The sequence below is a fragment of the Arthrobacter sp. FW305-BF8 genome (genome assembly GCF_021789315.1).
Lineage (GTDB): Bacteria > Actinomycetota > Actinomycetes > Actinomycetales > Micrococcaceae > Arthrobacter.
Window position 1 is genome coordinate 4,803,203 of the sequence record NZ_CP084561.1, and the last position, 55,962, is coordinate 4,859,164.

General features: G+C 67.7%; 53 protein-coding genes, 1 pseudogene and 1 riboswitch (1 of these 55 running past the window's edge). Of the genes and pseudogenes, 20 read left to right on the plus strand and 34 right to left on the minus strand.

Translation table 11 applies throughout. From position 1 onward, the window contains the following. Positions 1–18: 18 nt before the first annotated feature. The 4 genes from purB to LFT45_RS21790 all read left to right on the plus strand — a co-directional run bounded on the left by purB (position 19) and on the right by LFT45_RS21790 (position 3,386). Entirely contained in the window at positions 19–1,461 is a 1,443-nt protein-coding gene (purB, locus tag LFT45_RS21775; protein WP_236805830.1) for an adenylosuccinate lyase, read from the plus strand. A 146-nt stretch (positions 1,462–1,607) separates the two neighbouring features. Then, positions 1,608–2,273 carry a histidine phosphatase family protein gene (locus tag LFT45_RS21780; RefSeq protein ID WP_236805831.1) on the plus strand — a complete coding sequence of 222 codons (666 nt, stop codon included), beginning with the start codon at positions 1,608–1,610 and terminating at the stop codon, positions 2,271–2,273. A gap of 104 nt (positions 2,274–2,377) precedes the next feature. Further along, positions 2,378–2,881 carry a GNAT family N-acetyltransferase gene (locus LFT45_RS21785; RefSeq protein WP_236805832.1) on the plus strand — a complete coding sequence of 168 codons (504 nt, stop codon included), beginning with the start codon at positions 2,378–2,380 and terminating at the stop codon, positions 2,879–2,881. Between the two features lie 70 nt (positions 2,882–2,951). After that, the gene (locus tag LFT45_RS21790; RefSeq protein ID WP_111903068.1) at positions 2,952–3,386 is read left to right on the plus strand and encodes an acyl-CoA thioesterase; all 435 of its coding nucleotides are present in this window, start codon (positions 2,952–2,954) and stop codon (positions 3,384–3,386) included. 42 nt (positions 3,387–3,428) lie between these two features. On the opposite strand, the gene LFT45_RS21795 is transcribed toward LFT45_RS21790, so the two are convergent. The 3 genes from LFT45_RS21795 to LFT45_RS21805 all read right to left on the minus strand — a co-directional run bounded on the left by LFT45_RS21795 (position 3,429) and on the right by LFT45_RS21805 (position 6,634). Then, complete coding sequence (locus tag LFT45_RS21795) at positions 3,429–4,460, minus strand: FAD-dependent monooxygenase (RefSeq protein WP_236805833.1); 1,032 nt, start codon at positions 4,458–4,460, stop codon at positions 3,429–3,431. A gap of 109 nt (positions 4,461–4,569) precedes the next feature. Next, positions 4,570–5,754 (minus strand): 4-hydroxybenzoate 3-monooxygenase, encoded by a 1,185-nt coding sequence (locus LFT45_RS21800; protein ID WP_236805835.1) that lies wholly within the window; start codon positions 5,752–5,754, stop codon positions 4,570–4,572. A 130-nt stretch (positions 5,755–5,884) separates the two neighbouring features. Continuing rightward, positions 5,885–6,634: an IclR family transcriptional regulator gene (locus LFT45_RS21805; RefSeq protein ID WP_236805837.1), complete on the minus strand. Its 750-nt coding sequence runs from the start codon at positions 6,632–6,634 to the stop codon at positions 5,885–5,887. A gap of 212 nt (positions 6,635–6,846) precedes the next feature. On the opposite strand from LFT45_RS21805, the pseudogene LFT45_RS21810 reads away from it, so the two are divergent. The 3 genes and pseudogenes from LFT45_RS21810 (at position 6,847) to LFT45_RS21820 (ending at position 11,074) form a co-directional block, all read left to right on the plus strand. Beyond that, positions 6,847–8,156, plus strand: a pseudogene (locus LFT45_RS21810) (MFS transporter). 78 nt (positions 8,157–8,234) lie between these two features. Next, a complete protein-coding gene (locus LFT45_RS21815) occupies positions 8,235–10,616 on the plus strand; it encodes a molybdopterin oxidoreductase family protein (RefSeq protein WP_236805838.1) in 2,382 nt (793 codons plus the stop codon). Further along, complete coding sequence (locus LFT45_RS21820; protein WP_236805839.1) at positions 10,613–11,074, plus strand: hypothetical protein; 462 nt, start codon at positions 10,613–10,615, stop codon at positions 11,072–11,074. The genes LFT45_RS21815 and LFT45_RS21820 overlap by 4 nt, the downstream gene beginning before the upstream one ends. Positions 11,075–11,109: 35 nt before the next feature. On the opposite strand, the gene LFT45_RS21825 is transcribed toward LFT45_RS21820, so the two are convergent. Together LFT45_RS21825 and LFT45_RS21830 are read right to left on the minus strand one after the other, a co-directional pair. Then, positions 11,110–12,186 (minus strand): FUSC family protein, encoded by a 1,077-nt coding sequence (locus LFT45_RS21825; protein WP_236805840.1) that lies wholly within the window; start codon positions 12,184–12,186, stop codon positions 11,110–11,112. Positions 12,187–12,354: 168 nt separating this feature from the next. Further along, positions 12,355–13,350 (minus strand): SMP-30/gluconolactonase/LRE family protein, encoded by a 996-nt coding sequence (locus tag LFT45_RS21830; protein ID WP_236805841.1) that lies wholly within the window; start codon positions 13,348–13,350, stop codon positions 12,355–12,357. A 270-nt stretch (positions 13,351–13,620) separates the two neighbouring features. On the opposite strand from LFT45_RS21830, the gene LFT45_RS21835 reads away from it, so the two are divergent. Beyond that, a complete protein-coding gene (locus LFT45_RS21835) occupies positions 13,621–14,520 on the plus strand; it encodes an amino acid-binding protein (protein ID WP_236805843.1) in 900 nt (299 codons plus the stop codon). Here the strand turns inward: LFT45_RS21835 and LFT45_RS21840 are convergent. From LFT45_RS21840 to LFT45_RS21855, 4 genes are all read right to left on the minus strand, one after another. After that, on the minus strand, positions 14,502–15,485 hold the full coding sequence (locus tag LFT45_RS21840) for an aldo/keto reductase (RefSeq protein ID WP_236805844.1): 984 nt from the start codon (positions 15,483–15,485) through the stop codon (positions 14,502–14,504). The two genes, LFT45_RS21835 and LFT45_RS21840, sit on opposite strands and share 19 nt — an antisense overlap. A gap of 49 nt (positions 15,486–15,534) precedes the next feature. Then, positions 15,535–16,452 (minus strand): diacylglycerol/lipid kinase family protein, encoded by a 918-nt coding sequence (locus tag LFT45_RS21845; protein WP_236805845.1) that lies wholly within the window; start codon positions 16,450–16,452, stop codon positions 15,535–15,537. Between the two features lie 147 nt (positions 16,453–16,599). After that, a complete protein-coding gene (locus LFT45_RS21850) occupies positions 16,600–17,868 on the minus strand; it encodes an MFS transporter (protein ID WP_236805846.1) in 1,269 nt (422 codons plus the stop codon). An 11-nt stretch (positions 17,869–17,879) separates the two neighbouring features. Further along, entirely contained in the window at positions 17,880–18,785 is a 906-nt protein-coding gene (locus LFT45_RS21855) for a dihydrodipicolinate synthase family protein (RefSeq protein ID WP_236805847.1), read from the minus strand. A gap of 173 nt (positions 18,786–18,958) precedes the next feature. Here LFT45_RS21855 and pdxR point away from each other — a divergent pair, with 173 nt between their 5' ends. Further along, positions 18,959–20,296: a MocR-like pyridoxine biosynthesis transcription factor PdxR gene (pdxR, locus tag LFT45_RS21860; protein WP_236809467.1), complete on the plus strand. Its 1,338-nt coding sequence runs from the start codon at positions 18,959–18,961 to the stop codon at positions 20,294–20,296. 43 nt (positions 20,297–20,339) lie between these two features. Here the strand turns inward: pdxR and LFT45_RS21865 are convergent, their stop codons facing one another. Next, positions 20,340–20,945: a LysE/ArgO family amino acid transporter gene (locus LFT45_RS21865; RefSeq protein ID WP_236805852.1), complete on the minus strand. Its 606-nt coding sequence runs from the start codon at positions 20,943–20,945 to the stop codon at positions 20,340–20,342. Between the two features lie 69 nt (positions 20,946–21,014). On the opposite strand from LFT45_RS21865, the gene LFT45_RS21870 reads away from it, so the two are divergent. Then, entirely contained in the window at positions 21,015–21,920 is a 906-nt protein-coding gene (locus tag LFT45_RS21870) for an ArgP/LysG family DNA-binding transcriptional regulator (RefSeq protein ID WP_236805853.1), read from the plus strand. A gap of 19 nt (positions 21,921–21,939) precedes the next feature. Here LFT45_RS21870 and LFT45_RS21875 read toward each other — a convergent pair whose 3' ends face one another. From LFT45_RS21875 to LFT45_RS21960, 18 genes are all read right to left on the minus strand, one after another. Further along, positions 21,940–23,436: a purine-cytosine permease family protein gene (locus LFT45_RS21875; protein WP_236809468.1), complete on the minus strand. Its 1,497-nt coding sequence runs from the start codon at positions 23,434–23,436 to the stop codon at positions 21,940–21,942. Between the two features lie 48 nt (positions 23,437–23,484). Continuing rightward, on the minus strand, positions 23,485–23,898 hold the full coding sequence (locus LFT45_RS21880) for a YybH family protein (RefSeq protein WP_236805854.1): 414 nt from the start codon (positions 23,896–23,898) through the stop codon (positions 23,485–23,487). A 291-nt stretch (positions 23,899–24,189) separates the two neighbouring features. Further along, positions 24,190–25,137, minus strand: coding sequence for a C40 family peptidase (locus LFT45_RS21885; protein WP_236805856.1), 948 nt, complete (start codon positions 25,135–25,137; stop codon positions 24,190–24,192). Between the two features lie 6 nt (positions 25,138–25,143). Then, positions 25,144–25,312: riboswitch (cyclic di-AMP (ydaO/yuaA leader) on the minus strand. 149 nt (positions 25,313–25,461) lie between these two features. Next, positions 25,462–26,835, minus strand: coding sequence for an NAD(P)(+) transhydrogenase (Re/Si-specific) subunit beta (locus tag LFT45_RS21890; RefSeq protein ID WP_236805859.1), 1,374 nt, complete (start codon positions 26,833–26,835; stop codon positions 25,462–25,464). Further along, complete coding sequence (locus LFT45_RS21895) at positions 26,832–27,203, minus strand: NAD(P) transhydrogenase subunit alpha (RefSeq protein ID WP_236805861.1); 372 nt, start codon at positions 27,201–27,203, stop codon at positions 26,832–26,834. The genes LFT45_RS21890 and LFT45_RS21895 overlap by 4 nt, the downstream gene beginning before the upstream one ends. Then, the gene (locus LFT45_RS21900; RefSeq protein WP_236805863.1) at positions 27,203–28,423 is read right to left on the minus strand and encodes a Re/Si-specific NAD(P)(+) transhydrogenase subunit alpha; all 1,221 of its coding nucleotides are present in this window, start codon (positions 28,421–28,423) and stop codon (positions 27,203–27,205) included. The genes LFT45_RS21895 and LFT45_RS21900 overlap by 1 nt, the downstream gene beginning before the upstream one ends. A 144-nt stretch (positions 28,424–28,567) precedes the next feature. After that, positions 28,568–29,407 (minus strand): IclR family transcriptional regulator domain-containing protein, encoded by an 840-nt coding sequence (locus LFT45_RS21905; protein ID WP_236805865.1) that lies wholly within the window; start codon positions 29,405–29,407, stop codon positions 28,568–28,570. A gap of 133 nt (positions 29,408–29,540) precedes the next feature. After that, a complete protein-coding gene (locus LFT45_RS21910) occupies positions 29,541–30,224 on the minus strand; it encodes a 3-oxoacid CoA-transferase subunit B (RefSeq protein ID WP_236805866.1) in 684 nt (227 codons plus the stop codon). Between the two features lies 1 nt (position 30,225). Then, positions 30,226–30,927, minus strand: a complete 702-nt coding sequence (locus LFT45_RS21915; RefSeq protein WP_236805867.1) for a 3-oxoacid CoA-transferase subunit A — start codon at positions 30,925–30,927, stop codon at positions 30,226–30,228. Positions 30,928–30,930: 3 nt separating this feature from the next. Beyond that, on the minus strand, positions 30,931–32,148 hold the full coding sequence (locus LFT45_RS21920; protein WP_236805868.1) for a thiolase family protein: 1,218 nt from the start codon (positions 32,146–32,148) through the stop codon (positions 30,931–30,933). Positions 32,149–32,231: 83 nt separating this feature from the next. Next, positions 32,232–32,744, minus strand: coding sequence for a 4-carboxymuconolactone decarboxylase (gene pcaC / locus LFT45_RS21925; RefSeq protein ID WP_236805869.1), 513 nt, complete (start codon positions 32,742–32,744; stop codon positions 32,232–32,234). Continuing rightward, complete coding sequence (locus tag LFT45_RS21930) at positions 32,741–33,559, minus strand: alpha/beta fold hydrolase (protein WP_236805870.1); 819 nt, start codon at positions 33,557–33,559, stop codon at positions 32,741–32,743. Before LFT45_RS21930 ends, pcaC begins: the two co-directional genes overlap by 4 nt. 43 nt (positions 33,560–33,602) lie before the next feature. Further along, positions 33,603–35,051, minus strand: a complete 1,449-nt coding sequence (locus LFT45_RS21935) for a lyase family protein (protein ID WP_236805874.1) — start codon at positions 35,049–35,051, stop codon at positions 33,603–33,605. Then, complete coding sequence (gene pcaG, locus LFT45_RS21940; protein ID WP_236805876.1) at positions 35,048–35,638, minus strand: protocatechuate 3,4-dioxygenase subunit alpha; 591 nt, start codon at positions 35,636–35,638, stop codon at positions 35,048–35,050. Before pcaG ends, LFT45_RS21935 begins: the two co-directional genes overlap by 4 nt. Further along, positions 35,631–36,533 carry a protocatechuate 3,4-dioxygenase subunit beta gene (gene pcaH / locus LFT45_RS21945; RefSeq protein ID WP_236805878.1) on the minus strand — a complete coding sequence of 301 codons (903 nt, stop codon included), beginning with the start codon at positions 36,531–36,533 and terminating at the stop codon, positions 35,631–35,633. The genes pcaG and pcaH overlap by 8 nt, the downstream gene beginning before the upstream one ends. Before the next feature lie 40 nt (positions 36,534–36,573). Next, positions 36,574–38,487 (minus strand): bifunctional sugar phosphate isomerase/epimerase/4-hydroxyphenylpyruvate dioxygenase family protein, encoded by a 1,914-nt coding sequence (locus LFT45_RS21950; RefSeq protein WP_236805879.1) that lies wholly within the window; start codon positions 38,485–38,487, stop codon positions 36,574–36,576. Then, positions 38,487–39,368 (minus strand): shikimate dehydrogenase, encoded by an 882-nt coding sequence (locus LFT45_RS21955; RefSeq protein ID WP_236805880.1) that lies wholly within the window; start codon positions 39,366–39,368, stop codon positions 38,487–38,489. The genes LFT45_RS21950 and LFT45_RS21955 overlap by 1 nt, the downstream gene beginning before the upstream one ends. A 159-nt stretch (positions 39,369–39,527) precedes the next feature. Further along, positions 39,528–40,394, minus strand: coding sequence for an IclR family transcriptional regulator (locus tag LFT45_RS21960; protein WP_442863581.1), 867 nt, complete (start codon positions 40,392–40,394; stop codon positions 39,528–39,530). 226 nt (positions 40,395–40,620) lie between these two features. On the opposite strand from LFT45_RS21960, the gene LFT45_RS21965 reads away from it, so the two are divergent. Next, positions 40,621–41,940, plus strand: a complete 1,320-nt coding sequence (locus LFT45_RS21965; protein ID WP_236805881.1) for an MFS transporter — start codon at positions 40,621–40,623, stop codon at positions 41,938–41,940. A gap of 147 nt (positions 41,941–42,087) precedes the next feature. On the opposite strand, the gene LFT45_RS21970 is transcribed toward LFT45_RS21965, so the two are convergent. Then, entirely contained in the window at positions 42,088–43,155 is a 1,068-nt protein-coding gene (locus LFT45_RS21970) for an ATP-dependent DNA ligase (RefSeq protein ID WP_236805882.1), read from the minus strand. 122 nt (positions 43,156–43,277) lie between these two features. Between LFT45_RS21970 and LFT45_RS21975 the strand changes: the two genes are divergently transcribed. Together LFT45_RS21975 and LFT45_RS21980 are read left to right on the plus strand one after the other, a co-directional pair. Continuing rightward, positions 43,278–44,249, plus strand: a complete 972-nt coding sequence (locus tag LFT45_RS21975) for a TIGR03885 family FMN-dependent LLM class oxidoreductase (protein ID WP_236805883.1) — start codon at positions 43,278–43,280, stop codon at positions 44,247–44,249. Next, on the plus strand, positions 44,246–45,940 hold the full coding sequence (locus LFT45_RS21980) for an alpha-amylase family protein (protein WP_236805884.1): 1,695 nt from the start codon (positions 44,246–44,248) through the stop codon (positions 45,938–45,940). Before LFT45_RS21975 ends, LFT45_RS21980 begins: the two co-directional genes overlap by 4 nt. A 26-nt stretch (positions 45,941–45,966) precedes the next feature. Here LFT45_RS21980 and LFT45_RS21985 read toward each other — a convergent pair whose 3' ends face one another. Next, positions 45,967–47,754 (minus strand): glycoside hydrolase family 13 protein, encoded by a 1,788-nt coding sequence (locus LFT45_RS21985; protein WP_236805885.1) that lies wholly within the window; start codon positions 47,752–47,754, stop codon positions 45,967–45,969. Between the two features lie 256 nt (positions 47,755–48,010). On the opposite strand from LFT45_RS21985, the gene LFT45_RS21990 reads away from it, so the two are divergent. Then, positions 48,011–48,247, plus strand: coding sequence for a hypothetical protein (locus tag LFT45_RS21990; protein ID WP_102972536.1), 237 nt, complete (start codon positions 48,011–48,013; stop codon positions 48,245–48,247). Between the two features lie 5 nt (positions 48,248–48,252). On the opposite strand, the gene LFT45_RS21995 is transcribed toward LFT45_RS21990, so the two are convergent. The 3 genes from LFT45_RS21995 to LFT45_RS22005 all read right to left on the minus strand — a co-directional run bounded on the left by LFT45_RS21995 (position 48,253) and on the right by LFT45_RS22005 (position 50,043). Further along, positions 48,253–48,540: a MoaD/ThiS family protein gene (locus tag LFT45_RS21995; protein ID WP_214851966.1), complete on the minus strand. Its 288-nt coding sequence runs from the start codon at positions 48,538–48,540 to the stop codon at positions 48,253–48,255. Between the two features lie 9 nt (positions 48,541–48,549). Then, positions 48,550–49,680, minus strand: a complete 1,131-nt coding sequence (locus LFT45_RS22000) for a WD40/YVTN/BNR-like repeat-containing protein (protein ID WP_236805886.1) — start codon at positions 49,678–49,680, stop codon at positions 48,550–48,552. Between the two features lie 75 nt (positions 49,681–49,755). Next, the gene (locus LFT45_RS22005) at positions 49,756–50,043 is read right to left on the minus strand and encodes a hypothetical protein (RefSeq protein ID WP_236805888.1); all 288 of its coding nucleotides are present in this window, start codon (positions 50,041–50,043) and stop codon (positions 49,756–49,758) included. Positions 50,044–50,219: 176 nt separating this feature from the next. On the opposite strand from LFT45_RS22005, the gene LFT45_RS22010 reads away from it, so the two are divergent. Both LFT45_RS22010 and LFT45_RS22015 read left to right on the plus strand, forming a co-directional pair. Continuing rightward, a complete protein-coding gene (locus LFT45_RS22010) occupies positions 50,220–50,651 on the plus strand; it encodes a LexA family protein (protein WP_236805891.1) in 432 nt (143 codons plus the stop codon). Next, positions 50,644–51,927 carry a Y-family DNA polymerase gene (locus LFT45_RS22015; RefSeq protein WP_236805892.1) on the plus strand — a complete coding sequence of 428 codons (1,284 nt, stop codon included), beginning with the start codon at positions 50,644–50,646 and terminating at the stop codon, positions 51,925–51,927. The genes LFT45_RS22010 and LFT45_RS22015 overlap by 8 nt, the downstream gene beginning before the upstream one ends. 23 nt (positions 51,928–51,950) lie before the next feature. On the opposite strand, the gene LFT45_RS22020 is transcribed toward LFT45_RS22015, so the two are convergent. Beyond that, the gene (locus LFT45_RS22020) at positions 51,951–52,151 is read right to left on the minus strand and encodes a hypothetical protein (protein WP_102972543.1); all 201 of its coding nucleotides are present in this window, start codon (positions 52,149–52,151) and stop codon (positions 51,951–51,953) included. A 176-nt stretch (positions 52,152–52,327) separates the two neighbouring features. Here LFT45_RS22020 and LFT45_RS22025 point away from each other — a divergent pair, with 176 nt between their 5' ends. From LFT45_RS22025 to LFT45_RS22040, 4 genes are all read left to right on the plus strand, one after another. Beyond that, entirely contained in the window at positions 52,328–52,834 is a 507-nt protein-coding gene (locus tag LFT45_RS22025) for a universal stress protein (RefSeq protein ID WP_236805893.1), read from the plus strand. Positions 52,835–53,118: 284 nt separating this feature from the next. Further along, entirely contained in the window at positions 53,119–53,475 is a 357-nt protein-coding gene (locus LFT45_RS22030) for a metal-sensitive transcriptional regulator (RefSeq protein WP_236805895.1), read from the plus strand. Positions 53,476–53,534: 59 nt separating this feature from the next. Next, complete coding sequence (locus LFT45_RS22035; RefSeq protein WP_236805896.1) at positions 53,535–53,765, plus strand: heavy-metal-associated domain-containing protein; 231 nt, start codon at positions 53,535–53,537, stop codon at positions 53,763–53,765. A gap of 60 nt (positions 53,766–53,825) precedes the next feature. Then, a protein-coding gene (locus tag LFT45_RS22040) for a heavy metal translocating P-type ATPase (RefSeq protein ID WP_236805897.1) crosses the window boundary here: on the plus strand, positions 53,826–55,962 show its 5' portion. It continues 215 nt past the right edge of the window; only the first 2,137 of its 2,352 coding nucleotides appear in the window; its start codon is at positions 53,826–53,828; the stop codon falls past the right edge of the window.

Genomic DNA, 55,962 nt, shown 5'->3' on the forward strand with positions numbered 1-55,962 from the left:
TCATGAAAGAATCAGGTCATGCCTGAAACTGCCGCCACAGCTGACACCCGTACGCCCTCCGGACGCCTCGCCCTCGCCGCGTCAGGGGAACAAATCGCGCTCGGCCCGCTGGACGGCCGCTACAAGTCCGCCGTCGGCCCCCTCGTTGACTACCTGTCCGAGGCAGCCCTCAACCGCGACCGGGTGGCCGTCGAGGTGGAGTGGCTTATCCACCTGACCGGGGACAACGTCCTCCCCGGCGCCGGCCCCCTGACCGGGGAGCAGCAGCAGAAGCTGCGTGCGATCGTCACCGAATTCGATGCCTCCTCCGTCGCCGAGCTGGCCGAAATCGAAGCCGTCACCGTCCACGACGTGAAGGCCGTGGAGTATTACATCGGCCGCCGCCTGCCCGCCATCGGCATCGAGAACTTGACCGCCATGGTGCACTTCGGCTGCACCTCCGAGGACATCAACAACCTGTCCTATGCCCTGGGCGTGAAGGGCGCTGTGGAGGACGTGTGGCTGCCCGCAGCCCGTGCCCTCGTGGCCCAGATCAGCAAGATGGCCGAAGATAACCGCGCCGTTCCCATGCTGTCCCGCACGCACGGCCAGCCCGCCACGCCCACCACCCTGGGCAAGGAGCTCGCCGTCATCGCGCACCGCCTGAACCGGCAGCTGGAGCGCGTCGCCAAAACGGAATACCTCGGCAAGATCAACGGCGCCACGGGCACGTACGCCGCCCACGTGGCATCCGTCCCCGGCGCGGACTGGCAGCAGGTCGCGAAGTCGTTCGTGGAGAAGCTGGGCCTGACCTGGAACCCGCTGACCACGCAGATCGAAAGCCACGACTGGCAGGCAGAGCTGTACGCCGATGTCGCCCGCTTCAACCGGATCCTGCACAACGTCTGCACGGACATCTGGAGCTACATCTCGATAGGCTACTTCGCGCAGATTCCCGTGGCAGGCGCCACCGGCTCCTCAACGATGCCGCACAAGGTCAACCCGATCCGCTTCGAAAACGCCGAGGCCAACCTGGAGATCTCCTCGGGGCTCCTGGACGTGCTGGGCTCCACGCTTGTCACGTCCCGCTGGCAGCGCGACCTCACGGACTCCTCCAGCCAGCGCAACATCGGCGTGGCCTTCGGCCACTCCCTGCTGGCCATTTCCAACGTGGCCAAGGGCCTGGAGCGTCTCGATGTCGCGGAGAGCGTGCTCGCCGGGGACCTCGACACCAACTGGGAAGTCCTGGGCGAAGCCATCCAGATGGTGATGCGCGCGGAGGCAATCGCCGGCGTCGAAGGCATGGAGAACCCGTACGAGCGGCTCAAGGACCTCACCCGCGGCCAGCGCGTGGACGCCGCCCGGATGCAGGAGTTCGTCCAGAGCCTGGGCCTCTCCGCAGAGGCAGAGGCGCGGCTGCTCGCCCTGACGCCGGGCAAGTACACCGGCATCGCGGACCAGCTGGTTGACCACCTTAAATAAGCACGACGGCGGTGCCGGACTATGTTGCCCGGCACCGCTTCCGTTTCCGACGGCTTCCGCAAGGCAGCTCCTGCATTAAGCGGCCGGTCCCGTTTTGCGGCGGTTGTCCCGCCTACCTTCCCGACGACGACAAGGAACGCGAAACCATGAGGCTGCTGCTCATCCGCCACGGCGAAACTCCCGGGAACGTGCTGGGGCAGCTGGACACCGCCCATCCCGGCCCCGGGCTGACCGAGCTGGGCGAGCGCCAGGCGGAGGCACTGCCGCGGGCGCTGGTGAATGAGCCGATCAGCGCGCTGTACGCCTCCACCCTGGTCCGTACCCAGATCACCGCCAAGCCGCTGAGCCGGGAGCTCGGCCTGGATGTGGAGATCCTGGACGGTATCCACGAGATCGAGGCCGGCGCCCTGGAAAAGCTGACGGACCACGAGTCCCACCGGCGGTACATGAGCACCGTGTTCGCCTGGACCGGCGGCGACTTCGACCGCCGGATGCCCGCCGGGCCCAACGGGCACGAGTTTTTCGAACGCTATGACGCCGCGATCGCCAAGGTGTCCGCGGAAGCCGCCGGCACCGGCGCAGTCGCCGTCGTCAGCCACGGCGCCGCGATCCGCGTCTGGGCGGGCCACCGGGCAGAGAACATCGACATGGAATTCGCCGCCCGTCACGTCCTCGCCAACACCGGCATCGTGGCCCTGGAAGGCGATCCCGAGGCCGGCTGGAACCTGATTCACTGGGATGCCAGCCCCGTCGGGGGCCTTGCCCTGGCCGACCCCACCGCCGAGGACCCGATGGGAAAGGCCACGGGCTAGGTCCGGCGCAAAGTGTTCCCACGGCGCTTACCGGCAGGAAACACCGCGGTAACGGTGCGGTTCTAACCTTAATTCGCATAACCCTTCGGCGAATCGAGGCACAGATGCAGACCAATCCCAGGCTCAACATCCGGAAAGTCAGCTGGTCGAATCCTGTGGGAGCTGATCTGCGCGCGGCACAGCAGGCGGAACTGGACGCCCGCTTCGGGTGCCCCGACCATGAGCCGGGACCCAAGCCCTCCGAAGTGGACACCGCCGTGTTCCTCGTGGCTTACGACAAGGGTTCGGGCCAGCCGGTGGGCTGCGGGGGTCTGCGGCTGCTCGACTCCGAGACGGCGGAAATCAAGCGCCTCTACGTTCTCCCGTACACCCGCGGTTCAGGCGTGGCCAGCTCCATCCTGGCCGCCCTCGAGGCCGAAGCCTTTGCCCAGGGCATCACCCGGATCACTGCGGAGGCGGGCTCGGCGCAGACTGACGGCCGCAATTTCTACGCGAGCTCCGGCTTCGATCCGGTTCCCAACTTCGGTCCCTACATCGGCGTCGAGCATTCGTACTGCTTCGAAAAGAGGATCGATTGCCACAGCGCGGCGCACACCGCCATGGCCTGAACCGCCCCACACAACCGGCGGCGGCCGTCACACTCCGGTGGGGCAGGCCGCCGTCCGCTAATCTCGCGCTATGGAAACCAAAGACATTACGTTCCGCACCCGCAAGTGGGTCCGGCCCGAGGACCTCAACGCCAACGGCACCCTGTTCGGTGGCAGCCTGCTGAAATGGATCGACGAGGAAGCCGCCATCTACGCCATCCTCCAGCTGGGCAACGGCCGCGCGGTCACCAAGTACATTTCCGAAATCAACTTCGTCAGCTCCGCAGTCCAGGGCGACCTCATTGAGATGGGCCTGACCGCCACGCGCTTCGGCCGGACGTCGATGACCATGCGCGCCGAAGTGCGCAACATGATCACCCGGCAGAGCATTCTCACCATTGAGGAGATCGTGTTCGTGAACCTCAGCTCCACCGGCAAACCGGAACCGCACGGCTACACGGAAATCACCTACGACCGCGACCGCATCCCCACGCACCACCTCACCGAAACGCTGCAACAGGACTGACGTCCCCGCCGTCGTCCGGCTGATACGGATGCACCGCCGGTGTTAACGGGTAGCCAGCCTGAGCAGCCCGTCGCGCAGCGGCTGTGCCCGTTCGGTCAGGGCCACACCCGCCATGGCGGAGGAAGCCAGCCGCAGCAGCTGGGTCTTCAGGGCGCGCTGCCGGTTGTAGGCCTTGAGCGCGTCTTCCATCCGATGGGCGTTGAGGAGTTCGGCCAGCGTGACGGCGTCTACGAGAGCCTCGCAGGCGCCGCGGCCCAGGTTGGGCGTCATGCCGTGGGCGGCGTCGCCGGCCAGGACGGCGCCCGGCCGCACGAAGCTGCCCAGGCTGGGCGTGGTCCAGATCCGCTGCGCCAGCGTGGCGTCCGCCGTGGCCTGCTCCAGCGCTGTCCGGACGGTGGGCGCGCTTCCGGCGAAGCGCTCCATTGCCTGCTTCAGCGCTTCGGCTGCATCAACGCCCGCCGGCCCGAGGTCCGAGCGGAACGAGGCATACCAGTAGGTCCGGCCGGCGGACGCTGGCGTGATGCCGAACAGTTGCCCGCGGCCCCAGTATTCCCCTCCGGCGCCGGCCTGGACGGGACCGGGAAGGACGCCCCGCAGCGCCAGGTACGGCGTCAGCTTTGCCTGTGACCTGGCGCCCCAGAAGGAGCGTCGCACCACGCTGTGGACGCCGTCGGCCCCCACCAGCAGGCCCGACGACAGCGGGCCGGTGGCCGGAATGTCATCCACCCTGCCCTCGATGCGCTGCACGGAAGCCGGCAACGCGGCATCAAGGATCCTGATGAGGTCTGCGCGTGAGACGCCCCGGAGCCCGCGGACCTCGGGTGCCACCAGGGCTGTACCCGAGGCGTCGCGCAGGGCCATCCCGCCGAACGCCGTGCCCGCCTCCCGGATCTGCGGCAGCACCCCCAGGACCGCCAGCCCCGCCTGCGCCTCCGGCCACATGGCCAGCGACGTCTCCACCGCCGGAACTCCGGGCCGCTGCTCGTGGATGGCGACGTCGAAGCGTTTCGGGTCCAGGCCTGCCGCGAGCGCGAGGCCGGCGATGCCGCCGCCGATGATCGTTATGGCTTCCATGGACCCGATCTTAAGCCCGACGGCGGGACGCCGGGTTGAGCGGCCCTGACCCGCACAGGTGGCGGAACACCGGGCCCGTCATGAGGTCCGTGGCCTGTCGTGCGGAAGACTAGTGTGACGGCCAGCCAGTGTACGCCTCGGCAAGGTACGCCTGGCCGTGCCGTGAGGACACCACGGAGTGCAGCTCGCCCAGCTGGCGGGCCCGGGCGAAGTCGCCGGCATCGGCAGGGGTGTGCAGCATGGTGGTCATCCAGTAGGAGAACTGCTGGGCCTTCCAGACGCGGTCCAGGGCACGGTCACTGTACGAATCCAGGAGGGCGGTGGAGCCGCTGTTGTAGTAGCTGTCCAGCCCCTCAAACAGCACCTTGACGTCGTGAATCGCCAGGTTCAGGCCCTTGGCGCCGGTCGGCGGCACCGTGTGCGCAGCGTCGCCGGCCAGGAACAGCTTGCCGTGCCGCATCGGCGTGTGCACGAAGCTGCGGAACGGCAGGACCATCTTGTCGATGACCGGGCCTTCCTTCAGTTCGAAGCCGTTGCCGTTGACGCGGCTGCGGAACTCCGCCCAGATTCGCTCATCGGTCCAGTCGGCCACGTTTTCCTTGGGGTCGCACTGGAAGTACATGCGCTGCACGGTTTCGGTGCGCTGGCTGATGAGGGCAAAGCCGTTCTCCGAGTTGGCGTAGATCAGCTCGTCGGAACTGCGGGGTGCCTCGGCCAGGATGCCGAACCACGCGAACGGGTACTCGTGAAAGTACCACTTGCGGTGCACCTCGGGGATCTGGAAGCGGCAGTGGCTGCGTGAGCCGTCGGCGCCGGTGATGAAGTCGGCCTGGAGCTCGTACTCCACGCCGTCTGCGTCGGTGAACCAAACTTTGGGCTTGTCCTCGATGCCGTGGATGGTGGTGTCGGTGACGCTGTAGCGCACGTCACCGCCGTCGGCCTCCCGGCGGGCGGCGAGGTCCATGAAGACGTCCGTCTGTGGGTATAGCCAGACGGACTCCCCCACGAGTTCCTTGAAGTCGATGCGGTGGCTCTCGCCGTTGAACCGCAGCTCGATCCCGTCATGGCGGTCGCCCTCCCGCAGCACCCGGTCGGACACGCCGCTGTCGACGAGCATGTTCACCGTGCCGTGCTCCAGGATGCCGGCGCGGACCGTCTCCGAAATTTCCCGGCGGCTGCGGATTTCGATCACGGTGGATTCGATTCCGGCCTTGGCCAGCAGGTGGGACAGCATGAGTCCCGCAGGGCCCGCGCCCAGGATGGCTACCTGGGTGGTGATGATCTGTCGTGCCATGGTGTTCCTCGCTCCGTTGCGTGGCCCGGAGGTCCGGGCGGAAGGTGGTTGCTGGCTAACAGTGTGCGCCGGGCAGTGTGGCTGGCGTTACATCAATTCCGCTGAATGGAAGCAGCGCCGCCCCGCCGTCCTACCCGGCACCCTCGCTGAGCCGCCGCGCGATGCCTCGTGCCGCCGTCTGGAGCGCGGGTACCAGCGCCTGCATGCGCATCTCCCGCAGGGGAACCACGACGCCGATTGCCGCCACTGCGCGCTTCTGGCCGTTCAGCACGGGAACGGCAATGCCCCAAGTGTCGGGGTCGATCACGCCCGCAAGCTCGGCATAACCCTGGTTTGCTGCCTCAGCCAGCAAGGCGCGCACCTCGTCCCGGCTCGCCTTTCCGGCGGGATCGGCGAACTCGTCCAGGTACTCGGCCTGGAGATGCTTGGGCTGGTGCGACATCAGGGCCAGTCCGGCTGACGACACGTGGACCGCCATGCGGCCGGCGATCTGGGCCCGGTTTGCCACCGATCCGCGCCGGGACAGCCGCTCCACAAACAGCGCTTCCCAGCCGTCGAGCACCGCAAGGTTCACGTTCTGGTTGAGAACATGCTGGATGTCCTCCATGAAGGGCATGGCTGCCTGCCGCAAGGCCAGCGTGGGCGAATTGCGGTTGACCAGCTCCCATAGCCTCAGCCCCAGCCGCACCGAGCCCCCGGGGCTGGTCTCCAGCAGCCCGTGCGCTGCCAGCTGACGCACCAGGCGGTGGGCAGTGGTCAGGGGGAGGTCCGCGCGCTCTGCAAGCTCGGACAATTGCAGGACGGTGACGCCGGCCGGAAATGCCGCGATGACGCGCACCACGCGGTCAACCACCGAATCCCCGGAGACTGAGTTGGCCAAGGTCCTGCTTCCATTGAATGGTTTTTGTTGTCCCACATTACACCCGGCGGTGATACAACTCTCATGTCGAATCTGACGGCGGCACGCCGAAACGCTCCCTGCAGCGCCGCGGCATTCCGTCCTCCAGAAGGTCTTTCCGGCCATATGCAGCGGCAGCTCCACAAGCCGCCTTCGATCCCGTAACAAGCTTCTACCCGGACGATGAGGTTCCCATGTCAACGCTCCCTGCTGCCCGCCGCTCCCAGTGGCCCGTCTGGCTTTGCTGGCTGGCTATGGTGCTGGACGGATTCGACCTGGTGGTGCTGGGCACCGTCATCCCTACCCTGATCAAGACCCACGAGCTGGGCTTCGACGCCGTCGGGGCCACCTACGCAGCCACGATTTCACTGGTGGGCGTGGGCATTGGGGCGCTCTTCATCGCGCCGCTTTCCGACCGGCTGGGACGGCGCCGCCTCCTTGTGGCCTGCGTGGCGTGGTTTTCGCTCTTCACCATTGCGGTCGTTTTCGCGCCGAATGTGGCCGTCTTCGGCATCTTCCGCCTGCTCGCCGGACTGGGCCTGGGCGCCTGCCTGCCGGCCGCATTGGCCTACATGAACGACTACGCCCCAGCCGGCACGGCCGGTAAGTCCACTACCAGGACCATGACCGGCTATCACGTGGGCGCCGTCGCCACCGCATTCCTGGCCCTTCTGGTGGTGCCGGACTGGCGCATCATGTTCGTCATCGGCGGCGTGGCCGGCTTCGCCCTGGTCCCGCTCCTGTGGTTCCGGCTGCCGGAGACCCTGCCGCCTGCGCACGCAACGGAGCCCGCGCAAACAGAAGCCATAACAGCGGCAGCAGGGGCAGAGGCCCGGAGCCGCGAGGCCTCCCCCGCCACCACGCCCGCCACCCCCCGCCAGCAGGCCAGCTTCCGAGACCTCCTCCGCAAGCCCTACCCCTTCGTCGCCCTCGGCATCGCGGTGGCTTCCTTCATGGGACTCCTGCTGGTGTACGGCCTGAACACCTGGCTCCCGCAGCTCATGGCCTCCGCCGGGTACACCGTCAGCGCGGGCCTGGTGCTGCTGCTGGTCCTGAATGTGGGCGCCGTCGTGGGGCTCGTGGTGGCCGGCATCCTTGCGGACAAGCACGGCACCAAGAAGATCGTCCTGCTGTGGTTCGGGCTTTCCGCCGTCTTCCTTGCCGTCCTCAGCATCAAGGTGCAAAGCGAGCTGCTGCTCAACGCGGCAGTGTTCGTGACCGGCGTCTTCGTCTTCAGCTCCCAGGTCCTGGTCTACGCCTGGGTCAGCCAGCTGTTCCCGGCCCGGCTCCGCGGCACCGCCCTCGGTTCGCTGCCGGTGTGGGCAGGTTCGGCGCGATCACGGGCCCGGCCGTCACCGGAACGCTCGTGGCCGCCGGCATCGCCTACCCCTGGGGCTTCTACGTGTTCGCGGCCGCCGCCGTCCTTGCGGTCGTCGCTCTGGTGGCCGTCCCCCACGCCATCGCCGCGGCACCCGGCCGGGAGGCCGCCGTCGAACGCTCATGATTTAGCCCCTTCCGCGGACGACGGCGGCGGGTAACCTAAGGACAGTAAGCTCACTTACCATCCTTGGAGGCTGACCCCATGACGGACCGGATCGCAGACATCTGGGGCGAGCGGACGCCGCACGGAAGCGGGCAGGCGTGGCCCGAGCGCGTGGACCAGGTCCTGGCCGAAGGGATGACCGACGGCGACGTGGACCGCTGGATGCAGTCGGCCTGCGTCCTGTGCAGCAACGGGTGCGGCTGCGACATTGCCGTCAAGGACGGGAAAATGGTGGGCATCCGCGGCCGCGCGCAGGACCGGGTGAACCGCGGCCGGCTGGGGCCCAAAGGCCTCTACGGCAGCTGGCAGGGCGAGCAGCACCGGGACCGCCTGACCCGGCCGCTGATCCGGGTGGACGGCGAGCTGGTGGAGACCGACTGGGACACCGCCATGGGCCGCATAGTGGAGCGGAGCAAGGAGCTGCTGGCCAGCAAGGGCCCGCTCAGCCACGGCTTCTACACCAGCGGCCAGCTGTTCCTGGAGGAGTACTACGCCCTGGGCATGCTCGGCAAGGCCGGAATCGGCACTCCGCACATGGACGGCAACACGCGGCTCTGCACCGCCACGGCCGCCGCGGCGCTGAAGGAATCCTTCGGCGCCGACGGCCAGCCGGGCAGCTACACGGACATAGATGACTCCAGCGCCATCTTCCTGTACGGCCACAACATGGCTGAGACGCAGACGGTGCTGTGGGCGCGCGTGCTGGACCGGCTGGACGGGCCCAACCCGCCAAAGCTCGTGTGCGTCGATCCGCGCGACACCGAGGTTGCCCGCCGGGCCGACGTGCACCTGGCGGTCCACCCCGGCACCAACCTGGCGCTGATGAACGGCCTGATCCGCGAGGTCCTCGCCAACAACTGGATCGACGAGGACTACATCAGCCAGCACACCGCAAACCTGGAGCAGCTGCGCAGCGTGGTGGAGCCGTGGACCCCGGAGAAGGTGGCGGAAACCTGCGGCGTGGATGCGGTGGACGTGCGCCGCGCCGCCGAGATCTTCGGCACCGGGGAGAGGGTCCTCTCCACTGTCCTGCAGGGCTTCTACCAGTCGGCCCACGCGACGGCATCGTCCTGCCAGGTCAACAACCTGCATCTGCTCCGGGGCTTGCTGGGCAGGCCGGGCTGCGGGCTGCTGCAGATGAACGGCCAGCCCACCGCGCAGAACAACAGGGAATGCGGGGCCGACGGCGACCTGCCGGGCTTCCGTAACTGGGAGAACCCGCAGCACGTGCAGGACCTGGCCCGGCTGTGGAACGTGGACCCCGGCATCATCCCGGACTGGGCTCCGCCCACGCACGCCCTGCAGATCTTCCGCTACGTCGAGCAGGGCTCCATCGGACTGCTCTGGATCTCCGCCACTAACCCGGCCGTGTCCATGCCCCAGCTGGAACGGATCCGGCACATCCTGGACAAGGACAGCCTGTTCCTGGTGGTCCAGGACATCTACCTCACCGAGACGGCGCAGTATGCGGACGTCGTCCTCCCCTGCGCCGCCTGGGGCGAGAAGACCGGCACCTTCACCAACGTCGACCGGACCGTCCACCTGTCCGAGAAAGCCGTCGACCCGCCGGGCGAGGCACGGAGCGACCTCGAGGTCTTCCTCGACTATGCCCGCCGGATGGGCTTCACGGACCAGGACGGGCGGCCGCTGCTGGACTGGTCGGGCCCCGAGGACGGCTTCGAGGCGTGGAAGGAATGCTCGCGCGGCCGCCCATGCGACTACACGGGCCTCAGCTACCGCAAGCTCAGGGGCGGCAGCGGCATCCAGTGGCCGTGCACCGAGGGTCAGCCCGGCGGCACGGAGCGGCTGTACACCGACGGCGAGTTCCCCACCGCCCCGGAGTACTGCGAGTCCTTCGGGCATGATCTCCTCACCGGCGCCACGACGGGCGAAACGGAGTACAAGGCAACGGTGCAGCCCGGGAAGGCCTGGCTCAAGGCCCTCGACTACACGCCGCCGCACGAGGAACCCGACGCCGACTACCCGCTGCGCTACACCACCGGCCGGACGGCGTACCACTTCCACACCCGGACCAAGACCGGCCGCAGCCGCCGGCTCAACGCCGCCGCGCCGGAGCCGTGGATCGAGATGTCCGTCGAGGACGCTGCCCGCGCGGGGTGCCAGGAGGGGGACATCGTCCGGGTGACGTCACGCCGCGGCAGCCTCGAAGTCCCGGTCCGCGTGGGGGACATCCGGCCCGGCACCGTCTTTGCGCCGTTCCACTACGGGTACTGGGACGTGCCCGACGGCGGCCGGCACCGCGCCGCGAACGAACTCACCGTCACCGAATGGGACCCGGTGTCCAAGCAGCCGCTGTTCAAGAATGCCGCCGTCCGGGTGGAAAAACTGCGCAGCGGCGACGGCCCGTCGAAGGCCCCGGACACCACCGCTTCCCGCCGCGCAACAGGAGCCCAGCGATGAAACTTCCCGTCTACATCGGCCTGCTGGACGAGGCGGAGGCCACGCTCGCGTCGTCGTTCCGCGTGGTGGCGGAGGGCCACGGCGATGAGCCGGACGTGCACTTCATCCTGCAGACGTTCGCCAAGAAGTGCGATGCCCACCGGGAGGCGCTGAAACCGGTCATTCGCCGCTACGGCGAAGACACCGAGGGCGAGGAGGAACACCGGCTGACGGCCGATGGCATCAGGAAGGTCCGCTCCGGGCCGCTTGCGCTGATGCTTGACCTGCAGGACCTGTACGTCCTGGTCAACCACATCGACGTGACGTGGATGATGGTGGGGCAGGCCGCCAAGGGTGACCGGGACAAGGAACTCCAGGGCGTGGTGGAGCAGTGCGAGGGCGACTCGGAGCTGGAGATCCGCTGGCTGCAGACCAGGATGAAGCAGGCCGCGCCCCAGGCGCTGCTGGTGGCCGAGTGAACCGTGGCTAGATAAACCCGTGGCTGAATAGCGCCCTACCGCGCCGGCACGCCTGCAGAGGTCCGCCGCGACATCCGGGACCACACGGCGGGCGCCAGCACCACGGCGATTCCGACGGCGGCGCCGATCACCGTCTCGACGATCCGGTCCCGGAGCAGGATGCCCGGTGCGGCCGGGGAGACGAGCAGCGTAGAGGTCAGTGCCAGTGGCGTCACGAAGAGCTGGGCCAGCACGTAGTTGCGGGCAATGAAGAGCTCGGCGCCGAACTGGCAGATGGCGATCACCAGGACCGTCTGCCACGGCACTGGCTGCAGCAGCAGGACGCCGGCGAGGAGAATAAGGCCCAGTACGGTGCCGATGATCCTCTGCAGGCCCCGGGCGATGCGGTGCCGCGTGGTGCGTCCCACCAGCGGAACCACCGCCGCCACCATGGCCCAGTAGTTGTGCCCGAAGCCGAGCAGCTGGCCCACGAGGGTGGCCAGGGTGCCAGCGAGCCCCGCTGCCACCAGGTAGCCCAGCGCCTCGAGCCCCGCCGCCCGCTTCTCTTCCGCGGTAAGGCGGACGGGCGGCGGCATCTCCCACGGGGTCCGGTGGCTGCGCAGTACGCGGGAGGACAGCCCGACGGCCAGGCAGAAGAGCGTAGTCAGGACGGACACCAGCATGCACTGCCACAGCGGCGGCTGGCTGGGGATGGACGCGATCGCGGCGAAGGCGAAGATGTGGAACAGCGAGCCGGCCGGCCGGTGCCGCCACCGGGCAATCACCAGCGAGCAGCCGCCGGCCACGAGGGTGGTGGCCAGCACCTGCAGCCAGATGCTCGCCGTCTGGGACAGGCCGCCCGCGTGCACAAGCCGGGCAGTCAGCGTGGCCAGGAGGATCACCAGGAGCATGAGCGCGCCGGCCCGGACCTGGATGAAAAACCGCTTCCGGTGCAGCTCGCCGCGGCCGTAGATGCCGGTGAAGGCGCCGAAGGAGGCAAAGATCGCCAGGTCCAGGCGGCCCAGCAGCACCAGGGTGATCAGCGGCACGAAGACGCCCACGGCGCACCGCACGGCGACGTGATGATCCTTGTTTGCCGGGGCAAGGGTGAACATCTCGGCCAGCAGCTTCACGGGGGGTTCGCGCCTTTCGTTGCAGTTTGGAACTGACGACGGCGGCACTGGCGTCCGCTTACCAGCGTAACGGGGCCGGCGCCCGCCTTTCCCGTGGAGGCCGCCTGCTGTCCTGTTGCATTCGTCTCCCTCCGCACGGGCCTCCTCAGCCGGGCCTACCGGGCGGGGCTACTTAGTGGCGTGGGTACGTGCGTCCACAGTGACCACTTCGAAGGTCTTGGCGTTCGTCACCCCAAACTTGGCGTTGACCGCGGCGAGGGTGTCATCGAAGAGCGCCGCCGTCGTCGGGATGTTGAAGTGGGGGCTCTTGATGACCTCACGCAGCTCGGCCGTTGACTCGTGGAAGTTCACGCGGAGCCGGCTGATCTGGTTGGAGAAGTTCTGCACAGCCCAGACGGTGCCGCCCTTGACCAGGATGCCGTCGACGTTGGGCACCTTCACTCCGGTGATCTCGGTGCTGGCCCCGGTCCGAGGGCTGACCGTGTAGAGCGCCTGGTTGCCCGAATGGGCCACCACCAGCCGGCGGGCGTCGCGGGAGTAGGCGATGCCATTGAGGTTGAACTGCTTGCTGGTGTCCGCGGCAGGGCCCTTCAGTGCCAGCGTGCGCACGCTGCCGAGGCCGCCGTCGTCATCCACCGGGATGAAGTACAGCTCACCCTGCCGCGAGTTGGTGAACCAGGCGCCGTGGCGGGTGAGCGCCACGTCGTTGATGAAGACGTCCTTCTTCTTGGTCAGCTGGTAGGTCTTGACCGTCTTTCCCGTGTCGGTGTTGTACACGTAGGCCTGGCCGGTGGGGCCGCCGGCCACGAAGAGCAGATCGTTGTGCCGGTCTGCTTTCATGCCCACGGCCATCCTGCCCACCGGCACATCGATGAACCTGGTGGCCTTGTCCTTGCGGATGTCGCCGCGGTAGATGTCCCCCGTGACGAGGTCGCCGGCGAAGAATTTGGTGCTGCCTGCGGCCGCGATGCCCTCGGCGCCCTTGGCCCCGTCCAGCAGGATGACAGGGGCAACATCGTCCGAACGGGACTGCACTGCCCGGGCCTCTCCGGCGGAGGCAACGGGTGCGGGGACCAGGAGCGCGGCGAGGGCGAGGAACCCTGCGGCGGCAAGGCGGCTGGTACGGCCTGAACTGATGCTGACGGGCATGGCGGTGCTCTCCACGAGTGGACTTTTCCGTGCGAGCAGGCCGTTGTACGGGAGCTCCGCACGCTGGTCTTTCCAGTTTAAGGACCGGGCCGGAGGCTGGCCATAGGCCGGGAACGGGGACGCCGCCGCCCTGGCCCCGGCTGCGAGTTTTTGTCCAGATATCGCGCGCAAAAGCCCCGTCAGAGGCCATTATCTGGACAAAAACTCCAGGGGTTTGCGGGATGGTTCGCGGGATCGGAACGCGGGGGCAATGCCCCTGTAACAGCGGCCGGGCAGGCTGGGGGCATGAAGCCCAACGCGACCGCCCCATCCCCTGCCGAACTGAGCTGTGCCGAATTAAGCTGTGAGGTCTGCGGGCAGATGCCCGAGCCCACCAAGACGCGCCTCACGGCGGCCAATGTCGCCGTCATGCTCCCGATCGAACTCCTGGTGCACGCGCTGGTGGTGCAGACGCATCTGCCCTATGTCGCCAAGGTGCTCGTCCTGACCCTGACGGCCACCGTCCTGGTGATCTGGGTGGCCGAGCCGTCCGCCGCGCGGATCCTGCGGCGGTGGCTCCACGCGCCCGCGCTCCGTCACCGCCGGCACCTTGGCGCGGCTCCGGCTCTGTGGCGTGCCCGCACCGTGCTCCGCGACGAGCCCGGCTCCCTCAAGCGGATCACCCGGTCCCTGGCGCTGCTGGACACCAACATCCTGGGCATCCACGTGCACCCGGTCCGGGGCGGGGTGATGGATGAGTTCGTGCTGTCCGCCCCGGGAGAGGTCAGCGAGCGCCAGCTGCTGGAGGCACTGGCGGACGGCGGCGGACGGAGCCCGCAGGTCTGGCCCACCACCGCCCTGGCCATGGCCGACGGTCAGACCAAGGCCCTGAGCCTGGCCGCCCGCATCGCCGCCGCACCCGGGGAGCTGCCACTTGCCGTAGCGGAACTGCTGTCCGCCCGGATCCTCGACCCCGGCAGCGAGTCGGCCCGCCACGCCCTGACGAAGGGCGAGTCAACGAACGACGCCGGCACCATCCTGAAGATTCCCACCGCCTGGCACGGACCCATCACCTTCTTCCGTCCCGGCGAGCCGTTCACACCGGCCGAATCAGCCCGCGCCCACCGGCTCGCGGAGCTCGCCGAAATCCTGGCGCACCGGGAGCCGCTCGCCCACCACGGGGAGAGTCAGAACCCGGAGGGGTAGCGCGGCGTGTAGCTCTCTTCGAGGCGCCGGACTTCCGAGTCGGTCAAAGCAATCCCGACGGCGGCAGCGGCGTCGTCGATATGGCGTTCCTTCGTCGCCCCAATGATGGGGGCGGTGACGGCGGACTTGCCCGCGCTCCAGGCCAGAGCGATCTGCGCCATCGGCACGCCGCGATCGTCCGCCACGGCGGCGACGGCGTCGACGATGGCCCTGTTCGCGTCCTCGTCCTGCTTGTACAGCCCCTTGCCGAACTCGTCCGTGTCCTGCCGGGTCCCGGACCCGGCAGCACCCCACGGCCGCGTCAGGTTTCCGCGTGCCAGCGGGCTCCAGGGGATGACGCCCACACCCGTGGCCTGGCAGAACGGGTGCATTTCGCGTTCCTCCTCCCGCTCGAGGAGGTTGTACTGGTCCTGCATGGACACGAACCTGGTCCAGCCGTGCAGCTCCGCCACATGCTGCATGCGGGCGAACTGCCAGGCCCACATGCTGGACGCCCCGATGCACCGCGCCTTTCCGGCCTTCACGACGTCGTGCAGGGCCTCCATCGTCTCCTCGACCGGGGTCACCGGGTCATAGCGGTGGATCTGGTACAGGTCGACGTAGTCGGTACCAAGCCGGGTGAGGGACGCGTCGATCTCGTGCATGATCGCGGCCCGGCTGAGGCCGGCCCCGTTACGGGCCTGACGCATCCGGCCGTGGACCTTGGTGGCGATCTGGACCTCCTCACGGGGTGCCAGCTCCTTGAGCAGGGTGCCGGTGATCTCCTCGCTCGAGCCGGCCGAGTACACATTTGCTGTGTCGAAGGTGGTGATCCCCGCCTCGTAGGCGCGCCGCACGAACGGCCTGGCTTGATCGAGTCCCACACTCCACCCGTGCGACCCCTTCTCCGGATCGCCGTAGCTCATCATGCCCAGGACAACTGCGCTGATTTCCAGCCCGGAGTTTCCAAGTCGGACCGTCTTCATTCGGTACTTCCTTTCCCTGCCTGCCTCACCCTCAGTCCGGAGGGAGTAGCTACATCCGGACTTTGAGCGCCCCGGGATCCACCCAGATGGACAGGCTCTTGACGGTGCCCACGTGGTCACCGTCGAGCTGGAACTCCTCCTCGTGCTCCAGGGTGACCTCGATTTTCTTGCCCTGGAAGTACTCGGCGGATTCCTTCTGGTTCTTCCTGCGGCCGAAAATGCCCGCCGCGACGCCCAGCCAGCCGAAGTGCCCGCGGGGCGCCAAAATCAGCAGGTCAAGGACGCCGTCGTCGACCTTCGCCTCGGGGAAAATCTCGATGCCGCCCATGATCCGGCCGCAGTTGCCGGCCATGACACTGCGGATCCGCCGCTTGACCGGGTGCTTGCCGTCCACCTTGACTGTGGCCCTGACCGGCTTGCCCGGCAGCTTGCGGATGCCGGCTTCAACGTAAGCGAGCCAGCCCATGCGGTCCTTCAGTGCGTCCACCGTGTCCGCCATGATCGCGGCGTCGTAGCCCACGCCGGCCATCACCAGGAAGACGTTCTCGTCGTCGGACCCGTTAAAGCTGCTCCTGGCGACATCAATCGTGCGGACGGTACCGTTCAGGACGTCATACGCAGCGGAAACGGGATCGGAGATGTCCACGCCCATATTGCGGGCCAGCAGGTTGCCGGTCCCCAGCGGCACCATCCCCATCGGAGTATCGGTCCCGGCCAGCGCCTCAGCCACGCACCGCACCGTACCGTCGCCGCCGACGGCAATGACGACGTCGACCCCCGCCTCCAGCGCCTCGCGCGCCTGGCCCACCCCGGGGTCTTCAACCGTGGTTTCCAGCCACAGCGGCTCGGCCCAGCCCTGCGTTTCGCACAGCCGGACCAGCGAGGCGCGGAGGTCGGCGCCAACAGCCTTGGCGGGATTCACGACCACGGCGGCCCGTGGCAACGAGGAAGCATTCTGGGCGGTCATGGTGTCCTTCGGCTGCTGCGGGCGGGCCCGAAAGCCCCGGAACTCAAATCGTAGCCGCGTTCCGGGGATCTGGGCACGAAGCTATCGTTTCGGTTGATACTTGCTATCCCAATCAGCGGCCCAACTGCCGGCCCGCAACTGCCGCCTTCAGCGCGCGGCCTCCAGCGCGCCGGTGCTGCGGCGGTCCAGGACCGATGCCCCAGCAGCGGCCAGGATGAGTGCAGCGGCAAGGAACAGGGGAATCTGCGGCTCCCCTGTTATGACGACGCCGGCCGCAGCTGTTCCCGCCGACCCGGCGGCGATTTTGAGTGCACCAACCCAAACAAACACCTGCCCCCGGACCTGCGGCGGAGCAAACTCGCTGCGGGCGGCCAGTGTGGCCGCGAAGAAGTACGAGTTCATGACGCCCGCAGCTCCGTAGGCGGCGACGGCAGGCGCAAAGGACCCGGAGAAGGCGGCCGCTGCGAGCGCCGCTGCGACCAATCCCGCGAGCCGGGTCACCAGCCGGTCCGCGTCGCCCCGCAGCGGACGGCACATCACTCCGACCGAACCGGCCAGGCCGCCCAGCCCGTAGGCAGCTGTCAAAACACCGGCGGCGGCCGGGTGTACATGGAACACGGACGTGGAGGTGACTGCCGCGATGGGAAGCGCCGCAACCGAGAACGCCACGCTGATGGTCAGGTAAAGCATCCTCCGAAGGCGGCCCGTCACAGCCATCAGCTGAAGGGTCCGCACCGGCTTCGGAACGTCTGCTGCCCCGGATGAGGGAGGTGCGTACGGCAGCAGACGCACGACGGCGGCGGCAACGAAAGTGCCTGCCGCCAGGATGAGCGCGGCTGCAGTGGGACCGGCCCAGGCGGAGACAGCGGCCACGACGCTCGGTCCGATCGTCCCGCCGATTCCGTAGGTGGCCACATCCCAGCCCTGGGCCCGGCGCTGGCTGACCTGGTCAGGGCCGGCGATCGCGGGAAGGCGGCTGCTGATGCCGCCGGTCAGCAGAGGGCCGACCAGTCCCGACGCCACGAGCAGAACGCCCGTCAGCGCCGGCCACGTCACCGGATAGAGCAGCACTGCTGCCGCCAGGGTGGCGCCATGGACGATGCACGCCCACGCGATCAGGACGCGGCCGTCGCGGCAGGAGTCCAGGCTCCGGGCCACCAGCGGCCCCATCAGGTGCGGTGCGGTGATGCAGGCGCCGAGCACGCCGGCAAGCCAGCCCGGTGCCCCGCTGGTGGTGACCATGAGGACGATCGCCACGACGGCCCCGCCGTCCGCGGTGCGCGCCAGTGCCGCGGCCGCCACGTAGCGGGCCAATCCGCCGCGTCCCCGGGCCAGGTCCGGTGCCGGCTGACCCCTCGGTGATGTTTGCTCGTTCGGTGCTTTTTGCTCCGCAGTGCCGCGGTTCTGGCTACCCATGATGCAACTGCTCAGGCGCCCAGCCCGCTGAGGCGCAGGGCTTCCTCGACCTTGGTTCGGCCCTCGGCGTCCAGGCTTTGCAATGGGCGGGGCAGGCACGGCGCCTCAACGAAGCCAAGCACTTCGGCCATGGTGGCAGCGACCCGCAGGCTCCCGTACGTGCGGAAGAGCGCCCACACAAGCTCCAGCGCCGCAGATGCCTCCAGCGCCGGGGCGCCGTCACCGGTCTCGGCGGTCTCGCCGGTCTGGGCAAGGTCAACGATTTGCCTGGCGGTCTTGGGAAACAGGCCGGCGATGACTGAGTACCAAACGTCGCACCCGGCGAGCAGTGCCTCTGCCGCAGCCCAGTCGCCGCTGATGCCCAAGGAAATACCCCCGGGAACTGCAGCCCGGAGCCGCGCGACCCGGTCGGCGGCCTGGCCCGGCGCCGGGGGCGGGAACTTGATCGATGCAATGCCCGGAAGTTCGGCGATGCGGCCGTGGAGTTCATCGGAGAACGTAAACCCCGTGGTGGCCGGGTTGTCGTAGACGGCAATCGGCAGTTCGGAGGCCGACGAGACCTCGCGGTAGAGCCCGTAGACCTCTTCCTCGGTCAGCCGCTGGTACGACACCGGCGCCAGCAGCAGGCCGGAGGCGCCCGCACTCTGGGCATCCTCGACGCAGTCCAGCACATCACGGGTGCGCATGGCGCCGACACCTGCCACTACGGGAGTCCCCTGCGCAGCTTCGACGGCCGCCTCAACCACCTTGCGGCGTTCCTCGCGGAGCAGATAGGTGTAGATTCCCGTCGAACCCAGCACACCGATGGAGTCGGCGCCGGCATCGACGCACCGCCCGACCAGCCCAACCAGCGCGGCTTTGTCGACGTTGTCCCCGGCGAGCGGAGTCAGGGGAAATGCACAAAGGCCTTCAAACACGAGGGAGGTCCTCTCTTCAGATCAGCTTTGGTTTTGTTTCATGCTCACAGCCAGATTGGTCCTAGCATAGATCCAAGAATCCCTATATCAGGAGGACCAAGATCGAAGCCGAACTGCCGCTCGTTCTGGACCACCAGAGCCGCGTCCCGCTTGCCGCCCAGCTGGCCGGCCGGCTGCGGGAGGCCATCCTGAGCGGAACCCTGGGGCCGGAACACAGCCTGCCGGCATCGCGGCGCCTTGCCGCCGAGCTGGGCGTCTCCCGCGGCGTTGTGGTCCGCGCCTACGAACAGCTTGCCGGCGAGGGCTACCTGGAGAGCCGGGGCTCGGGCGGTACCCGGGTGGCAGTACGCGCCGACGGCCCGGGCATCGCGTTGGAAGGCATCCAGGAGGCAGCCGGAGCGGAGCAAACCGTAACGATCGACCTCACGCCGGGACGGCCGGCCGGTACCCCATTCGGTGACCGTGACTGGCGGGCCGCCTGGCGGAAGGCCGTTGCCGAGCCGGTGGAGGTTGGGCTTCCGGACGTCTTGGGCACCCCGGTCCTCCGCTCTGCCTTGGCAGGTCACCTCGCCGCATCCCGCGGACTTACGGTGAGTGCCGAGGACGTCATCATCACAGCGGGCACCAGTGACGCCCTGCAGCTGATCGTCGCAGCGCTCCGCGGCCAGGCGGAGCCGCCCCGCGTGCTGATGGAGGACCCCGGCTATCCCACGGCCAGGCGGGTGCTTTCCGCAGCGGGAGCCGCGGTGCAAACCCTACCGGTTGCCGACGACGGGCTGGAGGCAGCACAGCTTGCGGCCCTTGGCCCCCGTCCGGACGCCGTCCTGGTGACGCCCAGCCACCAGTACCCCCTGGGCGGACGGATGCCGGTTAAGGAACGGCTTGCCCTGCTGGCCTGGGCTGAGGCCAACCGCGCGCTCATCCTGGAAGATGACTATGACAGCGAGTTCCGGCACCGCAGGATGCCCCTGCCCGCCCTTGCCTCGCTGCCCTCCGCCGCCGAAGTCGTGTTGGTAGGCACCTTCTCAAAGTCGCTGAGCCCGTGGCTGCGCTGCGGCTATCTCGTGGTTCGCGGCGCCACCGGACAGCGCCTCAAGGACGCGCGGCATGACCTCGGCACACCCGTTCCCGGAGTGATGCAGTCTGCCCTGGCCAACTACATTGCCGGCGGAGGGCTCGCACGGCACATCGCCCGGGCGCGCCGCGAGTACGCCCATCGCCGCGCACTGCTGCTCGACCGCCTCGGTAAACGGGCCGACGTCGAATTGGCGGCTCTTGACGGCGGTCTGCACGCCGTCATCCGGCTACAGCCGAACGTTCCGGCCGAGCGTCTGGCCGAGGAAGCACTGCGGCTAGGGGTGCGGGTCGTGACCCTGGCCAGCTACTTTGCAGAGCGGACGCCGGAGAACGGCCTGGTCATCGGGTATGGCGCCCCCACAGATCTGCAACTTGCGCGCGCACTGGACATCATCGCCGGGGTACTCGACCGAATGGCCAGTGACTGCGGGTAACGGGGTTGCCGGCTGCATCCTCGTCGATCTCCGGCTGCGGGCGTCAGTGTCCGGTTGCGAGGACCGCGGCCAGCGTAAGCATCAACAGTGCGACACCGCCGTCGAGGATGCGCCATGACGCCGGCCGCGCGAAAAAGCCGCTGAGGCCGCGAGCGCCATAGCCGATCAGGGGAAACCAGAGTGCACTGCCGGCGGCAGCCCCTGCCCCGAAGAGCCACTTGCCGGAATCGCCGTGCGTATTGGCCAGCGAGCCCAGCAGCACCAGCGTGTCGAGATACACGTGCGGGTTGAGCCAGGTGAGCGCGGCGGCAGTGAGCACAGCAGACCAAGCCGTCCTTTTACCCATGGCACCGGCCGCCTTAAGCGCGCCGGGCCGCAGGGCCCGCCGCACAGCGAAAACCGCATAGGCAAGGAGAAAAGCGACGCCGACCCATCGCACCACCGCAAGCAGCACCGGAGCGTTTTGGATGAGCACCCCAATCCCCCCGACCCCCGCCAGGATCAGGACTGCATCGCTCACAAGGCACACCAGTACGACCGGAAGAACGGCCTCGCGCTTGAGGCCCTGGCGCAGGACGAACGCGTTCTGGGCACCGATGGCGATGATGAGGCCGAGCCCGGCGCCGAGCCCGGTCAGGAAGGGAAGCATTCTTCGAAGGTACGATCACATAATCTGAAATGCAATTCAGTTTTTCTGCAGATCCATTAGAATATCTTCATGGAACTCGATCAGCTCCGCGCGCTTGCCGCCGTCATCGACCACGAGACCTTCGACGCCGCAGCGAGCGAACTGCGGCTCACACCCTCAGCCGTGAGCCAGCGCATCAAGGCGCTTGAACGCTCCGTGGGCAGCGTGCTGGTGCGGCGCCTCAAGCCGGTCCGGCCGACGCCGGCGGGAGAACAGCTCCTCCGTTCCGCGCGCCAGCTCCTGCTCCTCGCGGACGAGGCGGTCCTTGCCCTGCGCGGGCCCGAATCTACGCAAAGGAACGACCGCGGGCGGCCGAGTGCCGAGCGGCTTCGGGTTCCCATCGTGGCCAACGCGGACTCGATCGCGACGTGGCTCCCCGCGGCCTACCGGGAAATTGCGCTTGGCGGCCGGGTGGCCCTCGAGCTGCTGCGCGACGACGAGCATTCCACCGCTGACCTCCTGCGGTCCGGCGACGCCGTAGGCGCGATCACCGCGGATCCCCGGCCGGTGCAGGGGTGCACGATCCGGCCGCTCGGCACCATGGTGTACCGGGCCAAGGCGTCGCGCGAGTTCGCGGCCCGTTGGTTCCCCGGCGGTCCCACTCCGGAGGCCCTCGCCGTCGCCCCCGTCATGCAGTACGACCGGAAGGACACCCACCAGCTCGCAATCCTCGCGCGCGTGGCCCCGGATGCGACGGCCCCACAGCACTTCATCCCCGATTCCGTGCAGTTCGTCGAATCAGTTCACGCCGGCCTGGGCTGGGGCATGGTGCCGGACCAGCAGGATCCCGAGGACTCGCTCGTTGAGCTCGATCCGGCCTGGAGTGAGGACCTGCGGCTCTACTGGCAGGTGTGGACGCTGGACTCGCCGGGCCTCACGGAGGTGACAAACGCCGTCGTCCGCGCCGCCCAAAGTCTGCCGCCGCACCGAAACTAGCGTCGGTGCGGCGGGTCCGCTATGACAGTACGGACTCAAGATCTTTCTTCTCGTCAACAATAGGGATGTTCTTCGCGGCTGCGGCCCTGACGAACCTTGGTCCGGCCGGGCCGTACGCGTCTGCAGGTTCCGGGCAGAGCCAAAGCACCGCGGGGTAAAGCACCGCAGCCAGGCCAATGGAAACGGGAATACTCAGGTCCACTCCCGCGGCGAGATTGCCGAGGGCACCGACGAACTGGTTCGGAACGTTCACGAACATGATTCCCATGACTGCAGAGAAGATCCAGACGCCCATGGCGCGCCAGTTCCATCCGTGGTTGAACCAGTACCGGCCACCAACCTGGCGTCGGTTGAAAACCTGGAGGGAGTCGGCGTCGTACCAACCCCGCCGCGTCACGTACCCGATCATCATCATGATCATCCAGGGGGCTGTACAGGTGATGATGAGCACCGCAAATGTGGAGATGCTCTGCACAATGTTGAAAGCGAAGCGGCCCACGAAGATGAAGACGATGGCGATGGACCCGATGAACAACGTGGCCTGCACACGGGAAAACTTGGGAAAGACGCTGGAGAAGTCGAGGCCCGTTCCGTAAAGCGCGGTGGTGCCGGTGGACATTCCGCCTACCAGGGCTATGAGGCACACCGGCAGGAAGTACCAGGCAGGGGAAACGGCCAGGAGTCCGCCCACATAGTCGGAGTTTTCAAAGAACGCCGGCGCCTCCGTGGCGATAATGGTAGCCGTGACCAGCCCGAAGCCAAACGGCACAAGGGTAGCCACCTGGGCTAGAAAGGCAGCAGCCATGACCTTTCGCTTTGGCGTCTCAGCCGGGATGTACCGGGACCAGTCGCCGAGGAACGCGCCAAAGGAGATGGGGTTGGACATCACGATCAGCGCCGATCCTATGAAGGACGGCCAGAACAGTGCGTTGGTAGCTGCATCGGATCCCGGCCCGAACGTCCCCGCGTAAGACGCGTCGAAGGTACCCGCGAATGCAACGATTCCGAGCAGGAAAAGCAGTGACGCCGCGACCACAGCGATCTTGTTGACCCAGAGCATGAAACGGAACCCGTAGATGCACACGGTCAGGATCAGAACAGCAAAGACGCCGTAGGCAAGGCTAAGCGTTACGGCGTTTTGAGGCAGCCCCACCAGGCGGTTCGCGCCCCCTACCAGTGCGTCCCCTGAGCTCCACACGGAGATGGAGAAGAAAGCGAAGGCCGTCAGCAGCGACAGGAAGGATCCCACCACGCGGCCGTGCACGCCCAGATGTCCGGACGACGAAACGGCATTGTTCATTCCGTTCGTGGGGCCGAAAACGGCCATTGGGCAAAGTATCAGGCCGCCAACCACGACACCCAGGACAGTGGCCATCAGCGCGTCCTTGAAAGACAGCCCAAAGAGTATGGGAAACGATCCCAGGACTACCGTGGCGAAGGTGTTTGCGCCGCCGAACACCAGGCGGAACAGGTCCAGCGGTTTGGCCGTCCTGTCGGCAGCGGGAATCGGTTCGATGCCGTGTTTTTCGACCTCTGTTACGGCTGGCGCTTTGAAATCCTGGCGTCATGAGATCGCCTTCGGACTAGCAGGCGCCGGAGAAAGGTGCTCATGAACGGCGAGCACGCTGCCAGACTCCGTCCTGGTGAAAATGATGGTCTCCCTCTCGCGAAGGGTCTCTTTGGTTCCGGAAACCTCGATGACGGTTTCGACATCGTGGCTGAACACGGCGCATGTTCCGGCGTTTTGGATGTGCGCATTGTAACTGGCGCACTCTGCGACCCGCCAACCATCCGAGAGCCAGTTCTGCCACAGGGCGCGGTATTCCCCGCGCGAACTAAGTCGGTCCGGTTCGGAATGGAAGATGAAGGTCGCATCAGGGGCGAAACAGTCGAAGTAGTCGTCTGTGTCGGTGGCCGCGAAGGCGGTCATCAGCCTCTTCGCCGCCTCTTCGACCTCGGCGGTGGTGATTAGGTCCACGGGTACTCACTCTCGGCGTTGCTTGTAAGGTTTCCGCCGTGACGTGTTCCAGCTCACATCCGGTCAGGGTGCCAGTAAACCGGATCAAGTATTCGGTAGTCAACAATTGTTGCTTGCCAGTCACTTTTATTGCGCAGTCGGCTGCCGCCTGCACCGAATCCGGCGGGCCTTCCCTGCCCGCCGGGTGTGCGGACCACAGCGGGCCGGAGGTATTCCGGGAGACAACAGCGGCGGGTGCTGATGCACCCGCCGCTGTTGTGTGAAACCCGCCCGTCAGGCGCTCACGCGCTGTTAGGCGTTCACCCGCACGTAGGTGGAGCCGGTGAGCCAGGAGGCCGGGTGCACGATGGTTTCGTTGACGCCATTCATGCCGCTGCTGATGGCCTGGCCGCCGCCGATGTAGACGCCGACGTGTCCGGCGCTAATCATCAGGTCACCGGGCTGCGGGGCGGAAACCGGAGTCCCGTACTGGTAGAACTGTGCGGGGGCCAGGTCGCCGACGGACTTACCGACAGAGCGCAGTGCCTGCTCCACCAGGATGGTGCAGTCCTGGGTGGCGCCGAGCTGCGCCCGGGCAGAGGCCACAATGGCTCCACCCACGCCACTGGCTGACTGGGTTGCAGCCGCCGGTGTAATCGAGGCGGAGGCGTTGTAGATTCCCATGCTGGCAGGCGCCGGGGCAGCCGGTGCTGGAGCCGCGGGAACTGCCGGAGCGGCAGGAACCTCAGGCACTGCCGGGGCCGCAGGTACAGCGGGAGCTGCAACGGCACCCGGTCCGGGGATGAGGATCTGGTCGCCGGGGTAAATGACGGACGCCAGGGACAGGCCGTTCTCCGCGAGGAGTGCATCAAGGCTGACACCGTGGCGTGCTGCGATGGCACCAAGGGTGTCGCCGGGCACCACGGTGTGCGATGCGCCGGCAACAGCGGATCCACCGCTTGCCGGCGCGGGAACTGCCGGGGCGGCCTGTGCCGGTGCGGGGACTGCCTGGCTGGGTACTGCCAGCGCCTGGCCAGCGGCGGACTGGACAGCAGCAGCGGCGTCCGGCGTCTCAGGCGCGTAGGCACCCGCGTGCGCGGGGGCTCCGGCGCCGAAGAGGAGTCCGGAAGCGACGGCGGCAGCGGCCGCCGGCTTGGCAACCGAGGCGGCGTTGGACCTGAGGGAATACTGCAGGCCCTGCAAAGCGATGGACGTCGTCGGGGTGGCGCGATGGCGCGCGGCGGTGAACTTACGTGACATGGTTGATGTGCCTCTCCCATGCCTGCGGGGTGAGCTGTCGGGTTCGGATGGGAGTCACCCGGTCCTGCCCGCCGCTAGGCGGAGCGTCTGGACTTAACCCCTAGGCCTTGGCTTGCAAGGCCGATACAAAGGTGGTTCCCCCGTCCCTGCCTGTTGGTCATAGCGAACGGATCCCGGTCAGCGGCAGGGCTCGGCATTCTGCCCGGGAATGCCCTGAGCGGAACCAGGGCACCGGCCGAGGCTATCGCACTCAGGCCCCAAAAGTCACATTTGAGTAACGAGGGTGTGTCGGAAAGGCCGGGGACAACCCCCGGATGCTGCCCCCTACAGGGCCTTCACCGCGCCCAGCACCTTCGTCAGGGACTCCTTGGCGTCGCCGAACAGCAGGGTGGTTTGCGGTTCGAACATGAGGTCGTTCTCGATTCCCGCGAACCCGGGCCGCATGGAGCGCTTGAGGAACACCACCTGCCGTGCGTCCGCCACCTCAAGGATGGGCATCCCATAGATCGGCGAGCCTGCGGTGGTCTTGGCGGCGGGGTTCACGACGTCATTCGCGCCCACCACCAGCGCCACGTCGGCGGTGCGGAACTCGGAGTTGATCTCACCCATTTCCTTGAGCGATTCGTAGGGCACATTGGCCTCGGCGAGCAGCACGTTCATGTGCCCCGGCATGCGCCCCGCCACGGGGTGGATGGCGAAGTCCACGCGGGTACCCCGGGATTCCAGGGCCTGCGCCAGCTCCGCCGCGGTGTGTTGTCCCTGCGCGACGGCCAGCCCGTAGCCGGGAACGATGATCACGCGCTGCGCGTAGCCCAGCAGCACCGCCACGTCCTCGGGGCTCGACGAACGGACCGGACGGTCGCTCACAGCGGTGGATCCCGCCGTCGAACCTCCCCGGAACGCGCCGAACAGGATGCCGGCCACGCTTCGGCCCATGGCCGCAGCCATCGCCCGGGTGAGGATGGTGCCGGACGCCCCCACCAGCGTGCCGGCCACCACCAGGAGCACGTTGCCCAGCACCAGGCCGGACGCCGCGACCGCCAGGCCAGTGAAGGCGTTGAGCAGCGAGATGACGATCGGCACGTCGGCGCCGCCCACCGGCAGCACCAGCAGCACGCCTGCCACCAGGCCCAGCAGCAGGAGCAGGAGGGCCAGGACCAGTGAACCCCCAAGCACGACGGCGGCCGCCGCACCGACGGCGGCGAGCAGCACTGCGGCCATGAGTACCGGCAGGCCGGGGAACACGACGGGGCGGGTGGTCATGAGCTCCTGTAACTTCGCGAACGTCACGGCGGAACCGGCGAAGGACACCGCCCCCACCAGCAGGGTGAAGACGACGGCGACGCGCACCCAGGCGTCCTCCGCATGGGGCAGTTCCAACAGCGCCACGAGGGCAGCGGCGCCGCCGCCCACGCCGTTGAAGAGGGCGACGAGCTGGGGCATCTGGGTCATCTTGACGCGCCTGGCCACGGGGGCTGCCACGCCGGAGCCCACGGCTATGGCGCCGAGGATCAGGGGGACGTTGTCCAGCCGGGTTGAGAAAAAGACCGTAACGACGGCGACCACCGCACCAAAGGCGCCGATGAGGTTGCCGCGGCGGGCGGTTCGCGGGGAATTCAGGCCCTTCAGCGCAAGGATGAAGAAGACGGCTGCCGCGAGGTAGAGCAGGGCGGTGACGTTGGGGTCGAGGAGGGTCACCGAGTGGCCTCCGTGTTCTCCTTGGTGTCAGCGAGTGTGGCGCCCGTAACTGGCGTGGACCCGGGCGCACCGGGCTTGGCCGGCTTATCCGGCTTGCGGCCGCGGAACATCTCCAGCATGCGGTCCGTCACCACAAAGCCGCCCACCAGGTTCGCCGTGGCAAGCACCACCGCCAGCAGCGCCACCGCGAGGACCCAGGGGTGCGTTGCCTGGCCGGCGACGATGATGGCACCCACCAGGATGATCCCGTGGATCGCGTTCGCGCCGGACATCAGGGGCGTATGCAGCGTGCTGGAAACCTTCGACACCACTTCGAAGCCGACAAACACCGCAAGCACGGTGATGGTCAGCAGGCTGATGCCGTCCATCAGACCACCCCTTCGTTTTCCGATGTCTTCACTGGCCCGTCCGCCAACTCATCGGCGAGTCCGTTGTCCGCCTCGCTCGCGACCACCGCGAGAGCCTCCGCCGTCGGCGGGTGCCGCACCACGCCGTCGTGCGTCAGGCACGCACCTGCTATCACGTCGTCGTCGAAATCCGGGTCCACCGTCCCGTCCCGCGTCATCAGCGCCAGCAGGTTGGCCACGTTCTTCGCATAGAGCCGGGAGGCGTCCGTGGGCATGGCCGACGCCGCGTCCTTGAGGCCGACGACGGCGACGGTCCCCTTTCCGTCGGCCGTGGGGACGTGGATGTCCCGGCCGGCCACGGACCCCTCCACATTGCCGCCCGACTCCGCGGCGAGGTCGACCACGACCGATCCGGGGCGCATGCCCTGCACCATCTCACGGGTCACCAGAAGCGGGGCGTGCCGGCCGGGGACAGCCGCCGTCGTGATCAATACGTCGGCATCGGCGACGTGGGGAGCCAGCAGCTGCCGCTGCAGGGCGCCGCGGTCGGCGGTGAGCTCGCGTGCGTACCCGCCAGCCGCCTCTGCGGTCTCCAGATCCAGCTTGATGAAGGTGCCACCCATGGACGTGACTTCTTCGGCGGAGGAGGGCCGGATGTCGTTGGCGGAGACGCGGGCGCCGAGCCGCTTCGCCGTCCCGATCGCCTGCAGCCCGGCCACGCCGACGCCGAGCACCAGCACCCGGGCGGGCGGGACGGTTCCGGCGGCGGTCATGTACAGCGGGAAGAAGCGGGGCAGGCGGATGGCGGCTTCGAGGACGCAGCGGTAGCCGGCCACGAGGGCCTGCGAGGACAGGGCGTCCATGGACTGGGCCCGGGAGATGCGCGGCACGAGTTCCAGTGCGAAGGACGTGACGCCGCCCTGGGCCAGCGCCCTGACGGTGGCGAGTTCGGACGACGGCGAGGCCAGGCCCACGGTGACGGCGCCGCGCTTCAGGGCCGTCGCCGTCGGAAGTTCCAGCGGACGTACATGGGCGAGGATGTCCAGCCCGGCGGGATCGAGGTCGTCAACGATGCGGGCACCTGCCTGGCGGTATTCGTCGTCGGCGTGCCCGGCGGAAACACCCGCCCGGGATTCGACCAGCACCTCCAGGCCCAGTCCGGCCAGCTGCTTTACGGTTTCCGGCGTCGCAGCGACCCGCCGTTCGCCTTCCCGGCGCTCCCGCGCTATCCCCAGCTTCACCCGCAACTTCCCTTCCAACGGTGCAGCGGCTCCTGCCCATTTCAGGCCCGAGGACCAGACCACGGAGCGGCACTGCTGCACGTAGTTGGCTAGAGTCTATGGCCCAAGGGACCGTGGCGGGAGGGCGGCGGCTAACCGCGTCCCTTACCGCCCGCTGGAGAAGTCCGACGAAATGCGCTCCGCCGTGGCCACGATTTCCTTCCGCACGGACTCCAGGTAGGCCTCACGGTCCAGCTTGGCGGCCACGGACTGTGCCTGCAGCGAGACGTTGACGGCGGCCACCACTTTCGGGCCGTGATAAACCGGAGCGGCCACGGACATCAGCCCCAGCTCCAGCTCCTGGTCCAGGAGGCACCAGCCCTGAGCCCGGACCTTGTCGAGGACGGCCAAAAGGTCCTTCACCGTGCCAACCGCGCGTGGGGTGAGCGGCCTGATCTCCGCCGCCGCCAGGTATTCCTTAAGCTGCTCCGGCGGGAGCCCGGCCAGCAGCACCCTACCCATCGACGTCGCATAGGCGGGGAACCTGGTGCCTACGGTGATGCCGATCGTCATGATCCGGCGGGTGGTGACTCTTGCGATGTAGGCGATGTCCGTCCCGTCCAGCACCGCTGCCGACGTCGACTCCCCCAGCTTCAGGGACAGCTCTTCCAGGTGCGGCTGGGCCAGCTGCGGCAAGGAAAGACCTGAAAGGTAGGCGTAACCGAGCTGCAGCACCTGGGCCGTAAGCGCGAAAGTCTTGCCGTCGGTCCGGACGTAGCCGAGTTCCACCAGCGTGTGCAGGAAACGCCGGGCCGTGGCGCGGGTGAGATCGGTGCGGGCAGCCACCTCGGTGAGCGTCATGTCGGCGTGCTCAGTGTCGAACGCACGGATGACCGCGAGCCCGCGCGCGAGCGACTGCACATACTGGTCGCTGGCCACCGGCGTCGCACCGTCCTTCGGCACTCGGCCCGCACGAGGCGTGGTCCCTGCTGCTGCGTCGGTCATGGTTACTAATCCTAATCGGCGCGAATGGACACTTCCGGCCCCGCCCCCGCACGCGCGAACTGGCAGCTGATGCCCTCAAAACCCGGGTTTGCGGTCATCTGCTGCCAGTTCGCGCTGGGATGTGGGGGAAGCGTTAGTGCTCGACGGCGGGGGCTGCGGTGAGGGGGACGGGGACCAGGGCTTGGAGTTCTTCGAGGGTGCAGCCGAAGGTCTCGCGAACGCGGACGCCGTCGGGGCCGGTGAGGAACACGGCCTTGTCGGTGTACACGCGGGTCACGCAGCCCACGCCGGTGAGCGGGTAGGTGCAGGCTTCCACGATCTTGGAGCCACCTTCGCGGGTCAGGAGCGTCATCATCACGAACACGTCCTTGGCTCCGGTGGCCAGGTCCATCGCGCCGCCGACGGCGGGGATGGCGTCCGGGGCGCCGGTGTGCCAGTTGGCGAGGTCACCGGTCGCGGAGACCTGGAACGCGCCGAGGACGCAGATGTCCAGGTGCCCGCCGCGCATGATCGCGAACGAGTCGGCGTGGTGGAAGTAGGACGCGCCCGGGAGCTCGGTGACGGGGATCTTCCCGGCGTTGATGAGGTCGCCGTCGATCTGGTCCCCAGTGGCCACCGGGCCCATGCCGAGCATGCCGTTCTCGGTGTGGAGCGTGATGTTCTGCTCCGGCTTGAGGTAGTTTGACACCAGGGTGGGCTGGCCGATCCCGAGGTTCACGAAGGATCCCGGCTTGATGTCGCGGGCCACCATGCGGGCGAGGTCGTCACGGCCCAGCGGCGTTTCGGACGTCTGGATGGACGTTTCTACAAGGCTCATCTCAGGCCACCTGTTCTGCGGTGCCGGCGGCGGCAGCACCGCTGGAATCAATACGGACGATGCTGTTGACGTAGATGCCGGGGGTCACGATGTTCTCCGGGTCCAGCGCACCGGTGGGGACGATCTCGGAAACCTGCACGATGGTGTGCTTCGCTGCCGCGGCCATGATCGGGCCGAAGTTCCGGGCCGTCTTGCGGTAGATGAGGTTTCCCACACCGTCGGCCTTCAGCGCCTTGATCAGCGCGACATCGGCGTGGATGGGCGTCTCGAACACCTGGCCGCGGCCGTCGATGATGCGGGTTTCCTTGCCCTCGGCCAGCATGGTGCCGTACCCGGTTGGCGTGAAGAACCCGCCGATCCCGGCCCCGGCGGCGCGGATGCGTTCGGCCAGGTTGCCCTGCGGCACCAGTTCCAGCTCAATCTGCCCGGCCTTGTATTTGGCGTCGAAGTGCCAGGAGTCGGACTGCCGCGGGAAGGAACAGATCATCTTGCGGACCCGGCCCTCCTTGATGAGCAGGGCCAGCCCCTGGTCGCCCTGGCCGGCGTTGTTGTTCACCACGGTCAGGTCCGTGGCGCCGGAGTCCAGCAGCGCGTCGATCAGTTCGAACGGCTGGCCGGCGTTGCCGAACCCGCCGATCATCACGGTGGAGCCGTCCTTGACGGCCGCGACGGCCTCGCCGACCGTGTCAATGAAATTCAGCATCTCTTAGCCCTTCACTCCAGCAGAAACATTTTCGAGCACCACGGCCAGGCCCTGGCCGACGCCGATGCAGATCGCCGCCACACCCCACCGCTCACCGGAGGCCTGCAGGGACCGGGCCAGGGTGCCGAGGATGCGGGTGCCGGAGGCGCCGAGCGGGTGGCCCATCGCGATCGCGCCGCCGTGGCGGTTCACGATAGTGGGGTCGATGCCCCAGGCGTTGATGCACGCCAGGGACTGCGCGGCGAACGCCTCGTTAAGCTCGACGGCGCCCACCTGGTCCCAGCCGATGCCCGCCTTTGCGAGGGCCTTGTTCGCCGCCTCCACCGGGGCGAAGCCGAAGAACTGGGGATCGTTGCCGTGCGCGCCGCGGCCCGCGATCCGGGCCAGCGGTTCCAGCCCCAGCAGCCCGGCGGCGTTCTCCGACCCGATCCACGCAGCGGACGCGCCATCGGACAGAGGTGACGCGTTTCCGGCGGTCACCGTGCCGCCTACTTCGGCGCCCTCCGGCTCGGAACGGAACACCGTCTTCAGCCCGGCCAGCTTCTCGGCCGTGGAGCCGGGCCGGATGCCCTCATCGCGGACCAGGTCCGTGCCGGGAACCGGTGCCACGAGGTTGTCGTAGAACCCCTCGTCCCAGGCAGCGGCGGACAGGTTGTGCGAGTCAGCGGCGAACTCATCCTGCTGCTGCCGGGTCACCCCGTACTTCTCGCGCAAACGCTCGGTGGCCTCGCCCAGGGAGATGGTCCACTCCTTAGGCATCGCCTTGTTCACCAGGCGCCAGCCCAGCGTGGTGGAGGCCAGTGTCATGTCCCCGGCCGGGTAGGGCTTCTCCGTCTTGGGCAGCACCCACGGCGCGCGGGACATTGACTCGGCACCGCCCACCAGCACCAGGTCGGCATCGCCGGCGTTGATCTGCCGGGACGCGATGATCGCCGCGTCCAAAGAGGACCCGCACAGACGGTTGACCGTGGTGCCCGGGATCGAGACCGGCAACCCGGCAAGGAGCGTGCCCATACGGGCGATGTTGCGGTTCTCCTCGCCCGCGCCGTTGGCGTTGCCGAAGACCACCTCGTCAATGCGCTCCACGTCCAAACCGGGCGCGCGGCGAACTGATTCACCGATCACATGCGCGGCAAGGTCATCGGGACGGACCCCGGCAAGGCCGGAGCCGAACTTACCGAACGGCGTGCGTACGGCGTCGTATACAAATGCCTGATTCATGAATTCCTCGAGTTGTCTGTTCTGGGCCCAACTGGGTAGCACTTCAGGGCGTTCTGAGGGCTCAGAACGCCATCTGCTGCTACCTAGTTGGGTGGGGTGGGGGTGTTGTCGAGCCCGGCGCTGTCCGTTGCGGCGCTGTCCGTTGCGGCGTTATCCATTGCTGTGTTGTCCATTGCATGGAAGACCTGCTGGGCTGTCTTGAAGGCGGTGTTGGCGGAGGGAACTCCGCAGTAGATGGCGGTCTGCAGCAGGATTTCCTTGATCTCGTCCCTGCTCAGCCCGTTCGTGATGGCCGCACGGATGTGCATGGCGAGTTCTTCCCAGTGCCCGTGCGCCACCATCGCGGTGATGGTGACGGCGGAGCGCATCTGGCGCGGCAGACCCGGACGGGTCCAGATACCGCCCCACGCGATGCGGGTGATCATGTCCTGGAAGTCCTCGGTGAAGGCGTCCTTCTTGGCGTTCGCCCGGTCGACGTGTGCGTCGCCGAGCACTTCGCGCCGAACTACCATCCCGCCGTCATAAATCTCCTGGCTGGTGGCGTCCGGCTGGACCACACCGTGGCGCCGGGTGCCGGTAACTTCAGCGCCGCTCACTTGCCTGCTCCGCGGGTTTCGGCCCAGGAAATGAGGCTCCGCATCAGCTCGGCCACGTGGGCCGGCGCCTCGGCGGGTGCCTGGTGCGCCACACCTTCCAGCGTGGCTGCGGAGGCGGTGCCTCCACCGGCGGTGATTCCGGCGGCCACCTCTTCAGCGAGCGACGGCGGGGCCACGCCATCCAGCGCACCCGCCACCACCTGCGTGGGTACGGTGATGCTGCCGAGCTGGTCGCGCACGTCGAAGCCTGCAAGGGCCTCGCAGCAGAAGGCGTAGCTGAAGCGGTCGGCGTCGCGCAGGGCATGCAGGAGCCGGCTGCTGAGTTCGGGTTCGCGGTCCATGAACCCGGGTGCGAACCAGCGTTCGGCCGAGCCCTGGATCATCACGGGGGTGCCCTGGGTGCGGACGGTTTCGGCACGTTCCAGCCAGCCCTCGGGGGTGCCGAGCTTGGCGCCCGAGCACTGCACGGAGAGGCTCTTCAGCCGGTCACCGTGCTTGATGCCCAGCTGCAGGCCGGTGGCCCCGCCCAGGGAAACGCCGGCGTAGTGGAACTTCTCGCCCGGGGCGATCGAGTCGACAAGTTCGACGACGGCGTCCGCCAGGTCCGGGACGCTGAAGGTTTCGGCGGCGGCGGCGGAGACACCGTGGCCGGGCAGGTCCCAGGCGACGACGTCGAGATCCTTGCCCAGGAGCGAGCCGACCTGCGCCCACAGCACCGAGGAGGTGCCGAGCGACGGCCCGACGATCAGGAGCGGTTTGTCCCCCAGCGTGCGCTGGGGGGAAAGCAGCACTGCCTTGACTGCTGGTTTAGCCACGGGAATCTCCGTTTCCGTCTGGTTCAGTTGAGGCTGGTTCGGTTTAACTAAGCGCAAAATCCGGGAAGGCGGCCAGGATCCGCCGCGAGATCTCGGCAGCCTGTCCGAGGTAGCTGGCAGGGTCGAGCAGCTCCTCCAGCTGCGCGTCGGAAAGCGTGTCCGCGGGGACGGCCTCGCGCAGCAGCCGGCGGTAGGTTGCGGCCTGTTCGGCCGGCGGTGCCTGCAGCGTCTTGTCGACGACGGCCTGCAGCTGCTGCTTCCCGTCACCGGATCCGTCGGTTCCGTTAACAGCAAGAAGCGGTGCCACCACGGCGGAGACGCCCTCGCTGAGGAGCAGCGGACCGGACAGGTCCAGGTTCCGCCGCATGCCGTCGGGGAAGACCTGCAGCCCCTCCGCGAGTTCCCGGATGTGGCCGGCGGCGCCGAGGGCCAGCGCGAGCAGCTGGCGCAGGGCCGGCCATTCGGTGTGCCATGCTCCGTCGGGGCGTTCGTCGTTGCAGGTTGCCGCGGCAAGGTGCACTTGCGCAGCTAGGCCGGGGGCCTGGAGGGCGGCGCTGCGGACCAGCACGGCCAGTACGGGGTTTTGCTTCTGCGGCATCGCCGAGGAAACTCCACGGCCCGGGGCGCGCGGTTCGGCCACTTCGGCCACCTCGGGACGGCTCAGGAACAGGACATCCGCGGCAATCTTGCCAAGCGCGTCCACCACGGAGGCGACGGCGCCGCCGAGCGACGTCACGGCCAGCCGGTTGGTGTGCCATGGTGCCGGTGCGGCGGCGAGGCCAAGCTGTGCGGCCAGCGCGTCGGACAGTGCAAAGGGATCCGTGGCGGAGCCGGACGTCAGTACGGTCCCGGCCGCGAGCGTTCCCGCCGCCCCGCCGAACTGCACCGGCAGTTCCAGCGCCTCTAGCCCGCGTGCCGCGGCCGCCAGCCCGTGGAACCATTGCGCCGCCCGAAGCCCGAAGGTGAACGGCAGAGAATGCTGGGTCAGGCTCCTGCCGACGCACAGCGTGTCCGCATGCTGTTCCGCCATGCGGGCGAGCGCCGTCGTCGTGCCTTTCACGTCGGCCAGCAGTGTCGCAACGGTGTTGCGGGCCACCAGCATGAGGGCGGTGTCAAGCACGTCCTGGCTGGTCAGCGAGGTGTGGACGGCTTTCGCAGCGCCCACGTTGGCCGTGTCCAGCGCCTTTACCTGTGCCCGGAGATCGGCCAGCAGCGGGATCACCGGGTTTCCCCCGCCCTGAGCGCGGCGGGAAATATCGCCGAGATCGTACCGGGAGGCGTCGGCAGCGTGGGCCACCACCGCAGCAGAGCCGTTGGGAGCAAGGTCGTGCTGCTCCAGCACAGCGGCCCAGCCGGCCTCGACGGCCAGAATCGCCCCGAGCACGGCCCGGTCACCGGTCAGTGCCGCCACCAGGGGCGACGCCAACACGGGGCTGAGCAGCCCATAGTCACCGTGAAGCCCGCCGCCTCCCGCTGCCTGGAACCCGGTCACTTTGCAGCGCCCCTGGTTCCGGTTCCTTCGAAGTCGAGGAAGACGGTTTCACCCTCACCCTGCAGGCGGATGTCCCAGGTGAGCCCGCCGTCGGCGTCGCGGCGTGCGATCAGGGTCCTGCGGCGCTCGGGATCCAGGGCGGACAGCAGCGGGTCCTTGGCCAGCGCGTCCTCGTTCTCCGGCAGGTAAACGCGGGTGAAGAGGCGGTTCATCAGGCCACGGGCAAAGACCGCGACGGAGATGAAGGCTGCCGCACCGGGTTCGGTGGGGCCCGGGTTCACTGTGGTGAAGGTGTAGACGCCGGTGTTGCCCACGGCGCTGCGGCCGAAGCCGGTGAAGGTGTAGCCGTCCCGGACCAGCGAGCCGGTTTTGTGCACGATGTTGCCCTCCGAATCCGGCTGCCAGATTTCGAGGATGGCGTCCGGAACAGTGTGTCCGGCGCCGTCGTAGACGGTGCCCTGGAGGCGGATGGAGCCCGGGGATCCGGGCGCCAGCAGCTCGCGGTCCTTGTCGTAGGGCAGGGCGTAGCCGTAGAACGGGCCCACGGTCTGGCCCGGGGTGGGAACAAGCTTGGTGGAGTTACTCATGGTCGTCACCTTCCGCGCCCAGCGCCTCATTCTCGGTCCAGGTCCGCTTGGAGCCCGTCAGGATGATGTCCCAGTTGTAGCCCAGCGCCCATTCCGGCTCGGTGAGGTCGTGGTCGTAGGTGGCCACGAGGCGGTCGCGGGCATCCTGGTCCACGATCGACTGGTAGATCGGGTCCAGCGGGAAGAGCTGGTCGCCCGGGAAGTACATCTGGGTGACGATCCGCTGCGTGAACTCCTGGCCGAACAGCGAGAAGTGGATGTGCGCGGGCCGCCAGGCGTTGAGGTGGTTCTTCCACGGGTAGGCGCCGGGCTTGATGGTGGTGAAGCGGTAGGAGCCGTCCGGGCCGGTAATGCAGCGGCCCACGCCGGTGAAGTTGGGGTCCAGCGGTGCGGGGTGCTGGTCGCGCTTGTGGATGTAACGGCCGGAGGAGTTGGCCTGCCAGATCTCCACGAGCTGCCCGGCGACCGGCCTGCCGTCGCCGTCGAGCACGCGGCCGGCGACGATGATGCGTTCGCCCTGCGGTTCGCCGTTGTGCTGGATGGTCAGGTCCGACTCCAGGGCGTGGACGTCCTGGTGGCCGAACGCCGGGGAGTACAGCTCGATGGTTTCCGGGTCCGTGTGGTGCAGGCTCTTGGTGGGGTGGCGCAGGAGGCTGCTGCGGTACGGCGCGAAGTCCAGGCGCGGCTGGGTTTCCGGCGCCGCACCGTCCTTCAGCGCGCGGGCGTAGGCGTCACCGATGGCCTTGATCTCCGCGGTGAGATCCTGCTGGGTTTCAACGCGCGGCGCTTCAGCGGGGACGTCTGCCGGGGCGGCCGGGGTTGCGGGTACTGCGTCCGACAGGTCCTCGGTCAGCGCGTCGGCGTTGTACGTTGCGAGATTCACGTCTTCAGGCACAGCAGCCTCCTTTCAATCTGTGGTTGGAATCAGTGGTTGGTTACTTGGTCAGTTGGTGCAGGTGGTCGTACTGGACGGCGTGGCGCACCGGCGCGTTGGGGGCTCCGTAGCCGTCATAGTTGCCGCGGCGTTCCACCATCTCGAAGAACACGCTGCCCACCGTGGCAGTGTAGAAGTGCAGGAACTCGCCGTCGGCGTCGCGGTCATACAGCAGGTTGAGGTCCCGGAGCGTGTCCAGGAATCCGGGCTCGAGGTCAAAGCGGGCGTCCAGGTCCTCGTAATAGTTCTCCGGGATCTGCAGGAAGGCCAGTCCCCGGTCGCGGGCGGCGCGGGCCGTTGCCACCAGGTCATCCACTGCGAAGGCGATGTGCTCCTGGTAGGTCTTCCGCGGGGCCGCCCCCGTGCCTGCGCCGTCCTGCTGGATCACCGGGGCCAGGTTCAGCACCAGGCGCACGTCCCGGTCTGAAGTCTGCATGACCTGCGACCGGACCAGACCGCTGGGGCTGGCGACCTCGGCGTACGGCTGCGGCTCCAGCGCCAGGGCACTCGTATAGAAGAGGACAGCCTCGTCGAAGTGCTGCCACGGCTGGGCCAGGTTCACGTGGTCGATCACCGCGGTCCGGGCACCGGACGGAACTTCCAACCCCTGCCCAAATTCAGCAGTCCAGGCGGCCGTACCGTCCGGGTTGCCCTGGCACAGGAAGATCTCGGTGGAGTCGGGGGCGGCGAAGCCCTGGAACACTTCCTCGTTGGCCTGGCTCTTCCGGGGAACGACGGGAGCCTTGAGCTGCTGGGCGCGGGCGGAGGCGATCACCGGGGAGTCGACGTCAAAGCCGAGGGCGGCGATGGCGGGTTCAGCCGCTGCGGGGGCCTGTTCGTTGATGATCACGCGGGCGTGCCCCATGGTCCAGAGCTGGACATCCTTGGTGCGGTGGCGGCCGTTGAACTCGAAGCCGAGCTGGCCGAGGACCTTTTCCAGCACCCCGGTGTCCGCGGCCTTGACTTCGGCGAAGTTGAAGCCGGCCGGCTCCGCCACCTGCGGGAGCGTGGCCAGTTCCATGGGATAACGGCGGCGGGCAGGGGCCGTGGGACCACCAGCGACAGTACCAGGGGCGCCTCCGCCGTTGGCCGCAGTGTCCAGCCACTTGGCGCTCTGCTCCTCCAGCCAGATCAGCGACCGCATGGCGTCGACGGCGGTGCGTTCGACGTCGGACTGCCGGAAGACGTCGTTGAAGACCTCCAGCGACACCGGCCCGGTGTAGCCGGCGCGGACCACGTGGCCCATGAACTTGGCGAGTTCGAGCTGGCCCTCGCCCGGGAAGACGCGGTAGTGGCGGCTCCAGGAGAGCACGTCCATGGAGAGCTTGGGGGCGTCGGCCACCTGCACAAAGAAGATCTTGTCCGCGTTAATGTCCTCGATGGGCGCGGTGTCCCAGTCCCGGGACAGGATGTGGAAGGAGTCCAGGCAGGTGCCGAGGTTGGGGTGGTCCACCTTCTCCACGAGTCGGTGGGCGTGCTCGTAGTCGTTGACATACTTGCCCCAGGCGAGGGCCTCGTAGGCGACCTTGACGCCGTGCTGGCCGGCGAGGTCAGCCAGGGCGGCGAGCTGCGCGGCGCGGAGGTCGTCGTCGTCGATCGTGGCGGTGGCGACGTTGGTGCAGACCAGGATGGTGTCCATGCCCAGCCGGGACATGAGCCGGAACTTGGCCTCGGCCCGGCGGAGGTTGGCCGCGAGCAGGTCCTCGGTCACGCTGTCGAAATCGCGGAACGGCTGGTAGAGGTCCAGCGTGAGGCCCAGGTCGGCGGCCATTTTGCGGACGTCCTCGGGGCTGAGCGACGAGGTGACCAGGTCCTGCTCGAAGATTTCGATGCCGTCGAAGCCCGCGATGGCGCAGGCCTGCATCTTTTCCTTCAGCGTGCCGGAGAGGCAGACGGTGGCGATTCCGGTGCGCATCAGACGGCCACCTCTTCGGCCGCGATGAGCTCGAGGAAGTGGGCGCGCATCCGGTCGGCGTCGGGCTCGAGTCCGGTGAAGATGCGGAAGGCGTCGGCGGCCTGGCCCACGGCCATGCGTCCGCCGTCGAGCACCTGGCAGCCCTTGGCCCGCGATTCGCGGACGAGTTCGGTTTCGATGGGGCGGTAGACGATGTCCGCCACCCAGTGCCGGGGCTCGACAAGTGCCATGTCCAGCGGCGTGCCGGGGTGGGCGGCCATGCCAACGGGGGTGCAGTGCACCAGGCCGTCGGCGGCGGGCATCAGCTGCGGCAGCTCCGCCGTCGTGCGCGCGGTGACGGTGCGGTCCGGGAAGAAGCCGGCCAGTTCGGCGGCGCGTTCGGCGCAGCGCGCCGGATCCATGTCCACGAGCTCCAGCGTCTGCACGCCGGCGGTGAGCAGGGCGTAGGCGACGGCGGATCCGGCGCCGCCCGCTCCCAGCTGCACCACGCGATCCAGCCTGGCGTCGGGGAGGCCGGAGGCGAGGGCGGCGGCAAAGCCGGAGAAGTCTGTGTTGTGGCCGATGAACCGGCCGTCCTGGATGACCACGGTGTTGACGGCGCCGAGGCGTTCGGCGTCGGGGGCGATCTCGTCGAGGTGCCCGAGGACCAGCTGCTTGCAGGGGTGCGTGATGTTCAGCCCGTTGAAGCCCATCCGGTAGGCGCTTTGCAGCAGGTCGCCGACGGCGGCGGCGGGCAGGTCGAGCTCGTGCAGATCGATGGGCCGGTAGAGGTAGCGGACGCCCTGGACGTCGCCTTCGCGCTCGTGCATGTGGGGCGTGAGCGACGGCATCACGCCATCCCCCACAAGTCCTATCAGGTAGGACTCGGCTCGATTGCTCATGCGTGCGGCTCCTTTGACAACGGCACTCGGCCGGCTCGGGCGCCTGCTGCGCCCCGTGCTGGCCGGGTGATACGGATAACAGTACAGCAGAAGTTCATATGATGCACTCCTGTTCTAGATACGAACAACTCGGCTCCAAAGCACGTGCTGCGGCGCACCTTAGCGCTGCGGCAGCCGGGCGGAAAGCTCGACGGCGGCGGCCTGCAGCAGCGGAACCAGCGCCACCAGCGCCTCCATGCTGAGCCGGAACACCGGAACAGCAGTGGCCAGGGACGCAAACGCGGTGCCCTGGGAGTTGAAGACGGGCACCGCCACGGCCCGCATGCCCAGCTCGTTCTCCTCATCCATGACCGCGTACCCCTGCCGCCGGACCTTCTCGATCTCGGCGCGGAAGGCATCCCGGTCGGTAATGGACAGGGCCGTCAGCGGCTCCAGCGGGAGTTCCTCGAGCAGCCGTTCGCGGTCCTCGTCCTCAGCGAAGGCGACGAGTGCCTTGCCGACGGAGGTGGTGTGGAGCGCGCCGAGAAAGCCGGGGTCGCTGGTGACGCGGAAGGTCTGGGGGCCGTCCACCTTGTTTACGGTGAGGTGGTGCATGCCGTCCCGGACGGACAGGATGGTGGCCTCCCCCGTCTCCTCGGTGACCCGGCGCAGGATGGGCAGCGCCGTGCCGGCAAAGCCGTGGTGGTTGGAGACCCGCTGGCCAAGCTGGAAGATGCGCAAGCCCAGATGGTAGCGCCGGCCGTCCGGCTCGTAGTCCACAAAACCGTCGCGGGTGAGCGAGCCGAGGAGCCGGTAGGTGGTACTGAAGGGAAGGTCCGCGCGCCGGGAGATCTCGGCCGCGCTGGCGCCGCGGGGCTCATCCCCCAGCAGGACCAGCAGTCCCAGCGCCTTGCCCACCATGTCGGTGCGGGATTCCCCCTTCGCTGACTTTGTTTCTACGGGGACGCCTGCTTCGGCGGGGGTATCTGCGGCCGCGACGGGGGTCCCTGGGGAGGCGTCTTCGCCTGTGGCTTCCTTCACACTCATAGCTCGATGTTGCCACAATGTGAGAGCTATTTCTAGATCGTGAGCAAGTTTCTTGACAGGTGACTGCCCTCACAGCCATCATTGCTGTATCGCACAAGTAGCTCCCACCATGTGGCTACTGTGTCCGGGTCTTTCCAAGGACCTCCAGCCGCCCCTCTCCCAACCAGGACTGCGGCCGCGACCCCTGATCTGTCCCGCGACAACGTCGTCCCCCTGAAGGAACACCATGAGCCAGACCACCCAGTCCACTACGGCGGGCACTGCTGCCCCGGCCGGGACACCGAAGAAGGCAGCCCTTGCCAGCTTCCTCGGCAGCGCCGTCGAGTACTACGACTTCTTTATCTTCGGCTCCGCAGCCGCGCTGATCTTCCCGCACGTGTTCTTCCCGAACGCGGACGCCAATGCCGCCATCATGTCCTTCGCGACGTTCGGCTTTGCGTACATCGCGCGGCCCGTCGGCGCCGTCATCCTGGGCCACTTTGGCGACCGGGTGGGCCGCCGCAAGGTCCTGATGTTCACCCTGGTCCTCATGGGTGCCTCCACCTTCCTGATCGGCTGCCTGCCGGACTTCAACACCGTGGGCTGGTGGGCGCCGGCGCTGCTGGTGCTGGCCCGCCTCTGCCAGGGCCTCTCGGCTGCCGGTGAACAGGCCGGCGCATCCTCCATGACCCTGGAGCACGCTCCGGACAACCAGCGCTCCTTCTTCACCTCGTGGACCCTGACAGGCACCCAGGGCGGCCAGATCCTGGCGGCGCTTGTCTTCATTCCGGTCCTGGCCCTGCCTGACGAAATCAAGTACGGCATCGGCTGGCGGATCCCCTTCTGGCTCAGCGCCGTGGTTGTGATGGTCGCGTTCTTCATCCGCCGCACCCTGCACGAGCCGCCGGCCTTCGAAGCCGCCCAGAAGTCAGCCCAGATCGCCAAGCTACCCGTCGCGGACCTGCTCAAGACCCACTGGCGCGACGTCCTCCGCGTCATCTGCTGCGCCTTCATCTCTGCCGTCTCCACCGTGTTCGGCACGCTCGCCATCAGCTACGCCAAGACCGTTGCCGGCGTGGACGGCACCACCACTCTCTGGCTCGTGGTGGGCGCCAACCTCGTGGCCCTGGGCACCCAGCCGCTCTTCGGCAGGCTGGCGGACCGGATCGGCCGGAAGCCGGTCTACATCTACGGCGCCCTGTCCAGCGCGGCCCTTGCCCCGCTGTTCCTGCTGAGCCTCGAATCCGGCAACGTGCCGCTGATGTTCCTGGCCGCCATCGCCTTCTTCTCCTGTGGCTACGCCGCCGCCAACGCCGTCTGGCCGTCCTTCTACGCCGAGATGTTCAGCACGAAGGTGCGCTTCTCCGGCCTGGCCATCGGCACGCAGCTCGGCTTCCTGATGGCCGGCTTCGCCCCGGCCATTGTCGCGGCCATGGGCGGCATCAAGCCCGGGGGCTGGGTGCAGATCAGCATCTTCACCGCGGTCATCTGCGGCGTCGCCGCCGTCTCGGCCCTGACGGCGAAGGAGACCTTCAAGGTCCCCACCAAGGAGCTCGGGCTCAAGTAGCCCCGCCCGCCCAACGTGCGTTCCCGCCGTCGTGACCCCGTTTGCTCCCCAAACCGGGTCACGACCGGCGGGTCGCTGCATTTTGGGGCGATTTAGCTTTAAAGAAGGTCACGACGGCGGCCCGCCAGTTGCGGGGCGGCAGGAACCTCAGGTGGCCAGCACCTCGGCGAGGTCGAACTTCACCGGCTCCTCGAGCTGTTCATAAGTGCAGGACTCCGGGTCCCGGTCCGGCCGCCAGCGCACGAACTGCGCCGTGTGGCGGAACCGCTCCCCTTCCATGTGGTCGTATTTCACTTCCAGCACCCGCTCCGGCCGCAGCGGCGTGAAGGACAGGTCCTTGCCCGCGCTCCACCGGCTGCCCTCCGCGTTGCGGGGCGTCCGGGTGCCGTCCTCCTGCTTGGCCCAGGCCCACGGGTGCTCGTCGAAGCTGGTGACCAGGGGCTGGAGTTCCTCGAATAGCTCCTTGCGCCGCTTCATCGGAAAAGCGCCGACAACGCCGACGCTGGCGAGTTCACCGCCGGGTTTGTACAGGCCCAGCAGCAACGAGCCAATCGCGTCGGGGCCGCTCTTGTGCACGCGGTAGCCGGCCAGGACGCAGTCGGCAGTCCGTTCGTGCTTGATCTTGAACATCACGCGCTTGTCCGGCTGGTACGGACCGTCCAGCGGCTTGGCAATGATCCCGTCCAGGCCTGCGCCCTCGAACTCGTGGAACCACTTTCCGGCCAGCTCCGGATCCTGCGTGGCGGCGGTCAGGTGGACCGGGGCGCTGGCCGAGGCGAAGGCCTGCTCCAGGGCCGCGCGCCGCTCCGCGAAGGGACGTCCGCTGAAGTCCTCGTCGCCGAGGGCCAGCAAATCGAAGGCCACGAATCTCGCCGGCGTCTGCTCGGAGAGCATCTTGACCCTGCTGGCCGCGGGATGGATCCGCTGCTGCAGGGCGTCGAAGTCCAGCCGGTCCCCGGAGGAGCCCACCAGGACGATCTCGCCGTCGAGCACGCATTTGGGCGGCAGATTGGCCTTCAGCGCCTCCACGAGTTCGGGAAAGTAGCGCGTCATCGGTTTTTCGTTGCGGCTGCCGATCTCCACGTCGTCGCCGTCGCGGAAGATGATGGAGCGGAATCCATCCCACTTCGGCTCGTAGCTCAGGCGGCCTTCAGGGATGGCACCGACCGATTTGGCCAGCATCGGGGCGACGGGGGGCATGACCGGCAGTTGCATAGGCCCCATTCTTGCCCGGCACCCGTCCGGGCGCCACCCCTTGGCGGCACCACCCCGCCGCGCCCCACCGCGACTGTCCGCCACCCTCGACACGACCACCGCCTCGCCGGTAGACATTAACGATGGCAGCTATCGGTTTCCACGCATCGCATGAACAGATCAGCCCCGGCCAGCTCCTGCAGGACGTCCGGCTTGCCGAGGAGGCGGGCTTCGACGCCGCCATGTGCTCGGACCACATCGAACCGTGGTCTGCGCGGCAGGGGCACTCGGGCTTCGCGTGGTCCTGGCTCGGCGCTGCCCTGGCCAGCACCAGCCTGCGCTTCGGCGTGGTCACCGCGCCGGGACAGCGGTACCACCCGGCCATCATCGCCCACGCCTCGGCCACGCTGGCATCCATGTTCCCCGGCCGGTTCTGGATGGCCCCGGGCAGCGGCGAGAACATGAACGAGCACGTCACCGGCGACCCCTGGCCGCTCAAGGAAACCCGCCAGCAACGGCTGGAGGAGTGCGTGGACGTCATCCGCCGGCTGCACGCCGGCGAGGAAGTCACCCACCACGGCCTGGTCACCGTGGAGCAGGCGCGGATCTGGGACGTGCCGAATCCCCCGCCGCCGCTGATCGCCCCGGCCATCAGCGTGGAGACGGCTCGCCGGGCCGCCGGCTGGGCGGACGGCCTGGTGACGGTGAACCAGCCGGCCGAAAAACTCACGGAAATGCTGGCGGCGTACCGGTCCGAGGGCGGCCAGGGAAAGGCCGTGCTGCAGATCCACCTGTCCTGGGCTCCCCGGGAGGAGGACGCCGTCGCCACAGCCCTCGACCAGTGGCGTTCGAACGTCTTCGCCCCGCCCATCCCCTGGGACCTGCCGACGGCGGCGCACTTCGACGGCGTCAGCACCGACGTCGGGGAGGCCCAGGTCCGGAAATCGGTGAACATCTCCGCCAGCCTGGACCGCCACGTGGAGTGGCTAAGCGAGTACCTGGACCTCGGCTTCGACGAACTGTACCTCCACTTCGTGGGGCAGGACCAGGCGCCGTTCATCGATGCCTTCGCGGGCAGCGTCCTGCCGCAGCTGCGCAAGGTGCCGGTGGCATGAACATCGCGGAGACTTCGGATCTGTGGTGGAAGACCGCCGTCGTCTACTGCCTGGACGTGGAGACCTTCTTTGACCACGACGGCGACGGCACCGGTGATTTCAGCGGCCTGACCCAGCGGGTGGACTACCTGGCGGCACTGGGGGTGAACTGCATCTGGCTGATGCCGTTTTATCCGTCACCGGACCGGGACGACGGGTACGACGTCACGGACTTCTTCGACGTCGACCGCCGGCTGGGCACGCTCGGTGACTTTGTGGAGTTCATCCGCACTGCGAAGGACCGCGGCATCCGGGTGATCGCGGACTTCGTGGTCAACCACACCTCCAACCAGCACCCCTGGTTCGTGGAGGGCCGCAAATCCGTGGACAACCCGTACCGGGACTACTACGTCTGGCGGAGCGATCCGCCGCCGGACACGTCCTCCGAGGTGGTTTTCCCGGGTGAACAGACCTCCATCTGGACCCAGGACGACGCCACCGGTGAGTGGTACCTGCACATGTTCATGGAGCACCAGCCGGACCTCAACGTGACCAACCCCAAGGTCCGCAACGAGATCGCCAAGGCCATGGGCCTCTGGCTGGAGCTGGGACTGGACGGGTTCCGGCTGGATGCAGTGCCGTTTTTCCTGGAGACCCGCGGGGCGCCCAAGGACGAGGCGGCCACCATCGACCCGCACGACTACCTCAGGGCCCTGCGCAGCTTCGTCAACCGGCGCAACGGCGGGGCGGTGCTGCTGGGCGAGGTGAACCTGCCGTACAAGGACCAGCTGGAGTATTTCGGCGGCGCTGAGGGCAACGAGTTGAACATGCAGTTCGACTTCATGTCCATGCAGCACCTCTACCTGTCGCTCGCCAGGCAGGACGCGCGCCCGCTGGCCGAGACGCTGAAGACGCGCCCGCGGCTGCATCCGGACAACCACTGGGCGATGTTCGTGCGCAACCATGACGAGCTCACCCTGGACAAGCTCAGCGACGGCGAGCGGGAGGAGGTCTTCGCCGCCTTCGGACCTGACAAGAACATGCAGCTCTACGGCCGCGGGCTGCGGCGCAGGCTGCCGCCGATGCTGGACGGCGACGCCGACCGGATCCGGATGGCCTACTCCCTGATGTTCTCCCTGCCGGGCACGCCGGTCCTCTTCTACGGCGAGGAAATCGGCATGGGTGAGGACCTGCGGCAGAAGGGCCGCGCCGCCGTCCGCACGCCCATGCAGTGGAACGGCGAGAAGAACGGCGGCTTCTCCAGCGCGAAGGTGTCCGAGCTGGTGGTCCCGCTGGCCCGCGGGGAGTACGGCCCCGAAAAGGTGAACGCGGCCAGCGCCAAACGGGACCCCGAATCGCTGTGGAACTTCATGGCCACCCTCATCCAGCGGTACCGCGAGTCACCGGAACTGGGCTGGGGCGAGTTCGCTGTCCTCGAGCAGCCGGAGCCGGCCGTCTTTGCGCACCGCTGCAGCTCGGCAGAGGCAACGGTGGTGCTGCTTCACAACTTCGGCGAGGCGCCGGTCAAGGTCGCCGCGAACGTCGGATCCCGGGACAGCCCGCCGCGGGCTTTCAGGGACGCCATCCTGCTGGATCTGTTCGACGGCGGGAACGTACCGTTGGAGGCCGACGGCGGGTTCACCGTTGAGCTGGGGCGGTACGGCTACCGCTGGTTCCGGGTCCACCGGCCCGGCGACCGCCTGGCGCCCTGAGGGGCCCTGAGCCGGGCCCTTCGGGCCTAACGGTCCCGGCGGAACACTTTCACCTCCCACGGGCGCAGCTCCAACTGCTGCGGTCCTGCCGCCGGCGCCTCGCCGGCGTCCGGCGGATAGTTGCCCAGCACCAGCTCAGCCGTTCCTAGGCCGCCAAACCAGCCGCCGTCGTCAACCTCGGCTGTCCGGCCGGTCCCCGAAAAGTTGGCCAGCACCAAAAGTTCCGCCTCCGGAAGGGACCGCGTGAACGCGTAGACGTGTTGGTCGTCGGGCAGCAGCATGCTGAAATCCCCGTAGGCGATTACGGGATCCGAGTGCCGGAGGGCTATGACCTTGCGGTAGAAGTTGAAGACCGAGTCGGGATCGTCAACCTGGGCGGCGGCGTTGATGGTGTTGGCGTTGGGGTTCACGGCAATCCAGGGCGCCCCGGTGGTGAAGCCGCCATGCCGGCTGGCGTCCCACTGCACGGGTGTCCGGGCATTGTCCCGGTTCAGCGGTGCCAGGGCGGCGAGGACCTCGGCGTCGGTGTGGCCCAGGTGCGTGGTGGCCTCGCGGTGGTGGTTGAGGACTTCGATGTCGCGGTAGTCGCTGATGGCCCCGAATGCCATGTTGGTCATGCCCAGCTCTTCGCCCTGGTAGACGTACGGCGTACCGCGGTGCAGGTGCAGGACCGCGGCCAGCATTTTCGCCGACAGCTCGCGGTACTGGCCGTCGTCGCCGAACCGGGAGACGGCGCGGGCCTGGTCGTGGTTACCCCAGTAGAGGCTGTTCCAGCCGCGCTCCGCGAGCCCCTCCTGCCAGCGGCCCAGGGACTTCTTCAGGTCGGTGAGCAGCAGCTTCTTGGGCCGCCACTTATTGCCGCCCTCCTGGTCGAGGGCCACGTGCTCGAACTGGAACACCATGTCCACCTCCCCGCGGCCGGGATCGGTGAAGAGGGCGGCGTCCTCCACGGTGACGCCCGGCATCTCGCCCACGGTGAGCAGGTCCTTGTCCCGCCCCGCGAAGACCTCCTGGTGCATCTCCTGGAGGAACTCGTGGATGCGCGGTCCGCAGATGAAGTGCGGGCCGCCGTCGCCGTAGAGCATCCCTTCGGCCTGCGGGCCGTCCGGCAGCGACTGCTCCTTGGAAATGAAGTTGATGACATCCATCCGGAAGCCGTCCACACCGCGGTCCAGCCACCAGTTCATCATGTCGTACACGGCCGCCCGCACCTCCGGGTTTTCCCAGTTGAGATCCGGCTGCTTCCTGGAGAACAGGTGCAGGTAGTACTCCCCCGTCTTTGCGTCGTACTCCCAGGCCGGCCCCGAGAAGGCCGATCCCCAGTTGTTTGGCTCCGCACCGGGCATTCCGGGAGCAGGTTCACCAGGCCCGACGCCCTCGCGCGGCGGCCGCCACCAGTACCAGTTCCGCTTCGGGTTGTCCTTACTGGAGCGGGACTCCGCGAACCACGGGTGCTCGTCGGAGGTGTGGTTCACCACCAGGTCCATCACCAGCTTCATGTCACGCGAGTGCAGGCCGTCCAGCAGTTCGTCGAGGGTTTCCAGGTCGCCGAACACGGGATCGATGTCGCGGTAGTCGCTGATGTCGTAGCCGTTGTCATCCTGCGGCGAGCGGTACACCGGTGAAAGCCAGACGACGTCGACCCCCAGCTTTTGCAGGTAGTCCAGCTTGCCGATGATCCCGCGGAGGTCACCGATGCCGTCGCCGTCCGAGTCAGCGAAGCTGCGCGGATAGATCTGGTAGACCACCGCGCTCTTGAACCACTCCCTGCCGGCGCGGTAAGCCGTTTCTGCCTCGGTTTCCTGCGTGGTCATCGCTGGCTCCTCCTGGTCGACGGTGGCGGGCTGCTGGCCCACTGAAAGTCTTGTTCCAGAAGAATCGGCGGTCAATGGCTTGGCTAGAAGGCCTCAGCGGATACCGTCCGGAATGCAGGATGGGGTGGCGGAAACCGCCGCGGCGCCGGAAACTAACCGGACGCTAACGGGCAGGAAACGCGTGCGCAACAATGCCACGCCACACTTGGTTGTGCCGGCAATTGCAGGCACCAGCTCCAGCTCAGGAGGCCACGCCATGTTGAAGGAAGCCAAACCCCACATCACCCGGGTCCGTGCCCTGGACCAGCTGCACCGCGGCGACGAGATCGAGGCCCGCCTGTCGGTGGGCCCCAGCTATGACGATGTCATCGTCCGCCGCGGCAGCGTCCAGGAGACAGCCCCGGGCATCGGCGTCGTCTGGATCATGGACCATCACTCGGGCATGCGCAAGGCCATCAATACGGACGAATGCAGCGTCTGGCGCGTCGCCTGAGCGAGCTAACCGCCAGCCACGGACTGGATAATCAGCACTTCCTGGCCGGCAGAAACTTCCGTCTCCAGGCCGCGGAGACGCCGGACCTCCTCACCGTTCACGTAAATATTCACGTAACGGCGGAGCGCACCCGTCTCGTCCCGCAGCCGCCTGGCGAGCACCGGGTAGGTTCCGGTCACGGAATCCAGCAACCAACCCACAGTCACCGCCCCGTCGGCGGGTGTAGTCAGTATGGACTGCCCGCCGGCGAGCGGCTGGAGGACGCCGGGAAGGACCACGCTGATCTCAGCCACCGCACATCCTCACGCGGGGGTCGCCGCTGCAACGGGCGCTCCAGCCACCACGGCAGCGCGAACGCACAGCACATCCGGCAGGTGGGACGCCACCTCCGCAAAGGTTTCGCCCTCGTCCGCGCTGGCATACACCGCGCCGCCGCGCGTTCCGAAGTACACCCCGGCGGGTTCCGCGGAATCCACGGAAGCCGCGTCCCTGAGCACCGCATTGAATTCTGACTGCGGCAGCCCGGAGTCCAGGCGCTTCCACGTGGCGCCGGCGTCGTCGGTACGGTGCACGGCGAGCTTTCCGTCCGGCGGGATGCGTTCGCCGTCGGCCTTCAGGGGAACAACCCAGGCCGTGCCTGCACGCCGGGGGTGGGTCAGCATGACGAACCCGAAATCGGCCGGCAGGCCCTCCGCTATCGATTCCCAGTTCTCGGCATTGTCGTCGGTGCGGTACACGCCGTGGTGGTTCTGCGCGTAAAGGCGGCCGTCGACGGCGGCATCCGCGGCAATCTTGTGCACGCACTGGCCGAATTCCGGGTTGGGATCGGGCATGAAGTAGGCGGAGATCCCTTTGTTCCGCGGCTCCCAGGACGTCCCGCCGTCGAGCGAGCGGTAGACGCCTCCCGTGCTCATGGCGACGTGCACGTTGTCCCCGGAGGAGTTGACCACGATCGAGTGCGCGGCTGCGCCGCCATATCCTGCACCCCATTCGCTGCGGTGCGGGTGGTCCCACAGTCCGCGGTTCAACTCGAAGTGCTCGCCGCCGTCGGTCGATTTCCACACCGAAATCGGCTCCGCACCGGCCCAGACCACCCCCGGACGGGATTCGGCGTCGGGGTAGATCTGCCAGATGCGTTCCACGGCGGCGTCGGTGCCTTCGGGGAACTTGATGGCACCCTGCTCGGGCTCGGTCCAGCTGGCACCGAGGTCATCCGAGTGGGCAACGTAGGGGCCCCAGTGCTCGGACCGCACCCCCACCATGATGCGGGTGCGGCCGTCCCGCGTATCGATTCCGATGCTCGGTATCTCGCTCATCAGGAAGTGCGGGCCGGAATAGGACCATTGCTTCCGGTCCTGGCTGGTGGCCAGCCAGAGGCCTTTTTTGGTCCCGATCGCTAAGACGAAACTCTCTGAGGCATTCATGCTCCCCATGCAACCACTCCGCTGGAGGGGCTGCAATGGTTTGAGCCCCCGCGGGTTTCGTGGGTTTCGTTGCCCGGGCGGGACCTAGGACCCCGTCCTTGCACCGGCTTTGGCGCTGCCGGCTTTCCCGGCGCGGCGGTTCCGCCACCACCGGCGGAGCAGGTCGGCCGCTGCCAGGATTCCGGCCAGGGGCGTCAGAACGGCAGCGGCGTAGACAAACAGCAGCCATGTCAGCGTGGCGATCGGAGGCTGGCTCCGGCTCAGCAGAGACAGGCCACCAAAAAGGCCCGCCACCCAGAAGAGCACCACCAGCGTCAGCACGGCTGCCGCCGGAAAGTACTCGTTCCGCACCACCCTCTTCAAGGTTTCCACCACTGATCCTCCTGCGCCTTGCATCCCCATGAGACCAGTATGCGACGCAGACCCGCTGTCACCGAGACGGCACGGCGAACGTGTGATGAATCCAACCGCTGCCTGGCCTGGCTGCATTCTGTCAGTCGGGAGGACTACACTGCATTATCGAACATATATTCGAAACAAGGTGTGTTGTGGGTGTGATCATCGGACCGCGCGTGATAGAGGCGGGACTTTCCCTGCGGCTAGTGCTGATTTCGCCCGTGGCCGTGGCGGCGGGCTTCCCGTCCCCCGCCCAGGACTACTTTGACGGGCGGATCGACCTCAATGAGCACCTGATCAAGGACATCACCAGCACCTATATCGTGCGGGTATCCGGGGACTCGATGGAACAGGCCGGCATCAGCGACGGGGACGAACTGATCGTCAACCGGGCGCTGGAACCGCGCGACGGGTCCGTGGTCGTCGCGGTGCTGGACGGTGAGCTCACCGTCAAGCGCCTGAAGGTCACCGCGGCAGGCGTGGTGCTCCAGGCCGCCAACCCTTTGTATCCGGACATCAACGTCCCCGCCCTGGCCGATCTCACCATCTGGGGCGTGGCCACGAGGTGCCTGCACCATGTCTAGTTCGCGGCAGCAAATAGCGCTGGTGGACGTGAACTGCTTCTACGCCAGCGCGGAGCGCGCCTTCGACCCCTCCCTGGAAGGCAAGCCGCTCGTCGTGCTCTCCAACAACGACGGCTGCGCCGTGACCCGCAGTCCGGAGGCCAAGGCCCTGGGGATCAGCACGGGCGATCCGTGGTTTAAGCTCGCCCCTCGGGCCAAGGAATGGGGCCTCATTGCCCGGTCCAGCAACTATGAACTGTACGGCGACATCAGCTCCCGCGTCATGGAACTGCTGGGACGCTACTCGGCCTGGCTTGAGGTGTACAGCATCGACGAGGCGTTCCTGGGCATCAAGGGCAGCCCCGAGAAGGTGGTGGGTCTCGGCCGGACCATCAAGGCCGCGGTCCAGCGCAACGTCGGGGTGCCCGTGTGCGTCGGCATCGCCGCCACCAAGACGCTCGCCAAACTGGCCAACCGGTGGGCAAAGAACAACCCTGCGCTCGGCGGGGTGTGCCGCTGGGAGTCGATGGAGCCGGAGGTACGCGAACTGCTCATGGCCCGGCTGCCGGTCTCGGAGGTGTGGGGTGTGGCGGGCCGGCTCGAAAAGCGGTTGAACGCCCTTGGGATCTGCACCATCCTCGAGCTGAGCCGTGCCGATCCGGTGATGGTGCGCGACCGCTTTTCAGTGGTGCTGATGCGTACCGTGCTCGAACTGCGCGGGACGCCCTGCATACCGCTGGAGGAGGAGCGAATGGGTCGGGACCAGCTGATCTTCTCCCGCTCGTTTTCCACTCCCTTGGCGTCAGCTCCTGAATTTCGCCAGGTCCTGAGCGTCTACGCGCAACAGGCGAGTGCCCGGCTGGCCCGGCACCACCTCCAGGCCAAGGTCCTCACCGCGTTCGCCGGCACGTCCCATTACAATCCGAAGGACAAGTCGTTTCCCTCGGTATGCGTTCCGCTGCCCATGCCCACCTCAGACCCGGTACTGCTCACTAGGGCCGCCCATGCCCTGCTTCCCGCGATCCAGGACGGCGTCAAGTACGCCCGTGCCGGGATCATGGTCACCGACCTGCGCCCGTCCGGCAACCAGCAGCCACTTGAGCCCTTCGCCAACCCGCACGAGGAACGCGGGATCGGCCCGCTGGTTGAGCAGGTCAGCCGGAAGTGCGGCAGGGGCACCATCGGACTCGGGTTCGCAGGCCTAAGGACCGGGCTGGATTGGAGCATGAAGCGTGAAATGCGTTCGCCACGCTACACGACGCACTGGGACGAGTTGCCGGTGGTGCGTGCGGCCTGACCGGCCACGCGTCCGCGGACCGTTCAGTCCACAAATTCAGACTGCGTCTCGATGAAATCCCACTCGGCTTCGGTCAAGACTGCCTGCGGTGTATCCGGGTGCGGACCTCCCGCCTCGGCGATCCCCTGCATCACGAACAGCGGAACGTCACCGGCCCGCAGGTTTTCGCGAAGCCACTCCTTGCTTTTCAGGTCAAGATCAAGCCACCACATGTAAATCTGCATGGGACGCCGCCTTTCTACGTCTCCACGCTAGGCTCGCCACGGCCGGGATTCAAGGGAAAATCAGCACTCTTCTCCGCGGGACAGCACCCGTGCCGCAGGGCCAAAAACCGTCGCTGAGCTGGGCCGAAAGGGCTGTGGCTATGGTCTTTCCTGACGCCGCAGGCACACAATTGATTATGGATGCAGAGCATTTCAGCGGGCCGCCTCCCCTCCTCGTGGGCATGGTCCCCGGTCAGCATCCGGAGGTCCTCAAGACCGCGGTCACTCTGGCCCAAAAGCTGTCCGCCCCGCTGCTGTGCGCCTACGTGGACGAAGCAAGCTACCTGGTTGAGTGGGATCCCGCGCGCTCTGCGCACCGGCTTTCGCTGCATCCCGACAGGGACGACGACGACATCCGTTCCGTGACGACGGAACTGAAGTCGGCCATCGGCTCGGCCCTACAGGACGGAGGGCCGGCGTGGACCTTGCGCACGCTTGCCGGGGATCCCGCACGGGCCCTCGGCAGGCTGGCCTCCGAGGTCAATGCCCCCATGATCATTGTGGGCACGCCGGAGCGCGGCTTCGGGCACCGGATCACTGAACTCCTGAACGGCTCCGTGGCCGCATGGCTCACCCACCACCAAAGCCGCCCCGTGTTGGTGGTCCCGTTCCGGATGGCCGCACACCAGGACAGGGCCGAGTAGCCAGCAGCCGCCCAAGACAATGGTGGAAAAGTAAAGCGAAAGTAGTTATTCGAGGTGGTGGCCAACATGGCTACCGGCAAGTAAGCTGATCAGGCAGGCCGCCGCAGGCCCGCCCAAAGACTGCTCCGGAGTGCGTATCCCCCAATAACGCGCTCCGGAGCTTTTTTGTTGCCCAAAAACCTCCGAGGGCACAAGCGGTCTTGCCCGCGCGCTCACTTTCCGCATCCGCGTTGACCTGCCGCATCACCCTTGACTGATACCCCCTAGGGGTATAACTTTGGGGCATGGAAACTTCCGAAGGACAGACGCCGGCGGCGCCTAACGAAGAAGCGATTGCAGAGGCCCCGCAGCACGGCTACACGGCGGACAAGGATGCGTACCTGCGCCGGCTCCGGCGGATCGAGGGACAGGTCCGTGGCATTGCCCGGATGGTTGAGGAAGACAAATACTGCATCGACATCCTGACGCAGGTCGCGGCCGTGACCAAGGCCCTGCACGCCGTCAGCCTCGGCCTCGTGGAAGAACACATTGGCCACTGCGTTGTCGGGGCGGCCTCCGAGCCTGATCCTGACCTGCGGGCTGAAGCCATCGACCTCAAGGTCAAGGAGGCGGCGGGTGCCATCGGGCGCCTGCTGCGCTAGCGGCAAACCACCACCCACCAGCCGACCAACCCCGTTATCGCACCAACTAGGAGCCAGCAATGAGTACCATCTCCACCAAAGTCCACGTCTCCGGCATGACCTGCGGGCACTGCGTATCAGCCGTCAGCGAGGAGCTCGAGGCGCTGGCCGGCGTCGAGGAAATCGACGTCGACCTCAACGCCGGCGGCGTTTCGACCGTCACCATTACTTCCACGCAGAAGCTCTCCCCCTCCGAAATCGGCGAGGCAGTGGCCGAGGCGGGCTACCTGGTGGTGGCCAACGAGGCCTGACGCGCCTCCCATTCGTACCGAGCACGGCCAAGATCGAGCACCACCAGAGAAGGACCAGTCATGGGCACCGAACACCTTTCCGCAGGCTCCGCCAGCCGGGTGATCGAACTCGACGTCGAGGGCATGACCTGCGCGTCGTGCGTGAACCGGGTTGAAAAGAAGCTCGCCAAGCTTGACGGCGTCGAGGCCACCGTCAACCTCCCCCTGGAAACAGCGCACGTGACCGTCCCGGCCGGCATCACGGACCAACAGATCACAGACCAGGTAGCCTCCGCCGGCTACAAGGCGAGGATTAAAACGGTCATCGAGGAGGACCACGACCACACCGCGGCCGACGTCGCCCCGCATCACGAAGACCATATGGCGCACGGCGGCAGGGCATCAGAGCTGAAGCCGCGCCTGCTCGTCGCGGCGGTCCTGGCCGTGCCGGTGTTCCTCATCTCGATGTTCCCGGCTTTCCAGTTCCCCAACTGGGGCTGGGTGGCGGGCGCCCTGGCGCTGCCGGTGGTCAGCTGGGCTGCGTGGCCGTTCCACAAGGCGGCCGCCATCAACGCCCGCCACCTCGCCTCCACCATGGACACGCTGGTATCGCTCGGAGTCATCGCTGCCTACCTGTTTTCCGCCTGGCAACTCCTCGCCGATCCGCGCCTGACCGAACACCCCGGCATGGAGCAGATGGGTGGCGCGGGTTCCGGCGGCCTGTACTTCGAGGTGGCCAGCGTGGTCACCACGTTCCTTCTGCTGGGCCGGTTCCTGGAGGCGAACGCCAAGGCGAAGGCCGGTGACGCGCTCAGGGCCCTCTTGGACCTGGGAGCCAAGGACGCCACCGTCCTGCAGGACGGCGCCGAGGTGAAGATCCCGGCAAGCCGGCTGGCTGTCGGGGACCTGATCGTGGTCCGCCCGGGCGAAAAGATCGCCACCGACGGCGTGGTGGTGGACGGCGCCTCGGCGGTGGATGCCTCCCTGGTCACCGGCGAATCAGTGCCGGTGGACGTGGGTCCGGGCAGCCATGTCACAGGTGCCACCATCAACACGTCCGGCCGGGTCCTGGTCCGGGCCACCCGTGTCGGCGCGGAAACCACCCTGGCCCAGATGGGGCGGCTCGTTTCCCAGGCGCAGACCGGAAAGGCACCCATCGCCCGGCTTGCGGACCGCATCAGCGCAGTATTCGTGCCGGTGGTCCTGGCCATCGCCCTCCTCACATTCGCCGGCTGGCTGCTCGCCGCCGGACAGGACATCACCGGCCCGGAGCTCCGCGCCGCCTTCACAGCCGCGGTGGCCGTGCTGGTCATCGCCTGCCCCTGCGCCCTTGGCCTGGCCACCCCCGTGGGCCTCCTCACCGGCACCGGCCGCGGTGCGCAGCTGGGCATTCTCATCAAGGGTCCGCAGGTCCTGGAAGACACCCGCACGGTGGACACCATCCTCCTGGACAAGACCGGAACCGTCACCAGCGGCCAGCTCTCCGTCGAGGCCACCGTGGCATTCGCCCCGTTCAGCGAGGCGGAAGTCCTGCGGCTGGCCGGTGCGGTCGAGTCGGCGTCGGAGCATCCGATCGCCGCCGCGATCGCCGCCGCCGCACGGTCCGCCGTGCCCGCCATGGGGCAGCCGTCGCACACCAGCCACAGCGGCAGGGAAGCGGACGACGACGCCGGCCTGCCCGCCGTCGTCGGCTTCCGGTCCGCACCCGGCGGCGGAGTGGTGGGCACCGTGGAGGGCCGGCTCGTGGTCGCCGGCCGGAGCGGGTGGCTACGGGACAACGGCGTGGAGCCCACGCCGGCACAGGACCAGGCGCTCCGCGCCGCCGAACAGTCCGGCGCCACAGCCATCTGGCTGGCGGTGGACGGCGAGGCTGCCGGCATCGTCGAACTGCGGGATACGGTCAAGGCGGGATCGGCGGTGGCCGTCGCGCGGTTCAAGGCCCTGGGCCTGCGGCCCATGCTGCTCACCGGCGACAACACCGCCGTCGCAGCGCAGGTGGCCGCCGCCGTCGGAATCGCCGCGGACGATGTTTTCGCCGGCGTCCTGCCCGAAGGCAAGGTGGACGCAGTCCGCCGGCTGCAAGCCGGCGGCGCGACCGTGGCCATGGCGGGAGACGGCGTGAACGACGCCGCCGCCCTGGCGCAGGCCGATCTGGGCATCGCGATGGGCTCCGGCACAGACGTGGCGATCGAAGCCGCCGACCTGACCGTGATGGGCA

Excerpts from the sequence above, each read along its gene's own strand:
- purB (WP_236805830.1), top strand. The coding sequence starts at position 19 with ATGCCTGAAACTGCCGCCACAGCTGACACCCGTACGCCCTCCGGACGC.
- LFT45_RS21780 (WP_236805831.1), top strand. The coding sequence starts at position 1,608 with ATGAGGCTGCTGCTCATCCGCCACGGCGAAACTCCCGGGAACGTGCTG.
- LFT45_RS21785 (WP_236805832.1), top strand. The coding sequence starts at position 2,378 with ATGCAGACCAATCCCAGGCTCAACATCCGGAAAGTCAGCTGGTCGAAT.
- LFT45_RS21790 (WP_111903068.1), top strand. The coding sequence starts at position 2,952 with ATGGAAACCAAAGACATTACGTTCCGCACCCGCAAGTGGGTCCGGCCC.
- LFT45_RS21795 (WP_236805833.1), bottom strand. The coding sequence starts at position 4,460 with ATGGAAGCCATAACGATCATCGGCGGCGGCATCGCCGGCCTCGCGCTC.
- LFT45_RS21800 (WP_236805835.1), bottom strand. The coding sequence starts at position 5,754 with ATGGCACGACAGATCATCACCACCCAGGTAGCCATCCTGGGCGCGGGC.
- LFT45_RS21815 (WP_236805838.1), top strand. The coding sequence starts at position 8,235 with ATGACGGACCGGATCGCAGACATCTGGGGCGAGCGGACGCCGCACGGA.
- LFT45_RS21820 (WP_236805839.1), top strand. The coding sequence starts at position 10,613 with ATGAAACTTCCCGTCTACATCGGCCTGCTGGACGAGGCGGAGGCCACG.
- LFT45_RS21835 (WP_236805843.1), top strand. The coding sequence starts at position 13,621 with ATGAAGCCCAACGCGACCGCCCCATCCCCTGCCGAACTGAGCTGTGCC.
- LFT45_RS21840 (WP_236805844.1), bottom strand. The coding sequence starts at position 15,485 with ATGAAGACGGTCCGACTTGGAAACTCCGGGCTGGAAATCAGCGCAGTT.
- LFT45_RS21845 (WP_236805845.1), bottom strand. The coding sequence starts at position 16,452 with ATGACCGCCCAGAATGCTTCCTCGTTGCCACGGGCCGCCGTGGTCGTG.
- LFT45_RS21850 (WP_236805846.1), bottom strand. The coding sequence starts at position 17,868 with ATGGGTAGCCAGAACCGCGGCACTGCGGAGCAAAAAGCACCGAACGAG.
- LFT45_RS21865 (WP_236805852.1), bottom strand. The coding sequence starts at position 20,945 with ATGCTTCCCTTCCTGACCGGGCTCGGCGCCGGGCTCGGCCTCATCATC.
- LFT45_RS21870 (WP_236805853.1), top strand. The coding sequence starts at position 21,015 with ATGGAACTCGATCAGCTCCGCGCGCTTGCCGCCGTCATCGACCACGAG.
- LFT45_RS21885 (WP_236805856.1), bottom strand. The coding sequence starts at position 25,137 with ATGTCACGTAAGTTCACCGCCGCGCGCCATCGCGCCACCCCGACGACG.
- LFT45_RS21895 (WP_236805861.1), bottom strand. The coding sequence starts at position 27,203 with ATGGACGGCATCAGCCTGCTGACCATCACCGTGCTTGCGGTGTTTGTC.
- LFT45_RS21905 (WP_236805865.1), bottom strand. The coding sequence starts at position 29,407 with ATGACCGACGCAGCAGCAGGGACCACGCCTCGTGCGGGCCGAGTGCCG.
- LFT45_RS21910 (WP_236805866.1), bottom strand. The coding sequence starts at position 30,224 with ATGAGCCTTGTAGAAACGTCCATCCAGACGTCCGAAACGCCGCTGGGC.
- LFT45_RS21915 (WP_236805867.1), bottom strand. The coding sequence starts at position 30,927 with ATGCTGAATTTCATTGACACGGTCGGCGAGGCCGTCGCGGCCGTCAAG.
- LFT45_RS21920 (WP_236805868.1), bottom strand. The coding sequence starts at position 32,148 with ATGAATCAGGCATTTGTATACGACGCCGTACGCACGCCGTTCGGTAAG.
- pcaG (WP_236805876.1), bottom strand. The coding sequence starts at position 35,638 with ATGAGTAACTCCACCAAGCTTGTTCCCACCCCGGGCCAGACCGTGGGC.
- LFT45_RS21950 (WP_236805879.1), bottom strand. The coding sequence starts at position 38,487 with ATGCGCACCGGAATCGCCACCGTCTGCCTCTCCGGCACGCTGAAGGAA.
- LFT45_RS21955 (WP_236805880.1), bottom strand. The coding sequence starts at position 39,368 with ATGAGCAATCGAGCCGAGTCCTACCTGATAGGACTTGTGGGGGATGGC.
- LFT45_RS21960 (WP_442863581.1), bottom strand. The coding sequence starts at position 40,394 with ATGAGTGTGAAGGAAGCCACAGGCGAAGACGCCTCCCCAGGGACCCCC.
- LFT45_RS21965 (WP_236805881.1), top strand. The coding sequence starts at position 40,621 with ATGAGCCAGACCACCCAGTCCACTACGGCGGGCACTGCTGCCCCGGCC.
- LFT45_RS21970 (WP_236805882.1), bottom strand. The coding sequence starts at position 43,155 with ATGCAACTGCCGGTCATGCCCCCCGTCGCCCCGATGCTGGCCAAATCG.
- LFT45_RS21975 (WP_236805883.1), top strand. The coding sequence starts at position 43,278 with ATGGCAGCTATCGGTTTCCACGCATCGCATGAACAGATCAGCCCCGGC.
- LFT45_RS21980 (WP_236805884.1), top strand. The coding sequence starts at position 44,246 with ATGAACATCGCGGAGACTTCGGATCTGTGGTGGAAGACCGCCGTCGTC.
- LFT45_RS21985 (WP_236805885.1), bottom strand. The coding sequence starts at position 47,754 with ATGACCACGCAGGAAACCGAGGCAGAAACGGCTTACCGCGCCGGCAGG.
- LFT45_RS21990 (WP_102972536.1), top strand. The coding sequence starts at position 48,011 with ATGTTGAAGGAAGCCAAACCCCACATCACCCGGGTCCGTGCCCTGGAC.
- LFT45_RS22000 (WP_236805886.1), bottom strand. The coding sequence starts at position 49,680 with ATGGGGAGCATGAATGCCTCAGAGAGTTTCGTCTTAGCGATCGGGACC.
- LFT45_RS22015 (WP_236805892.1), top strand. The coding sequence starts at position 50,644 with ATGTCTAGTTCGCGGCAGCAAATAGCGCTGGTGGACGTGAACTGCTTC.
- LFT45_RS22020 (WP_102972543.1), bottom strand. The coding sequence starts at position 52,151 with ATGCAGATTTACATGTGGTGGCTTGATCTTGACCTGAAAAGCAAGGAG.
- LFT45_RS22025 (WP_236805893.1), top strand. The coding sequence starts at position 52,328 with ATGGATGCAGAGCATTTCAGCGGGCCGCCTCCCCTCCTCGTGGGCATG.
- LFT45_RS22030 (WP_236805895.1), top strand. The coding sequence starts at position 53,119 with ATGGAAACTTCCGAAGGACAGACGCCGGCGGCGCCTAACGAAGAAGCG.
- LFT45_RS22035 (WP_236805896.1), top strand. The coding sequence starts at position 53,535 with ATGAGTACCATCTCCACCAAAGTCCACGTCTCCGGCATGACCTGCGGG.